Genomic DNA, 53,165 nt, shown 5'->3' on the forward strand with positions numbered 1-53,165 from the left:
GCTCGAGTGCGGTTCCCGCACTCGAGCGACTCCACTCACCCCATGTGCGGGTAGCGGTGGTCGGTCGGCGGCACGAAGGTCTCCTTGACCACCCGCGTGCTGGTCCAGCGCAGCAGGTTCTGCGCGGCGCCGGCTTTGTCGTTCGTGCCCGACGCCCGCCCGCCGCCGAACGGCTGCTGGCCGACGACCGCGCCGGTCGGCTTGTCGTTGACGTAGAAGTTCCCGGCGGCGAAGCGCAGGAACCGCTCGGCGTGCGCGATCGCGGCCCGGTCCTGCGCGATCACCGCACCGGTCAGGGCGTAGGGCGCGACCGACTCCATCTGGGCGAGCACCGTGTCGTACTCGGCGTCGTCGTAGACGTGGACGGCGAGCACCGGCCCGAAGTACTCGGTGGTGAAGACGTCGTGCCCGGGGTCGCTGCCCTCGACGATCGTCGGCCGGACGAAGAAGCCCTCGCTGTCGTCGCAGGTGCCGCCGGCGACGACGGTCAGCGCGTCGTCGGACCGGGCGCGGTCCAGGACGCCGGACAGCCGGTCGAAGGAGCGCCGGTCGATCACCGCGCCCATGAAGTTGGCCAGGTCGGTGACGTCGCCCACGGCCAGGGACTCGGTGGTGGCGACCAGGTCGTCGCGCAGGTGCCCCCAGACCGACCGCGGCACGTAGGCGCGCGAGGCCGCCGAGCACTTCTGCCCCTGGTACTCGAACGCGCCGCGGACCAGCGCGGTGCGCAGCACGTCGACGTCGGCCGAGGGGTGGGCGACCACGAAGTCCTTGCCCCCGGTCTCCCCCACCACCCGCGGGTAGCCGCGGTAGCCGGCGATGTTCTCCCCCACGGTCCGCCACAGGTGCTGGAAGACGGCGGTCGAGCCGGTGAAGTGGATGCCGGCCAGGTCGCGGTCGGCCAGCACGACCTCGGAGACGGCGACCCCGTCGCCGGTCACCATGTTGATCACGCCGGGCGGCAGCCCGGCGGCCTCCAGCAGCCGCATCACGAAGTGCGCGGCGAACTGCTGCGTGGGCGCCGGCTTCCACACCACCGTGTTGCCCATCAGCGCCGGAGCGGTGGGCAGGTTCCCGGCGATCGCGGTGAAGTTGAACGGCGTGACCGCGTAGACGAACCCCTCCAGCGGCCGGTGGTCGATCCGGTTCCAGGTGCCCGGCGCCGACTCCGGCTGCTCGGCGAGCAGTTCGCGCGCGAAGTGCACGTTGTAGCGCCAGAAGTCGACCAGCTCGCAGGCGCTGTCGATCTCCGCCTGCTGCGCGGTCTTGCTCTGGCCGAGCATCGTCGCGGCGTTCAGCGTCTGCCGCCACGGCCCGGCGAGCAGGTCGGCCGCCTTCAGGAAGACGGCGGCGCGGTCGTCGGCCGACAGGTCCCGCCAGGCCGGCGCGGCCTCCTTCGCGCAGCGGACGGCGTCGGCGGCGTCGGCGTGCGTGGCGTGCGCCGAGGTGCCGAGGACGGCGGCGTGCCGGTGTGGCTGGACGACGTCGAAGCGCTCGCCGGCGGCCATGCGCTGGGCGCCGCCGATGGTGCCGGTCAGCTCGAGCGGCTCGGCGGCGAGCTCGGCCAGCCGCCGCTCGAGGGCCGCGCGCTCCGGCGAGCCGGGGGCGTAGCCGAGCACGGGCTCGTTGCGCGGCGGGGGGACGCGGGTGGTGCCGTCCATGGGGGCCTTCTCTCTCGGGGGGTTCCTCAGGAGGTGCTGACGAGGGAGCGCAGGAAGAAGCGGAGGTTGGCCGGCCGCTCGGCCAGGCGGCGCACGAGGTAGCCGTACCAGTCGGCGCCGTACGGGACGTAGGCGCGCACCCGGACGCCGGCGGCGGCCAGCCGGGCCTGCTCGGCGGAGCGGATGCCGTAGAGCATCTGCACCTCCCACGAGTCCGCGGCGCGCCCGTACTCCGCCGCGAGCCGCTGGGCGAGGGCCACCATCCGCGGGTCGTGGCTGCCGACCATCGGGTACCCGCCGCCGCGCATGAGGACGCCGAGGCAGCGGGCGTAGGCGGCGTCGACGTCGTCCTTCCCGACGTGCGCGACCGACGGGGGCTCGTCGTAGGCGCCCTTGACCAGGCGCACCCGCGACCCGGGGACGGCGAGGGCGGCGACGTCGTCCTCGGTGCGGAACAACGCCGCCTGCAGGACCGCCCCGGTGCCCGGGTGCTCCCGGCGCAGCTCGGTGAGCACCCGCAGCGTCGAGTCGACCGTCGACGACTCCTCCATGTCGAGCGTGACCGTCGTGCCGATCGCCGTCGCCGCCTCGACCACCGGCGGGACCAGCTCCAGCGCCAGGTCCTCGCCGCCGGGCAGCGCCTGGCCGAAGGCCGAGAGCTTCACCGAGACCTCCGCCCGGGCGCCGAGACCGAGCGGGGCCAGCCCGTCGAGGGCGGCCAGGTAGGCGTCGCGGGAGCGGCGGGCGAGGTCGCGGTCCGTCACGTCCTCGCCGAGGTGGTCGAGGGTGACGGCGATGCCCGACCCGGTGAGCCTCCGGACGGCGGCCAGCGCGTCGTCCAGCGTCTCCCCGGCCACGAAGCGGTCGACCACCCGGCGGGTGGCGGGCACGCCGACGAGGGCCCGGCGCAGCGCCGGCCGGCGGGAGGCGGCGAGCAGGGCGGCCTTCGTACTGGGCACGGGCACCTCCGGCGGGCGTTTCCGACGCCGTCGACGCTAGGGCGGCGCCCGGGACCGGGCCAGCGACTGACGTGCGGGGACCGCAGCCCGGTCTCGTGCACTCGGCCAGTGCGCGACGACCCGCAGGAGCTCGTGGACCGGGTCGCCGCGGTGCTCGGCGCGCCGGCCACGCTGGAGGACCCGGACTCCGGCCTGCCGGCCTCCACCGGCAGACGCTGTACCACCGCCTCGGCCGGATCGCCGCGCTGACCGGCCTCGACGTGGCCGACGGCGACACCAGCCCGCTCGTGCACGCCTCCCTGCGCCGCGCCGTCCTCCCCTGGACCGGTTGCCCCGTGCGACCGGTTGCGCCCCACCGACGCGCCCCCCGGCCGAGCGTGACCTACCCTCGGAGGACAACTGGGAGGAGAGGCGTTGCCTCGAGACACCGAGGGCGACGCCGACGTCCTCAGGGTGCTGCGGTCAGCCACGGCCGCGGAGCACGAACGGGTCGAGGAGACCCTCGGCCTGATGGACCCGGCCCTGACGCGACGGCGCCTCGCCGCCGTCCTCGACCTCATGCACGGGTTCTGGACCGCCGCCGAGGCCGGCCTGGACGCCTGGGCCGCCCGCGAGCCCGCCGCCGCGGCGGAGCTGCAGTGGGACCGGCGCCGCCGCGCGGGCCTGTTCGCCGCCGACCTCGCCGTCCTCGGCTCGCCGGCCGCCGGCTCCCCGGCCGCCCCGCAGCTGCCCCCCGTCGCCGACACCGACGAGGCCCTCGGCCGGATGTACGTCCTCGAGGGCTCGACGCTCGGCGGAACCTTCATCGATCGGCACCTCGCCACGCTCCCGGAGCTGTCCGGCGGGGTCCGGTTGCGCGCCTTCAGCCCCTACGGGGACGACACCGGCGCGATGTGGCACGCCTTCCGGCGGGCCACCCGTGCGCACGTGGCCGGCGGCGGGGACCCCGGCCGCGTCGTCGGGGCGGCCCGGACCACGTTCACCGTGCTGGCCGACTGGTGCGAGCCGGCCGGGGTGCCCGCGTGAACGGGGAGGTGGAGCTCCTCCCGCCCGGCACGCCGATCGACCTGAGCAACTGCGAGCGCGAGCCGATCCACGTGCCCGGCAGCATCCAGCCGCGCGGCGTGCTGCTGACCGTCGACGAGCCGGGCCAGGTGGTCCGGCAGGCGTCGCGCAACCTCGCCGACCTGGTCGGCGTCGCCTGGGACGACGCGCTGGGCCGGCCGCTGGGCGAGGTGATCGGCGTGCCGGCGGCCGAGGCCGTCGCCCGGTCGGCCAGCGCCTTCGGCGACCTGCGCGAGCGCAACCCGGTCGAGCTGACCCTCGACGTCGACGGCGCGCCCGTGCCGGTCGACGCGATCCTGCACCGGGCCCTGCTGCGCGGCGCGGGGGACGTGCCCGGCGGCGACCTCCCCGCGGCGACCGCGCTCGTCGTCGAGCTGGAGCCCGCCCGCGGGCCGCGCCCCTTCTCGTTCCCGAACACCTACCAGGCCGTGCGCGGCACCGTCGCCGAGCTCAACCGCGCCTCGTCGCTGCAGGAGCTGTACGACATCACCGCGCGTGCCGTCCGGTCCCTGACCGGCTTCGACCGCGTGATGGTCTACCGCTACGACGCCGACTACAACGGCGAGGTCGTGGCCGAGGCCAAGGCGCCGGAGCTCAACCCGTTCCTGGGCCTGCACTACCCGGCGTCGGACATCCCGGCCCAGGCCCGGGCGCTGTACGAGAAGAACTGGATCCGGCTGATCTCCGACGTCGACTACGCGCCGTCGCCGATCGAGCCGGTCGCCCACCCCGCCACCGGGGAACCGCTGGACCTCACCTACTCGACGCTGCGCAGCGTCTCCCCCGTCCACGTCGAGTACCTGCACAACATGGGCGTGCGGGCGTCGATGTCGATCTCGCTGCTGCGCGACGACCAGCTGTGGGGCCTCATCGCCTGCCACCACTACGCGGGCCCGCACGCGCCGCCCTTCGCCACCCGGGCGGCCGCGGAGTTCCTCGGGTCGACCCTGTCGCTGCGCCTGGTGGACCGCCAGTCCGAGGAGGAGGTGCACCGGGCCCTGCAGGTGCGCTCCACGCTGGCCTGGCTCACCGCCGCCACGCTCGACGAGGACCGCGCGCTCACCGACACCCTCCTCGGCTCCCCCAGCCTGCTGGACCTGCTGCCCGCCGACGGCGTGAGCGTGTGCCTGCAGCGCACCGCCGGCGCGCGCGGCGCGGGCCTGCCCGACGGGCTCGCCGCCCGGATCGCCGCGTGGGCCGCCGAGCGCGGGGAGGACGTCGTCGCCACCGACGGCCTCCGCCGGCTCGCCCCGGAGCTCGACGTGCCGGACGACGTGGTCGGCGTCCTCGTCATCCCGCTGCCCGAGGGCCAGTACCTCCTGTGGCACCGCGCGGAGACCGTCCGGCACATCGACTGGGGCGGCGACCCGCACAACAAGGCGATCGCCGAGCGCGAGGGCGACGGGGTCCGGCTGAGCCCGCGCAGGTCGTTCGAGCGGTGGCGGGAGACCGTCCGCGACCGGTCCGAGGCCTGGACGCCGCAGCAGGTCACCGAGGCCACCGAGCTGCGCACCCACCTGCTGGAGGCGCTCTACGCGCGGCAGCGCAGCATCGTGCGCGCCGCCGAGATCCTGCAGCGCAGCCACCTGACCGCCCCGCCGCGGCGGCCCGACCTGCAGGTCGCGGTCCGCTACGTGCCCGCCACGCGCGAGGCCCAGGTGGGCGGCGACTGGTACGACGTGTTCACCCAGCCCGACGGCTCCGCGGTGCTGGTGATCGGCGACGTCATCGGCCACGACACCGCGGCCGCCGCCGACATGGCGCAGCTGCGCGGCCTGCTCCGGGGCATCGCCTACGACAACGGCGACGGCCCGGCCGCCGTGCTCGGCCGGCTCGACGCCGCCATCGAGGGGCTCGGGCTGGGCGCGATGGCCACCGTGCTCGTGGCCCGGCTGACCCCGTCCCCCGACGGTCGGGTCGCGGTCACCTGGTCCAGCGCGGGGCACCTGCCGCCGGTGGTGGTCGGTCCCGACGGGGCCGGACGGCTGCTCGACGGCGGCCGGCCCGGGCTGCTGCTCGGCGTCCTCCCCGGCGCACCGCGGACCGACACCGAGGTCGTGCTCGAGGACGGCTCCACGCTGCTGCTCTACACCGACGGCCTGGTCGAGCGCCGCGACCAGCTGTTCGACACCGGGGTCGAGCAGCTGGTCGCGGCGCTCGGGGAACTGCGCGGCGCCCCGGTCGAGGAGGTCTGCGACGACGTCCTCGCCCGGCTGGTCCCCGACGGGGCCGAGGACGACGTCGCGCTGGTCGCCGTCCGGCTGGACGCCGGGGGCCGCCGGGCCTGAGCCCGGCGGCCTCCCGGACCCGGGCGGCTACCCGGCGCGGAACTCCGCGTCCAGGCCGTCGTCCTGCGGACCGCCGTCGGCGGGCAGCGGGGCCTCGTCCTCGGCCGCGCGCAGCTCGGCGTCGGGGGACGGACGGTGGGGATCGACGTCCCGCTGCAGCTCGGCCAGCAGCCGTTCCTCGTCGGGGCGCAGGTCGCCGGCGCCGAGGTGCTCGCCGGGCTGGCCGGCGTCGGTGCCGCTGGCCATGCCGGAGTCGGGGAGGTCCGGCTCGGTCATCACGGGCCTCCTCAGCGCGGGAAGTTCGGCTCGAGCCGGGGCACGATCTGCATCTCCGGCACGAACGCCGAGGGGTGCAGGGTGACCAGGTAGCGCACCATCTCCGCGACGGCGGCCGGCGGCATCATCAGGTGGGACGGGATGCCCCACTGCTCCATCATCGGCGTGTCCATGGCCGCCGGGATGACCGCCTGCACGCGGCACGGGAACGGCCGCTCGGTGCCGTCGTCGGCCCGGGTCGCCTTCTCCCGCAGCTCGCGCTGGATGCACCGGGTGGCGTTGAGGAAGCCGGCCTTCGAGCCGTTGTAGGCGATCGCGCCGCTGCCGGAGGTGATGGCCGACAGGCTGACCACGTGCACGACGTCGGCCGTGCGGCCCTCGGGCAGGTGCTGCACCCGCTTCATGAACTCGCTGGTGAGGAAGACCGGGCCCTCGCAGTTGACCGCCTGCACGCGCTGGTAGTCGGCCAGGTCGATGTCGGTGACGTACCCCGGCCGGTCGATGCCGGCGACGTTGGCGAGGACGTCGAAGGCGTCGCCGTGCTGCTCGAACAGCTGCGCGACCACCGCCTTGCGGCTGGCGTCGTCGGTGACGTCCAGGGCGACGACGTCGGCCTTGCCGCCCGCCTCGCCGACCAGCTCCGCCGTCCGCTCGCTGCCCGCGGCGTCGATGTCGGCGATGGCCACGTGCGCACCGGCCTCGGCCAGCGCGAGGCAGGTGGCCCGCCCCAGTCCGCTGGCACCTCCGGTGACGAGCGCGACCCGCCCGTCCAACGACCCACTGCCGGCCATCCACGCCTCCGTCTCTCCTGTGCGCGCCGGGGAGATCACGGCGCTCCGCCAGCCTCGCCGATCGCGGACCGGCGCGCAGGTCGGGGGCTCAGGCGGGGTGCGCCCACACGTCGGCGAGCGTGACGCTCTCCAGCGCGCGCTCCGCCAGCAGCGCCGTGAGCTGGTCGAACACGGTGGTGACCGTGGCGTGGTTGGCGTGGCCGATGACGATCGACTCGGCGGCGAACCACCGCCGGGCCGCGGCCATCAGCTCGCCGGCGGTCAGGACGCGGTGGTCCTCGAGGGTGCCCTCCCACATGGCGACGGTGGGGTGGCCGCAGTCGGCGGCGATCCGGTCGACGCGCGCGTCGCGGCTGCCGTAGGGCGGCCGGAAGAACGGCGTCCCGCCCGCGCCGAAGGTGTCGGCCAGGAACCGGCGGTTGCGGGTGATCTCCTCGGCGACCGCCGCGTCGTCGAGGGTGCGCAGGTCCGGGTGGGACCAGGTGTGGTTGCCCATGGCCACCTGGCCGGACTCGACCAGCGGGGCCAGCGCGCGGGCGTTGTCGGTCCAGGAGCGGTAGCAGCCGTTGGGGAAGAAGGTCAGCCGCAGCCCGGTCTCGGCGGCCAGCTCCGTGAAGGCGCCCACCACCGCCGAGTTGGTCCCGTCGTCGATGGTGAGCGCGATCCGCGTGCCCTCCCCGGGCAGCCGGTCGACGACGCCGAGCGGCGGCGGCAGCGTCCCCGGCGGCTGGGTGGGCGTGGCTGCGGCCGGCGCCACCAGCCGGCCGCGGGCCACGACCTCGCGCGGCTCCTCGACCAGCCCGGCGGTACCTCGGCCGACCGCGGCACCGAGCACACCGGCGGCCAGCAACAGGACGAATCGGCGGCGCTCCACGCGGCGGGACGCTAGGAGGGGCGCCGCGCGCGTCCCGGCCAGCGACACCCCGGCGCCCGCGTGCCCGCCACGGGCCGTCAGCTCCCGGTCACGCCCCCGCCGGCAGGGAGCACTTCGCGCGCGAAAGTCCCCTCGGGTCGGGAGCGCTTCGCGCGCGAAAGTCTGCGGTCAGGCTCGGTCAGGCGGCGGGGGCCAGACCCGCGGCCTCGATCAGCCGCGCCTGCTCACGGCACCACGGCGACCAGGCGTCGCCCTCGCTCTCCTGCCGGGCGCGGAACGCCGTCCAGTCCAGCAGCTCCCAGGCGCCGACCTCGCTCGGGTCGGGCGCCGGGTCGCCGGCGAAGCGGCCGAGGTAGACCGGGCAGACCTCGTTCTCCACGACGCCGCGGAACTCGGCGCGGTACCGGTACCCGGGCAGGGCGGGGCGCAGGTCGGCCACACCGAGCCCGAGCTCGAACGCGGCACGGCGGGCGATCGCGGCGGCGTCGTCCTCGCCGGGACCGGGGTGGCCGCACACGGTGTTGGTCCACATGCCGGGGAAGGTCTGCTTCCCGTCGGCCCGGCGGGTCACCAGCAGCCGGCCGTCGTCGGAGAAGAGGTAGGCGGAGAACGCCCGGTGCAGCGGCGTCTCCCCGTGGTGCACCAGCGGCTTGGGCAGGGTGCCGATCGCCGTCCCGTCGTCGTCGACCAGCACGATCAGCTCCTCGCTCACGACCACAGTGTCCTCCCTCCGGGACGACGCCGCGGCCAGAGCCACCTGAGCCGCGCGGAGCCGGACCGGGCGCGTCCGCCGGGGAACCCCGGGCCCGTCACCGGCCACGACCCCGGCGTGCCGGGACCGCCGGGGTCGGGCAGTGTTCGGGCATGGACAGCTTCCGCCGCGAGGGCATGGAGTTCGACGTCCGGGACGCCGGACCGGCCGACGGCGAGCCGGTGGTCCTGCTGCACGGGTTCCCGCAGGACCGCACCGCCTACGACCGGATGGCGCCGGTGCTGCACGGGGCCGGGCTGCGCACGCTCGCCCCCGACCAGCGCGGCTACTCCCCCGGCGCCCGCCCGACCGGCCGGGCCGCCTACCGCCTGCGGGAGACCGCGCAGGACGTGCTGGCCCTGCTCGACGCGGCCGGGCTGGAGGCGGCGCACGTCGTCGGCCACGACTGGGGCGGGATCGTCGGCTGGGCGCTGGGGGCCTGGTACCCCGAGCGGGTGCGGACCCTGACCGCGCTGTCGGTGCCCCATCCCGCCGCGATGGCGAAGGCGCTGGTGACCAGCGACCAGGGGCTGCGGTCGTACTACATGGCGCTGTTCCAGCTGCCCGTGGTCCCCGAGCGGCTGGTCCTCGCCGGCGGCGGCGCGGCCCTGCGCCGGATGCTCCAGCGCGGCGGGCTGCCCGAGCAGGCGGTCGACCACTACGTGCAGCGGATGCGCGAGCCGGGGGCGCTGACCGCGGCGCTCAACTGGTACCGCGCGCTGCCCTTCGGCGTCCGGGACGCCGTCGGCCGGGTGGGCGTGCCGACGCTGCACGTGTGGAGCACGGAGGACGCCTTCCTCGGCCGCGCCGCCACCGAGGCGACCCGGCAGCACGTCACCGGCCCCTACCGGCTCGAGGTGCTCGAGGGCGTGACGCACTGGATCCCCGAGCTCGCCGCCGAGCGCACCGCCGAGCTCGTCGTCGCGCACATCCGCACGGAGCGCTGAGCGGAGCCGCCCGAGCGCGGGCTCCGTCACCGGGAAAAGGCGCTCGACCGACTCCGCAAGATGGAGCGCGTGACCTTCCCCGCGACTCCCCTCACGACGCCCACCCGACTCCGCGAGCGCATCGGCTACGACCGCGCCACCGTGCACGCCGTCCTGGACGAGGCGGTGGTCTGCCACGTCGGGTTCGTCGTCGACGGCCGGCCCGTCGTCCTGCCGCAGCTGCACGCCCGCGTCGGGGACCGGCTGTACCTGCACGGCTCGACCGGGGCGCGGGCGCTGCGCGGGGCCGCCTCCGCCGGGCTGGACGTCTGCGTGACGGTCACCCTCGTCGACGGGCTGGTGCTGGCCCGCTCGGCGTTCCACCACTCGGTCAACTACCGCTCGGTGGTCGCGCACGGCACCGCGACCGTGGTCACCGACGCGACGGAGAAGTCCGCCGCGCTGGAGGCGCTCGTCGACGCGGTCGTGCCGGGTCGCAGCGCCGGCAGCCGGGGGCCGGACAAGCGGGAGCTGGCGGCGACCACCGTGCTGGTGCTGCCGCTGGAGGAGGTGTCGGTGAAGGTCCGCACCGGCCCGCCGTCCGACGACGACGAGGACCTGGACCTGCCGCACTGGGCCGGCGTGCTGCCTCTGCGCACCGTGCCCGGGACGCCGCAGCCGGCGCCCGACCTCACCGCCGGGATCGAGTTGCCCGCGCACGTGCGCGACTGGCGCCGCTGACCCGCGCGGAGGAGGCCGGTGGGCGCGACGCCCACGGACCTCCCCCGCGGTCAGGCGACGTGGTGCGTGGGGGCGCCGGGCTCCGCGGCGACGCCCACGTGGGCGCCTCCCACGCGGGAGGACGACGCCGGCACCCGCAGCGGCACGGTGCACCCTCCGCAGTGCAGCGTGTCGCCGGGCAGGACGTCGGTCTCGGTGGTGGCGGTGCAGTGCGGGCACCACACGCGCCGGAGGTCGGTTCCGGTGAGCGCCACGCGGATCTCGGCGTCGGTCATCCCCAGCCGGAGCGCGGCGTCGCGGGCGGCGCGGACGTCGTCCGCCGGGCCGGCCAGCATCAACCCCCAGCCGGCGGGCGCCCCCCGCACCATGCGCTCGAGCTCGGCGAGGCTCACGGCGTCGGCGCGCTGGGCCGCGGCCCAGGTGACCGGCGTGCTCGGCGGCGCCTGCTGCACCCAGCGGCGGACCACCCGCATGCCGGCGGCGCCGAAGGCGAGCATCCCGACGGCGTGGGCGGAGGGGTCGACGACCGGAGGCGCCACGGTGGTGGAGGAGGCCGGCGGCTCGCTCTGCGACATGGAGACTCCGGGGGGACGCGGACGGCGGGAGGACCCACGGTAGGGACCAAGGACCCCGTCGGAGGTTACCGGATCGTTACTTCCTGTCCACCGCCCGAGCACCCGCCGCAGCGGCCGGGCATGAGCGCCACCCTCCCCGGGCATCCCAGGACGGACCTCGTCGCCGAGAGCCCCCGGGAGTCCCCGTGTCCACGACCAGTCCCGCCCGCCGCTGGCGCACCGCCGCGGCCGGCCTCTTCATCGCCGCCTCCGCCTTCTCCGTCGCCGCCTGCGGTGAGGACGTGGTCGACGACGACGTCGAGCAGAACATCGAGGAGGGCGTCGACGACGCCGAGCAGGAGGTCGAGGAGGGCGTCGAGGACGCCACCGACGGCCCGGACGACGACGGGGACGGCTGACCCACCGCGTGACGGGGCGCCCGCCCGGGTAGGCGGGCCCCCGTGACCACGCACGCGCCGACCACGACGCCGACCCGGTCGCAGCGTCTCGACCGGCTCCCGTTCACCCGCGAGCACGGCCGGCTGGTCGGCGGCTCGGGGATCGGCTGGGCCCTGGACGCCATGGACGTCGGGCTCATCTCCTTCGTGATGGCCGCCCTCCGCGAGGAGTGGTCGCTGAGCTCCACGGAGTTGTCGTGGATCGGCTCCATCGGCTTCGTCGGGATGGCGCTGGGCGCCACGCTCGGCGGCCTGCTGGCCGACCGCTTCGGCCGCCGGCAGGTGTTCGCCCTGACCCTGCTGGTGTTCGGGCTGGCCACCGGCGCGGCCGCGCTCTCGTGGTCGGTCGGGGCGCTGCTGGTGTTCCGCTTCCTCATCGGGCTGGGCCTGGGCGCCGAGCTGCCCGTGGCCTCGACGCTGGTCAGCGAGTTCGCGCCGGCCCGGCTGCGCGGGCGGATCGTGGTCGCGCTCGAGGCGTTCTGGGCCGTCGGCTGGCTGCTCGCCGCGCTGATCGGCTACTTCGTCGTCCCGCGCAGCGCCGACGGCTGGCGGTGGGCGCTGCTGCTGGGCGCGGCGCCGGCGGTCTACGCCGTCGTCGTCCGGCGGGGGCTGCCGGAGTCGGTGCGGTTCCTGGAGCTGCGCGGGCGGACAGCGGAGGCCGAGGCCGCCGTCCAGCGGTTCGAGCGGGCCGCCGGGGTGGCCTCCCCGCCGCCGGCACCCGAGCGCGCCGAGGGGCAGCCGGTCGCACCGGCCGAGCGCGGGCGGCTGTGGGACGCCGCCCACCGCACGCGGACCGCGGCGCTGTGGACCGTGTGGTTCGGCATCAACTTCGCTTACTACGGCGCCTTCATCTGGCTGCCCACGCTGCTGGTCGCCTCGGGGCTCTCCCTGGTGCAGTCCTTCGGCTACACGCTGCTGATCACCCTCGCCCAGCTGCCGGGCTACGCGGTCTCCGCCGTGCTGGTGGAGACGTGGGGACGGCGGCCGACGCTGGCGGTGTTCCTCGCCGGCTCGGCACTGGGCGCGGGCCTGTTCGCCGTCGCCGACAGCACGGCCACCGTCCTGGTCTTCGGCATGACGCTGTCGTTCTTCAACCTCGGCGCCTGGGGTGCCGTCTACGCGGTGACCCCGGAGGTCTACCCGACCGCGCTGCGCGGGACCGGCGCCGGCGCCGCGGCCGGGTTCGGCCGGATCGCCTCGATCCTCGCGCCGCTGAGCGTCCCGCCGCTGCTGGACGCCGGCGGCGAGGGGCTGGTCTTCGGCGTGTTCGCGGCGTTCTTCCTGCTCGCCGCGGCCGCGTCGCTCCGGCTGCCCGAGCAGCGCGGCCGCACCCTGGAGGACGCCGCGACCTGATCGCAGAGAGATCTTTGCAAAGTCCTCTTTGCGGTCCTACGGTCGGCACGTGACCGACGACCGCCCCGACCCACCCGCGCCCCAGCCGGCCGTCGACGTCTCCGACCCGCGGGTCCTGCGGGCGCTGGCCCACCCGCTGCGGGCCGGGCTGCTGTCGCTGCTGCGGCTCGAGGGCCCGTCCACGGCGACCCGGCTCGGCCGGCGGCTCGGCGAGAGCAGCGGAGCGACCAGCTACCACCTGCGCCAGCTGGCCGGGTTCGGCCTGGTCGAGGAGGTCGCGGGCGACGACGGGCGGGAGCGCTGGTGGCGGCCGGTGCACCGGAGCACCCGCTGGGCCTCCGAGCGGCTACTGGAGACCGACGGCGGCGCCGAGGTCGTCGGCGAGTTCACCCAGCACCTGCTGCGCCAGCAGGCCCGCGTGCTGGCCGCGCTCGCCGGGCAGCACGACGACCTCGACGAGGAGGAGCGGAGCACCGTCTCGCTCAACGACTGGGCGCTGCGGCTCTCCCCCGACCGTGCCCGGGCGCTGGCCGAGGAGCTCAACGGCGTCCTCGCGCGCTGGCGGGCGGAGGAGGAGCAGCCCGGGCAGCCGGTGGTGCACGTCCTGCTCGACGTCTTCCCGCTGCGGGAGTACCCCCTGTGACCGCCGCCCTCTCCCCCGCGGCGGCGACCCGGCGCTACGTCCTGCTGACCACCCTGCGCTGGCTGCCCACCGGCATCGCCCTCCCCGGCATGGCACTGCTCGCCACCGCCCGCGGACTGCCCCCCGCCGACGTCGGCGTGGTGTTCGCCGTCGGGTCCGCCGTGGCGCTCGTGCTCGAGCTGCCGACCGGCGGGCTGGCCGACGCCCTGGGCACCCGGCCCGTGCTCGTCGCCTCGGCGGTGCTGCAGGGCGCCGGTCTCCTGGTGTTCGCCGCGGCCGGCTCGCTGGCCGGCTTCGCGCTGGCCACCGGCCTCGTGGGCGCCGGCCGGGCGCTGGACTCCGGCCCGCTGGAGTCCTGGTTCGTCGACACGGTGGCGCGCGCCGACCGGGCGGCCGACCCGACCCCGGGGCTGGCGCGGGGCTCGGCGGCCAACGCCGTGGGGCTGATGGCCGGCGCCGTCCTCGGTGGGCTGACCCCGGCGGCGGCCCAGCGGTGGGGCGGCGACGGCGACGCGCTGGCGGTGCCGTTCGTCCTCGCCGCGGGCCTGGTCGCGGTCCACCTCACCGCGGTCCTGCTGCTCGTCGTCCCGCTCCCCCGCCCGTCCGGATCGGCCGGGCCGAGGGTGCGCCCGGGCGTGGCCGGCGTGCCCGTCCTCGTCCGGGACACCGTGGCCGGCACCCTCCGCGACGGCACCCTGCGGCGGCTGGCCGGCATCACGCTGTTCACCGGGGTCGTCCTCGCCACGCTGGAGTCGGTGGGGCCGCTGCACTTCGGCGCGCTCGCGGGCGACCCCGCGGCGGGCACGGCGGTCTTCGGGACGGTCATGGCGGTGTCGTTCGCCGCGGCGGCGGCCGGAGCCACGCTCGCCCCGGCCGCCGGCCGGCTGGCGCGCGGGTCGGTGGCAGCGGCGAGCACGGTCCTGGCGCTGGCCTGCGCGGCCGCGGTGGTCGGGGTCGGCACGGGGAGGCACGTCGCCGTCGCCGGGGCCGCCTGCGCCGCGTTCTACCTGGCCAACGCCGCGGCCTGGCCGCTGCGGCAGCGGCTGCTGCACACCCGCGTCGGCGCCGGGTCGCGGTCGACCACGGTCTCGGCGATGTCGGTCGCGCTCATGGTCGGCGGCATCGCCGGCAGCCTGGTCATGCCGCGGCTGGGCGAGCTCCTCGGCCTGCCGTGGTGCCTCGCGCTGACCGCCGTGCCGCTGGTCGCGATCGCGGCGCTGTCGCTGCGACTGCCCCGCCCCGAGACCGCCGCCCCGGACCGGGACGGGGCCGGGGAGGCGCCGGTGCCCGCCGGCCGGGCATAGCGTGGCCGGCATGCCAGAGACGCCCGAGCACGACCTCCCGCGCGGCATCGGCCGGCCGGCGACCGGCGCGCTGCTGCACGCCGGCTACTCCCGGCTCGACCAGCTCGCCGGGGTGCCGGAGCGGGAGCTGGCGGCGCTGCACGGCGTCGGCCCGAAGGCGATCCGGCTGCTCCGGGAGGCCCTGGCCGAGCGCGGGCTCACGCTCGGCGGAGGGGTGGGCGCCGGTCCTCCCGGGTAGCGGCAGCCCATGGCCGACCTCTCCCCCGGACACCTGCAGGGCCTCAGGGTCGCCGTCACCGGCGCCAGCGGCAACGTCGGGACGGCGCTGCTGCGTCGGCTGACCGACCCCGCGCACGGCATCGCCGAGGTGCGGGGGCTCGCCCGCCGCCGCCCGCCCGAGACCGCGCCCTACACCGGGGTCGACTGGCACCTGGTCGACCTGGGCGAGCAGTCGAGCGAGGACGACGTCCAGCGGGCGCTCGATGGCGTGGACGCCGTCGTGCACCTGGCCTGGGCGCTGCAGCCGGGCCGGCACCCCGAGCGGCTGCACGCGGTCAACGTCGACGGCACCTACCGGGTCGCGCGCGCGGCCGCCCGGACCGGCGTGACCCACTTCGTCCACATGTCCTCGCTCGGCGCCTACGCCGCCGGCGCCCGGGACCAGCAGGTGCGGGAGGACTGGCCGGTCACCGGCATCCCCAGCTCCCAGTACAGCCGGGACAAGAGCTCGGCCGAGCGCGTCGTCCGCCAGGTGCTCGGCCACCGGCCGGAGACGACGCTGACCGTCGTCCGCCCGACGCTGGTGCTCCAGCCCGAGGCCGCCAGCGAGATCGGCCGCTACTTCCTCGGGCCGCTGGTCTACGCCGCGGCGCGGGCGCTGCCCGGGTCCGTCGCGCAGGCCCTGCCGCTGCCGCTGCCCGCGCTGCGGGTCGGGTTCGTGCACGCCGACGACGTCGCCGACGCCGTCGTCCGCATGCTCGACCGCCGGGCGCCGGGGCCGTTCAACCTGGCCGCCGAGCCGACGCTGGACGCCGACGGGCTCGCCCGGGCGCTGGGGACCCGGCGGATCCCGGTGCCCGCGTTCGTGCTGCGGGCCGGGCTGACCGCCGCGCACGCCGCCCACCTGGTGCCCACCGAGCCCGGGTGGCTGGACCTGGGCCTGGGCGCGCCGGCGCTGGACACCACCCGCGCCCGCACCCAGCTGGGCTGGACCCCCGAGCACGCCGGCGACGACGTGCTGCGCCGGTTCGTCGAGGCCCTGGGCCGCGGTGAGGGTGCGCCCGGCCCGCTGCTGCGGCCGGCCGGTGGCCCGTCGCGGGACCCGTCCGGGGACCCGGCCAACGTGCCCGGCGGCAGCTGAGGGGGTCAGCCGACGACGTCGGCCCGTGCCGCGACGATCGCGCCCAGCCGGGCGGCCACCTCCTGGGTCGAGTGGTCGTCGGTGAAGACGTACGCGCGGCGGCGCCGGATGCCGTCGACCACGTTGGCCGCCACCTGCTCGGCGGTGACCGTGCCGTAGGGGTTCATGCCGGTCCGGATGGCGCCGGGCATCACCAGGCTCACACCCACCGGCGCGCCGATCCCCTCCAGCTCGGCGCGCAGGACGTCGGCCAGCCCCAGCAGCCCGTGCTTGGCAACCGAGTAGGGGCCCAGCTCCGCGAGCGGCGCCACGGTCGCCATCGAGCCGGTGAACACCACGTGCCCCTCCTCGCCGGTGGCCAGGATCGGCGGCACGAAGGCCCGCACCCCGTGGACGGCGCCCCACAGGTCCACGTCCAGCACGCGGTGCCACTCCGCGAGGGGCAGCTCCCACGACCGGCCGCGATTGACGATGCCGGCGTTGTTGACCGCGACGTGCAGGCCGCCGAACCGCTCGACCGCCTCGGCGGCCACCCGCTCGACGTCGTCCGGGTCCGTGACGTCGACGCCGGTGGCGTGCACCTGCGCCCCACCGGCGGCGAGCCGTTCGGCCTGCTCGCGCGCGCCGTCGGCGTCCAGGTCGGCCATGACCACCCGCGCCCCCTCGGCGGCGAGTGCCGCGCTGACCGCCAGGCCGATGCCGCTCGCCGCGCCCGTGACGACCGCCGTCCGTCCCTCGAGCCGTTCCATCCGTGCCGCTCCTGTCAGGGGATCCCGCCGTCGACCCGCAGGGTCGCGCCGGTCGTGTAGCTGGAGGCGTCCGACGCCAGGTACAGCAGCGCGCCGACGACCTCGGCCGGCCGCCCGGCCCGCTGGAGCGCGTGGCTCGGGAAGATGCCGTCGCCGGTGCCGGTGTGCGCCGCCCACTCGGGGTGCGCGTCGGTGGCGTGCGGCCCGGCCATCAGCGTGTTGACCCGCACCGTCGGCCCGAGCGCCTGCGCGAAGGACTCGGTGAGCGAGTTGAGCCCCGCCTTGGCCGCCGCGTAGGGCGCGATGGCGGGGTTCGGGCGGATCGACCCGGTGGAGCTCACGTTGACGACCGACCCGCGCCCGGCGGCGACCATCCGCTCCCCCACCAGCGCCGTCAGCCGGAACGGCCCCTTGAGGTTGAGGTTCAGCACGACGTCGAACAGCTTCTCGGTGACGTCGGTCAGCGAGTCGTACACCGGCGACGTCCCGGCGTTGTTCACCAGGACGTCGACCCGGCCGAACCGCTCGTAGGCGGCGTCGACCAGCCCCGGGATCTGGTCCCACCGGCCGGCGTGCACCGCGTACGGCAGGGCGGACCGGCCGGTGGTCGCCTCGACCTCCTCCGCCACCGCCTCGCAGGCGGCCAGGTCACGGCTGGCGACGACGACGTCGGCGCCGCACCGGGCCAGCCCCCGCACCATCTCCCGGCCCAGCCCCCGGCTGCCGCCGGTGACCAGCGCGACCCGGCCGGTGAGGTCGAACAGCTCGTCGGCGTGGCCCACGCCGGTCAGCCGCGGTAGTCGCTGGTCGCGGCGAGCTCGGCGGCGTCGGCCATCATCGACAGGGCGATCGGGCCGAAGTGCTCCCGCGGCGAGCCGGGGGTGGCCCGCTGGAAGCCCTGCTCGAGCACGATGGCGTGCTTGAACTTGATCAGGACGTAGTAGTAGTCCATGTCGTCGACCTGCCGGCCTGCCTCGCGCGCGAAGTGCTCCAGCAGCTGGTCGCGGGTGGGCATGCCGCGGGTGTCGACGTAGCCGCCGCCGGCGTCGGGGTCCTCCGGCCACCCGCCGGCGACCAGCGCGAGGTCGAGCTTGGGGTCGCCGATCGTCCCCATCTCCCAGTCGATGATCGCGGCGAGCCGGGCGGGGGCGCCGTCCCGGAACATCACGTTGGCGAACTGGTAGTCGCCGTGCATCAGCCCGGGGACGAAGTCCAGCGGCTTGTGCGCCCGCAGCCAGGCCGCCGTCTCGCCGTAGCCGGGCAGCTGCCGGGCGCCGTCGATCCGGGAGAAGAACGTCGTCCACCGGTCGACCTGGCGTTCGTGGAAGCCGTCGGGCCGGCCCAGGCCCTCCAGCCCGGCCGCGCGCCAGTCCAGCCGGGACATGGACACGATGCCGCCGACCAGCTCGAGGGCCAGCCCGCGGCGGGCCTCCCCGTCGGAGTCGAACGGTGCCGGCCACCGCTTGTCGGTCAGCTGCATCGGGGACCAGCCGTCGACGAAGCCCATCAGGTAGAACGGCCGGCCCAGCACGGACGCGTCGTCGCACAGCGCGACGGCCGGCGTGTGCGGGACCGCGGTGCCGTCCAGCGCCTCGATGATCCGCCACTCGCGGAGGATCCCCTCGTCGCGGGAGGCCGGGGCCGAGGCCGGCGGCATCCGCAGCGCCGCGTGGAGGTCGCCGCGGCGGACCTCGAAGATCTCGTTCTGCGCGCCGCCGGAGAGGAACCGGATCTCCACCGGCCCCGCGCCGCCCAGCTCCTGCGCGTCCAGCCAGGCGGTGAGCCGGCCGACGTCCAGGCCGCTCTCCCGCGCCGTCGCGGTCACGGCCGCGCCGCCACGAGCTCGGCGTCGGGCTGCACCGCCTCGGGCGTGACGCCGTCGGGCCCGACGCCGGCGGCGTACCCGACGGTGCCGGGGAACGGCTCGGCCGGCTGCGGCTCGGGAGCGGTCATCCCGTACTTGGCCAGCGCCGCGGCGGTCCTCTTCGGGACGAACTCGCTGGGCACGCCGTCGGTCACCGGGGTGTAGCCGCGCAGCACCTGGCGGGCGACGGTGACCTGGTGCACCTCGGTCGGCCCGTCGACCACGGCCATGACCTCGGCGCCGAACATCATCCGGGCCAGCGGCATGTCGGCGCTGACGCCCAGCGCCCCGTGCAGGTGCAGCGCCCGCTGGGTGATGTCGTGGTAGATCCGCGGCATCACGGCCTTGCAGGCGGCGATGTCCTTGCGCACCTTCCGGTAGTCCTTGTACCTGTCGATCTTCCAGGCCGTCTGGAGCACCAGCAGCCGGAACATCTCCAGCTGCGCCCAGGAGTCGGCGATGTAGCCCTGCACGAACTGCTTGTCGGCCAGCAGGGTGCCCTGGGTGCGCCGGCTGATCGCCCGCTCGCACAGCATGTCCAGCGCCCGCTGGGCCTGGCCGATGGTGCGCATCGCGTGGTGGATGCGGCCGCCGCCGAGGCGGGTCTGCGCGATGGCGAAGGCCTGGCCCTCGCCGCCGAGGACGGCGTCGGCCGGCAGCCGCACGTCGGTGAACCGCAGGTCGGCGTGCAGTGCCTCGTCCTCGGTGTCGAAGGCCAGCGCGACGTTGCGGGCGATGCGGATGCCGGGGGTGTCGGCCGGCACCAGGAACATCGTCATGCTCTCGTACGGGTCGGCGTCGAGGTCGGTCTTCGCCATGACGATGAAGAAGGTCGCCGTCTTCGCGTTGGACGCGTAGTACTTCGCGCCGTCGAGCACCCAGCCGTCGCCGTCCCGCCGCGCGTGGGTCGTGAACTGCTTGGGGTCGGAGCCGCCCTCGGGCTCGGTCATCGCGTAGCAGGAGAAGATCTCGCCGTTCAGCAGCGGCTGCAGGTAGCGCTGCTTCTGCTCCTCAGTGCCGTAATGCGCCAGGATCTCGGCGTTGCCGGTGTCGGGCGCCTGCGTGCCGAACACGATCGGCGCCCACGACGAGCGGCCGAGGATCTCGTCGAGCAGCGCCAGCTTCAGCTGCCCGAAACCCTGCCCGCCCAGTTCCGGAGTCAGGTGCGTTGCCCACAGCCCCTGGGCGCGAACCTGCTCCTTGAGCGGCTCGACGACCTCCTTCGCGCGCCCGGTCAGCGGGTTGAACATCCCCATCGGGAAGGCCAGGTCGAGCGGCTCGACCTCCTCCCGGACGAACCGCGCCGCCCAGTCCAGCTTCTCCTGGTACCCGGGCTCGGTCTCGAAGTCCCACATGGGCGGAAGGCCCCTCTCGTCCTCGGTGACGACTGCCGTTCGGACGTTCCCGCACGCCGTTCTTGCTGTCAAGAACATCATTCTGCGAGACTGGGGCGCATGGCGGACGACGGACACGGCGGGACCGACGACGTGCTGGAGCGCGTCGTCCAGCGGGCGCTGTCCCAGCGGGGGCTGACCTACGAGGAGGAGGTCCGCCGGCTGATGCGGGCCGGGCTCGAGGTGATGGTGCGGTGCGGCACCTCGGCCAGCCCGCGGGTCTCCGACATCGTGGCGGCGGCCGGCCTGTCGAACGACGCGTTCTACCGCTACTTCCCGTCGAAGGGCGCCCTGGTCGGCGCGCTGCTGGAGGACGGCGCGGCGCAGCTGCGCAGCTACCTGGTGCACCAGATGGCCAAGGAGCCGACGGCGGAGGGGCAGGTGCGCCGCTGGGCCGAGGGCGTGCTCACCCAGGCCCGCGGCGAGGTCGCGGCGACCACCCGCGCGGTCATGTGGAACGCCCCGACCGCCGGCAGCGACGCCCCCTACGGGCGGCACTTCGCCAGCGAGGTGCTGGCCGGCCTGCTGGTGGAGCCGTTCACCGAGCTGGGGAGCGGAGCGCCGGCCACGACGGCGCGGCTGGTCGCGCACGCCGTCCTCGGGGCGCTGTCCGACCACGTCTGGGCCGGCACGGAACCGGCCGACGACGAGCGCGACCAGATCGTGGCGTTCTGCCTCAGGGCCGCCGCCGGGACGGCCGCCGACCCGGGCTGACCGGCGACCTCAGCCCCGCGCGGTCCAGGCCCCGATGGAGCGGCCGGTCGGGCCGAACACCGCCGCCGCGGACTCCGCGCGCAGCGAGACGAACAGCCCCTCGGCCTCGGCCAGGACGGTGTCGGGCTCCGCCTCGGCGACCAGCCGCCCCCGCGCCGTGGTGCGCCGGCCGTCGGCCTGCTCGACGCCGGCGGTGAGCACGAGCGGGACCCCGAGCCGGACCGGCCGCCGGTAGCGCACCGTGAGGGTGGCGGTCATGCCGCCCCGGCCGGCGGCCCGGACCGAGCGCGCCAGCACGTGGTCCAGGAGCGTGGCGACGACGCCGCCGTGCGCCAGACCGGGCGGGCCCTCGTGCGGCTTCCGCAGCGTCACCCGTCCGACCGCCGTCCCCTCCGCGGTGTCGGTGGCCACCAGCGGCGGCGCGACCGGGCTGCCCGGCCCGTAGACCGGGCTGTACCAGCGCTCGCCGGTCTCCGGGTCGTCGACCCGGGCGATCTCGTAGAGGTCCCGCTGCGCGCCGCGCAGGCGCCCGGCCAGCCGCCGGGCCTCCTCGGCTGCCGCCGCGAGCTCCGCCTCGGGCACCTCCGTCCGGACGGCGGCATCGGCGAGCTCGCGCAGCGCCTCGCCCAGCTCGGCGACCGCGTCCCGCCGGACGGCGCGCTCGGCCGGCGTCAGCGGCGGCAGCTCAGCCACGCGCCATGCCGGCCTCGCGCAGCAGCCCCCCGCCGATGATCACCCGCTGCACCTCGCTGGTGCCCTCGTACAGCCGGTAGAGCCGGGCGTCCCGGTAGAAGCGCTCGACCGGCGTGCTGCGCAGGTAGCCCATGCCGCCGTGCACCTGGACGGCGCGGTCGGTGGCGCGGCCGACCATCTCGGAGCAGAAGAGCTTGGCCGAGCTGGGGCCGATCGAGGTGTCCTCGCCGGTGTCGTAGCGGGCGGCGACGTCGCGGACCAGCGCGCGGCCGGCGACGAGCTCGGTGTGCATGTCGGCGATCAGCGCCTGCACGAGCTGGAACCGGCCGATCGGCGCGCCGCCCTGCTTGGCGGTGGCGGCGTAGGCCACCGACTCGTCGAGCACCCGCTGGGCCATGCCGACGCACATGGCGGCGATGTGCAGCCGGCCCCGGGAGAGCACGGTCAGCGCCTTGGAGTAGCCGCGGCCCTCCTCACCGACCAGCGCGTCGGCCGGCACCCGGACGTCGTCGAAGAAGACCTCCGACGTCCACGCGCCGGACTGGCCCATCTTCTCGTCCTTGGCGCCCAGCGAGACCCCGGGCGCCTTCGCGTCGACGACGAAGCTGGAGATGCCCCGGCCGCCGCGCTCCTCGGGGTTGCTGCGGGCGAAGACGACGAACAGGTCGGCGATCGGCGCGTTGGTGATGTAGCGCTTGCTGCCGTTGACGACCCAGTCGTCGCCGTCCCGGCGGGCGGTGGTGCGCAGGCCGGCCGGGTCGGAACCGGCCTCGGCCTCGGTGAGGGCGAAGGAGCCGATCAGCTCGCCGGCGGCCAGCCGCGGCAGGTAGCGCTCCTTCTGGTCGTCGCTGCCGAACCGCGCGATGACCTGCCCGGCGATGCCGTTGTTGGTGCCGAACAGGGAGCGGAACGCCGGGGTCGTGTAGCCGAACTCGAAGGCGAGCTCGACGTCCTCCTTCATGTTCACCCCGAGGCCGCCGTACTCCTCGGGCAGCGCGTACCCGAACAGGCCCATGTCGGCGATGGCGCCGCGGAGCTCCTCGGGGATGCGGTCGTGGCGGTCGATCTCCTCCTCGCGGGGGACGACCACCTCCCGCACCAGCTGGCGAACCGCGTCCCGGATCTGGCTGAAGTCCTCGGCGTCCACCCGGCCATCTTGACGCGCCTGTGTGGCCCCTGCCGGGGCCCTCCATCAGGCCAGGGCGTCGAGGCGGGCCATGTCCTCGTCGGACAGGGTGAGCCCGGCGGCGCCGAGGTTCTCGGTGAGGTGGTCCACCGACTTGGTGCCCGGGATGGGCAGGACGACCGGGGACTTGTGCAGCAGCCAGGCCAGGGCGACCTGGGACGGCGTGGCGCCCAGCTCGCGGGCGATGTCGGCGACCGGGCTGTCCGGGGCGGCGAGGTCACCGGTGGCGATCGGGAACCACGGGATGAAGCCGATGCCCTCGGCGGTGGCGAGGTCCAGGACGTCCTGGGACTGCCGGTTGGTGAGGTTGTACAGGTTCTGCACGCTGACGATCTCGACGACCTCGCGCGCGGCACGCAGCTCGTCGACCGAGACCTCGGAGACGCCGACGTGCCGGACCTTGCCCTCCTCCTGGAGCTCCTTGAAGACGCCGAGCTGGTCGGCCAGGGGGACGTCGGGGTCGATGCGGTGCAGCTGGATGAGGCCGATCCGCTCCAGCCGCAGGTGGCGCAGCGAGAGCTCGACCTGCTGGCGCAGGTAGGCCGGCCGGCCGACCGGCGTCCAGATGCCGGGGCCCTGCCGGGTCAGCCCGGCCTTGGTGGCGATGACCAGGCCCTCCGGGTACGGGTGCAGCGCCTCGGCGATGATCTGCTCGCTGACGAAGGGGCCGTAGGAGTCGGCGGTGTCGATGAAGTCCACGCCCTGCTCGACGGCGGCGCGGACGACGCGCAGCGCACCGTCGCGGTCGGCCGGCTCGCCCCACACGCCGGGGCCGGGCAGCTGCATCGCGCCGTAGCCGAGCCGGTGGACGGGCAGGTCCCCGCCGATGGAGAAGGTGTCGCTGAGCTGTGCGGTGGTCATGCCAGCTGCCAAGACGCCAGCGCGCGCGGGTGTTCCCTGCGGCGTGTTCGATGGCCGTGTGAGCTCTGACCGGGTGGGCGAGATCGTGGTGCTGCGGCACGGGCAGACCGAGTGGAGCCGCAGCGGCCAGCACACCGGGGTCACCGACCTGCCGCTGCTGCCCGAGGGTGAGGAGAAGGCGCGCTCCCTGGCCCCGCGGCTGGCCGACCGCCGGTTCGTGGAGGTGCTCACCAGCCCGCTGCAGCGCGCCCGGCGGACGGCGGAGCTGGCGGGCCTGGCCGCGACCGGGATCGACCCGGACCTCGTCGAGCTGGACTACGGCGGCTACGAGGGACGCACGACCGCGGAGATCAGCGAGGAGCTGGGCCGGGAGTGGTCGGTCTGGCGGGACCCGGTCGTCCCGGGCGACACCCCCGGGGAGACCCTGGCGCAGGTGGCCGAGCGGGTGGACCGGGTGCTGGACCGCGCCCGCGCGCGGCTGGCCGACGGCGACGTCGCGCTGGTCGCCCACGGTCACGTGCTGCGCATCCTGACCGCCCGCTGGCTGGGGCTGGGGCCGGAGGCCGGAGCCCTGCTGGCGCTGCCGGCCGGGGCCTACGGCGTCCTCGGGCACGAGCACGCGCGGCCGGTGCTCACCGGCTGGGGGCTGTGACCTCCTCGAGGACCTCCTCGAGCGCGGGCTCCAGCACCACGGGACGGCCGAAGAACCAGCCTTGACCGAGGTCGACACCGAGCGCGGCGACCCGCTCGGCGCTCGCCTCGTCCTCCACCCCCTCGGCGACGACCAGCGCGCCGACCCGGTGGGAGGCGTCGACGACCGCCCGCACCATCGTCCGCGCCATGTCGTCGGGCAGCGCCTGCACCAGCCGCTTGCCCAGCTTGACGACGTCGGGGCGCACGGTCGCGAGCAGCTCGCGGCTGGCCCAGCCGGCGGCGACGTCGTCGAGCGCGACCCGCCAGCCCAGCTCCCGGTACTGCTCGAGCACCGAGAGCAGGTGCCCGTGCTCGGTCACGGCGGAGGGCTCGGCCACCTCGATCACCAGCCGCTCGGGCGCGAGGCCGGCGTCGGCCATCAGCTGCCGGGTGCTGGCCAGGTCGGCGTCGGGGCGGTGCACCGACGTGGGGTGGGTGTTGACGAACAGGTCGGCCGCGCCGAGCCAGGGCGCGGCACCGGCGACAGCGCACTCGCGCCCGATCCGGTCCAGCCGCGGCAGCCAGTCGGCCGACTCGGCGACGAAGAACAGGTCGCCGCCGCCGACCTCCCGCCCGTCGACCAGCCCGCGCAGCAGCGCCTCGTGCGCCACCACCTCGCCGTCCCCCAGCCGCACGATCGGCTGGTACACGCTCCACAGCTCCGCCTCGGCGAGCACCCCGACCTCGGCGGTGATGCCCCGCCGGGCCAGCTCCACGGCCAGGCTCGGGGCGGTCAGCAGGCGGGTGACCAGTGCCGTGTACTCGCCGGGCGGGTCGGTGGCCACGCGCACCACCTCGGCCTCGGCGGTGGTGAGTTCCCGGGAGAGCCGGTCGAACAGCCGCTCCACGCCCAGCCCGTCGCGCTCGTCGGTCAGGTCGAGCAGGCCCTCTGCCCGGTAGACCGACAGCCCGACCGCCCGCGCGATGCCGGCGACCACGGGCAGGACGCTCCCCACCGGGCTGGCCATCAGCAGGCGGGTCGCCACCTCCGGCAGCTCCCACGTCTCGCGCCGCCGGTTCGTGCTGATGGTGCTGGGCACCTCAGCAGGATGACCGAGGCGACACCCGGTCACGGTCAGGCGCGCGGAGCCACCCCGCCGGGCGACACCACCCGTCCGGGGTGACCGAGATCCGGAACTTCACAGCTTTAGTGTCTAAGGTCTGCGTCATGGTGACCGTCGTGACCCCCGAGACCCCGCGCACCAGCCGAGGAGGCCGCCCGCGCGACCCCAGCCGTGACGGGGTCATCCGCGAGGCGATCCTGCGCCTGCTCGGCGACGTCGGGTACGGCGCGCTGACCATGGACGCCGTCGCCGCCGAGGCCGGCGTGGGCAAGGCGACCATCTACCGCCGCTGGCGGACCAAGCAGGACCTGGTCGTCGACACCGTCTCGGTGATGAACCAGTCGCTGGCCAGCCCGGTCGACACCGGATCGCTCGAGGGCGACGTGCGGGCGATCGTGCACCGGCTCGTCGACGTCATCAACGGCCCGGTCGGCACCGCCATCCGCTCGCTGCTGCCGGCCATGCAGCACCAGCCGGCCCTCACCGAGGCGTTCGCCCACGGCCCGCTGCAGGCCTGGCGCGACTCCTACGCGCGGATGTGGGCCCAGGCCGAGGCCCGCGGGGAGCTCCTGCCCGGCGTGAACCGGTCGGTGCTGGCCGAGAGCACGACGGCGCTGCTGGTGCAGCGGTGGCTGCTGACCAACGAGCCGGTCACCCACGAGTACGCCGACGAGGTGCTCGAGGGGATCGTCCTGCCGCTGCTGCAGACCAAGCGGCCCTGACCCCGGCGGGTCACCAGCCGAGGGTGCCGGGCTCGCCCTTGAACGGGCCGACGACGTCGGGGGTGATCCACCCGCCGTAGAAGTCGCCGGCCTGCGCCCGGACCGCGACGCCGTCCACGCGGGCGGCGTCGACCCGGCTCGGGTAGAAGGCGACGGCGCCGCGCAGGTGCTCGTAGCCGGCGGTGGGCCGCTCGTAGGACCAGCCGACCGACCGCAGCCGGCGCCCGCCCACGACGGCGTCCCAGTAGCTGGCGACGCCCTTCCACTCGCACCACGAGGCGCCGTCCCCCGGCTCCAGCACGCCCGGGACGACGTCCTCGCGGGGCACGTAGTAGACGGGCGGGTGGCTGGTCTCGCAGACCCGCACCGCGCGGGCGGTCCGCGCGACCACCCGGCCGCCGAGCTCCACCTCGACCAGCCGCCCGGTCACCTCCGCCGAGGGAGGGCGGGGGTAGTCCCAGACCGACTCCTGCCCCGGCCCGACGGGGTCGCGGCGCGGGACGTGCACGGCTGGGTCAGCGCTTGCGCCCGCCGGTCAGCGCGCTGCGGTTGCGCCGCCGGCCGCGGACGGAGTTGACGACGACGACGGTGACGAACACGCCCACCGCGCCGACGGTGGCCTTGCCCGCCGGGGACTGCAGGAACCGCACCACGGCGGCCTGCCCCTGCGCCTTCAGCCGGTTGGGGCTGCTGCGGTAGGCCAGCTGGTCGAGGGTGGCCGCCAGCGACTCACGGGCAGCGTCGATCTCCAGCTGGATCTGTCGAGGGTCGCGAGGCACGCCCACAGCCTGCCAGAACGCCGCGGACCCGGCGCGCGGCCGCGGTCCCGGGCACCCGCACGGGCGACGCGCCCCCTCCTCCCACGGCGGCATCTGGCGGGAGCCGGTGGGTCCGGCGCGGCCCCGGCCGTAGACTCCGGGGCCGCGCGGGAGTGGTGTAACGGCAGCCACGCCAGACTTAGGATCTGGTGCCTTCGGGCGTGCGGGTTCGACTCCCGCCTCCCGCACGCGCCTCGATCGAGGACCGCGCGCGCCCGGCCGCCGGCGGACCACGGACTCCCCGGACCGCTCGCGCGACGCTCCGGTGGGCAGCTCCCGCAGCGAGCAGGCCGACGGCTCCGGCCCCGCTGCGGACCCGTCGCTGCGCCTCGCGCCCCCGCTCGGCCCTGACGTGGGGGCCGCGGGGGCGATCCGGCCCGCCGCACCGGTCGCCTCGGCGCGCCCGGGAGGCGCCGGGTCGGTCACGTGTCGCTCGACGGCGCCCACGGCGACGTTGACATACCGAGCACTCGCTCTCTAACTTACCCCCGGCGCGCGCAGTGACGGAGGGAACAGATGGCCACGCAGGGCGAACGACGTGCGGCGACCCGCACGGCGCTGCTCGACGCGGCGCTCGACCGCCTCGTCTCCGACGGCGTGGCCGGCTGCACCACCGCCGCGGTCTGCGCCCGGGCCGGCGTCTCCTCCGGCGCCCTGTTCAACCACTTCCCCACCAAGGCGGCCCTGCTCGGCGCCGTCGCGGCCCGGGTCTTCGACGAGGCGGTCACCGAGTACCTCGCCCGGTTCGCCGAGATCTCCGCCGTGAGCGGGGACCCGCTCGGCGACGCCGTCCGGCTGCTGTGGCACACCCACGACGAGCCGCGCCTGGCCGCCGTCCTCGAGCTGACCGTCTGGGCCCGCACCGACCCGGAGCTCGCCGCGCAGCTCGAGCAGGTGAACGGCCCGCACACGGCGCGGGTCCTCGGCGTCGCGCGCGACCTGCTGCCGGCGTACGCCGACCACCCGCAGTTCGAGGCGGTCTTCGACCTCGCAGTGAGCGCCGTCTTCGGCGTGGCGCTCGGTGTCGTCGGCGAGGCCGAGCGCAAGCACCGCATCGAGACGCTGGTGGCCGTCGTGCACGCGCAGCTCGGCGACCGCTGACCCGACCGGCCCACGAGGGAGAGAACGTGGAGCAGTTCCTGCGCGGCTCGCTGGCCGACATCACCGAGATCGACCTCGTCCTCTACGCGATCCCCGCCTTCCTCCTGCTCATGATCGTCGAGGGAGTCGTGCTCACGCGGGAGGCGCGGGAGGACGCGATCGACGCCGAGGGCGAGCGCCGTGCCCGGCTCGGCTACGCCGCCAAGGACACCGTGGCCAGCCTCAGCATGGGCCTGGGCAGCCTGGTCGTCCCGGTCGCCGTCACCACGGTGCTCGGTCTCGGCGGCTACGTGCTGCTGTGGAACGCCACGCCGCTCGACCTGGGCAACGGGTGGATCGCGTGGCTGGTCGCGATCGTCGGCAAGGACTTCACCTACTACTGGTTCCACCGGGCGTCCCACGAGGTCCGGTTCCTCTGGGCGGCCCACGTCGTCCACCACTCGAGCGAGCGCTACAACCTGTCGACGGCGTTGCGGCAGTCGTGGACGCCGCTCACCGAGTGGCCGTTCGGTGCGGTGCTGATCCTGCTCGGGGTGAACCCCGTGCTGTACGCGATGGCGAGCTCGGTCAACCTGCTCTACCAGTTCTGGATCCACACCGAGGCGATCGGCAGGCTGCCGCGGCCGATCGAGTACGTCTTCAACACGCCCAGCCACCACCGGGTCCACCACGGGATGAACCCGCAGTACCTGGACAAGAACTACGGCGGCATCCTGATCGTGTTCGACCGGCTCTTCGGCACCTTCGAGCCCGAGGTCGAGCCGGTGCGCTACGGGATCACCAAGCCGCTGGCGAGCCACAACCCGCTGCGGATCGCCACGCACGAGTACGTCGCCATCGTCCGCGACATGCGGACCGACCGCCGGTGGTCCCACCGCCTGGGCCGGCTCGTCCGGGGGCCGGGCTGGTCGCCTGTCCCCGCGGCGTCCGCCCGGCCCGAGCCCGCCCCGCTCTAGCCGGTCGTGCCGGCTCGGGCCGACCGCGTCGCACGCGCGCCGACGCGCTCGGCCGTGTCACCTCACCCGGGTGGCGACCGGCTCGGCGGAGAAGAGCTGCTCGGGCTGTCGTGTCCGACCACCTCGGCGACGACGTGCAGGTCGGGATGTCGGCGCCCGCGACGCAGGCCGGCGGCTGCGGACGCCGGAGCGGCCGAGGACACTGGTCCCCCATGGGCACCCCCAGCCGGCTCCTCCGCTCCCGACTGCCCGCCGGGCCGCCCGAGGGCGACGTCCGCGAGCGCGTCTGCGCCGGCCTCGTCGGGGACGTCCTCGAGATCGGCTACGGCGCCGGGCTCAACCACCCGTACCTGCCGGCCGAGGTCACCGGGGTCTGGGCGATCGAGCCCTCCTCGACCGCCCTGCACCTGGCCGAGACCGGCCGCGGCGACTCCGCCGTCCCGGTCGTCGCCGCCGGAGACGACGCCCAGCACCTCACCTTCCCCGACGACCGCTTCGACTCCGCGCTGTCCACCTGGGTCCTCTGCGGCCTCCCGGACCCCGTGGCCGCCCTGGCCGAGATCGCCCGCGTGCTGAGACCGGGCGGCGTCCTCCACTTCGTCGAGCACGGCCTGTCCCCGGACCCCTCGGTCCGGCGCTGGCAGCGGCGCGGCCCGCGCACCGAGCGGCTGCGCACCGCCTGCTCGCTGGACGACGACGTGGCGGCGCTGCTGGCCGCGTCTCCCCTGACCGTCACGGAGCTGACCCGGTACACCGAGCCGCGGCAGCCGAGCTGGGCCAGTTACACCTTCGAGGGCCGCGCGACCGCCTGACCTGCGGTTTCCCGAGTCAGGAGCGACTCACACCGCGCCGGTGCCGGGACGCGTGGGGCAGGTGGGACACCCCGTGTTGCGGATCCGCATCGGGTGCGTGCGGCGCGCCGGCGGAACTGCCCGGTCCTGCTTCCGTGTGCCCCGCGCGGCGGGGGGCGCTCGCGCGGGGGCGGAACGGGGCGGCGGCGATGGCAGAGAGCACGGCGGGCGGGACGGCGCACGGGATCCCCGCGCCGCGGTCCAGCTCCGAGTGGGCGTGCGGCGAGGCACTGGAGGCTGCGGCCACCTACGTGCAGGGCGTCCGCGAGGCGCCGACGGCGGCGGCCCGGGCCCGGGCGGCGGCCTCCCGCGACGGCGTGGCGGCCGTCCGCACCGTGCTGCGCCAGCTCCCCGACCACCGGATGGTCCTCAGCGACGAGCCGGCCGGCCGGGAGCTGCGGGCCTGGTTCCGCCCCGACCGGCGGCTGCCGTTCAACCGCGCGCCCGTCGCCGTCCTCGAGCTGCCCGGCAGCCAGGCCGAGTACCTGAGGGGGCGGTCCCGGCAGGCCCTGCGGACCAACCTGACCCGGGCCGCCGCCGAGGGGCTGCGCTGCGCACCGGTCGAGGACGCCGGCGAGCTGCACCGGGTCGCCGCCGCCGTCGCCACCCGGCGGGCGACCACGCCCGACACGCTCGTGCGCCCGGGCCAGCTGCCCGCGCGGGACCGGCTGTGGTCGGCGGCCTACGACGCCACCGGCGAGCCGGTCGCCCTGTGCCAGGCCGTCGTCGACGAGGACCGCGCCGGGCTCGTGCTGATGGTCACCGCCGTCGGGCACGCCGCCGCGCCGCTGGTGCGCTACGCGCTGCACGCCCACCTGACCGGCCGGCTGGTCGACCGCGGGGTGTCCACGCTCGCCGTCGGCGGGTCGATGCTGCTGACCAGCACCGGCACCCGGTACTTCCAGCGCCGCACCGGCTTCACCCCGGTGCACCTGCGCCCGGAGCCGGCGCCGGCCCGGCGGCGGACCCGCCCCACCGTCGTCCTGTAGGAACGGCGCCGCCGACCGCCGTCAGTTCGCGAACCGCTCCCGGTAGTCCTCCCCCGGCTCGTACGCCACGCCGGCGGCGACCAGCTCGTCGATCTCCCGCTGCGACAGCCCGATGCCGTCGAGCACCTCGCGGGTGTGCTGGCCGACCAGGGGCGCCGGGCCGGCGATCCGTCCCGGCGTCTCCGAGAAGTCGACGAGGTGCCCGAACTGGCGGGTGCGCCCGAACAGCGGGTGCTCGTACTCGGCGACCAGCCCCAGCCGCACGTTGTCGGCGTCGTACAGCGGGGCGACGCCGCCCTGCGTGTCCAGCGGCAGCTCGCACGGCACCCCGGCGGAGTCCAGCGCGCGCTTCCAGTTCCACGACGTCCGCCGGGCGAACGCGGCCTCCAGCGCGGCCTCGACCTCCGCCCGGTCGTCGTGACGCCGGCCGGTCAGCTCGCCGGCGTCGACGGCCGCGCACAGCGCCGTCCACTGCGCGTCGGTGGTCGCGCACACCTGCACGTACTGCTCGTCCTGGCAGCGGTAGAGCCGGTAGCCGGGGCCGAGGCCGTGCAGCCCGGCGTCCAGGTGCGGCCGCTCGCGCGGCACGCCGTCCACCAGCAGCGCGTCGGAGGCGAACACGGCGCCGCCGTCCAGCAGCGAGGTCCACAGCTCCTGCCCCTCGCCGGTCCGGTCCCGGTGCGCCAGCGCCAGCAGGACCCCGACCACCGACAGCACCGCGTTCGCCTGGTCGGTGAAGCCGAACCGGACGTACAGCGGCCGCTGCCCCAGGTGCACCGCGCCCTGCTCGTACTCGATGCCGCCGCTGGCCTGGTACAGCGGGTCCAGCCCGCCGGAGTGCCCGAGCGGGTCGGGGAGCCCGTAGGCGTAGGTGTTGCAGTAGATGACCGACTCGTTCACCGCCCGGCAGTCGGCGTAGCCGATGCCGATCCGGTCGGCGACGCCGCGCGTCATGTTGTGGTGGACGACGTCCGCGGTGCGCACCACCTCGAGCGCCACCTCCCGCCCGCGCGGGTCCTTCAGGTCCAGGGCCAGGGACCGCTTCCCCCGCTGGCAGCCGTTGAACGGCGCCTGCGCCATCCGCATGTTGTCGCCGCCGACCGGCTCGATCTTGACCACGTCCATCCCGAGGTCGCCGAGCAGCATCGGGCTGAACGGGCCGGCGAGGTACTGACCGAAGTCGACCAGCCGCAGCCCGCCCAGGGCGGTCGGCAGCGCGGGCGCAGCGGAGGGCACCGGCTCCGCGCGGGCGGTGCCCCAGCCCTGAGCGCGCAGCGCCGCGCCGTGCTCGTCCAGGCGGGGCCGCGGCGAGACGATCGCCCCGGGCGTGCCGAGCAGGTGCACCGGCACGCCCATCTGCGTGGTCTCGCCCAGCTCGGGGTCGGCGACGGAGGCGACCATGCCGTTGGCGGCCAGCTGCGGGTGCGGGTCGGCCAGGGCCTGCTCGGCGGGGACGACCGGCTCGCAGGCGTGGTTCTCCTCCCGCAGCACCTGCGCCAGGTCGGCCGTCTTCCACGACGCGAAGGCGGCCACCCGCTCGGCGTGCCAGGCCTCCCGCTGCTCGGCCGGCGCCGACGCCTGCAGGTAGGGGTGCGGCTGGTCCAGGCCCAGGATGTCCTCGATCGACCGCTTCGGCGTGAGGCCCGACAGCACCGAGAGGTGGATCCAGCCGTCGGCGGTCTGCCAGATCATCCCCTGGTGGATGCCCGGCGGGTACGTCTTCGCCATCACCTCGTGGAACGCCGGCGCCCAGTGCTCGACGTCCTGCCAGATCTGCGTCGTGTAGAGGAACAGCCCCTGCAGCAGCGACGTGCGCACGTGCTGGCCCCGGCCCGTCGTGGCGCGCTGGTGCAGCGCGGCGAGGATCCCCATGGGCGCCAGGAAGACCGCGCCCAGCGTCGGGGTGGGCGCGTGGTTGTACACCGGGCCCGTCCGCCAGCCCGGCTGCTCGGTCTGCGCGCCGCCCGCGGCCTGGACGAGGGCGTCCCAGCCCGGCCGCTGCTCGTTGCGGTGCCCGACCGGCCAGGCCGACACCGAGCAGTAGACGAGCGACGGGTGCCGGTCGTGCACGGCGTCGTAGCCGAGGCCGAGCCGGTCCATCACGCCCGGCCGGAAGCCCTCGACCAGGACGTCGGCGCCGGAGAGCAGCTCCTCGAGCACCGCCGCGTCGGCGGCGTCCTTGAGGTCCAGGGCGATCGAGCGACGGCTGCGGTGCCACACCGCGCTGCCGTGGTAGCCGCGGAACGGGTCGCCGCCCGGCGGCTCCACCTTGACCACGTCGGCCCCGTGCTCGGCCAGCATCGTGATGCCCACCGAGGCGCCCGGGCCCCAGGTGAGGTCGAGGATCCGGATGCCGTCCAGGGCGCTGCCCGACCGAGTCGTCACAGGCGGAGTGTGTCGGCCGTCACCCGGCGGCACAATGCTCCCGGCCTGGATACCGTCAGGCATTCGATAGAGGGAGGACGACGATGTCCGAGGCGGCGACCGCCGATCCCGCGGCCTGGGCGGAGGCCGGCCTGGGCTTCCGCGTGGAGGAGGGCGTCGCCTGGCTCGTCCTCGACCGCCCGCAGGTGCGCAACGCGATCCACCACCCGCTGCGCAACGCGTTGCTCGCCGCGATCGAGGAGGTCCGCGCCGACCCGGCGATCCGGGCCGCCGTCGTCACCGGGACCGGCACCGCCTTCTGCGCCGGGGCCGACCTCATGTCCCCGCCGCACATCGAGATCCCGCCCGAGCGGCAGCGCGGCGCCCTGGCCAACGTCGCCCGCGAGGACGGCCGGCGGTTCGGCTGGTGGCGCCTGGCCCGGGCGATCTGGGAGAACGAGAAGCCGTTCGTCGCCGCCGTCAACGGCCCGGCGTACGGCGGCGGCTGCAACCTGGCGCTGGCCTGCGACCTGGTCGTCGCGGCGGAGTCGGCCCGCTTCAGCGAGGTCTTCGTCACCCGCGGGCTGCCCCTGGAGGGGGCGGCGGCCTACCTGCTCACCCGGTCGCTCAGCCCGGTGCGGGCCAAGGAGATGGCGCTGTTCGGCGACCCGGTCGACGGGCGGACGGCGGCCGAGTGGGGGCTGGCCAACCGCTGCGTCCCCGACGACCGGCTGCTGGAGTTCGCCGGCGGCTGGGCGCGGCGGCTGGCCGCGGGGCCGACCATCGGCATCGGCCACGTGAAGGGCCAGGTGAACGAGGCGTTCGAGCAGAGCATGGAGCAGGTGGCCCGGCACGAGGTGACCCTGCTGGGCCTCGGCATCGGGAGCGACGGGCAGGAGGCCGTGCAGGCCTTCCGCGAGCGCCGCGAGCCCCGGTTCACCGGCCGGTGAGCGCGCCCAAGGTGCTCGTCGAGCGGCGCGGGCACGTGCTGGTCGTGACCATCAACCGGCCCGAGGTGCGCAACGCCGTCGACGGCGAGGTGCACATGACCGTCGGCCGCCTGCTCGACGAGGTGGAGGGCGACCCCGACGTCCGCGTCGTCGTCGTCACCGGCGCCGGGGACAGGGCGTTCTGCGCCGGTGCCGACCTCAAGGCCAACGCCCGCGGCGAGACGGTGCTGCCGCCCGGGTTCGAGCACTGGGGCTTCGCCGGCTGGGTGCGCCACCCGATCGGCAAGCCGACGATCGCGGCGGTGAACGGAGCCGCGATGGGCGGCGGCGCCGAGCTGCTGCTCTCCTGCGACCTCGCCGTCGCCGCCGAGCACGCCGTCATCGGCCTGCCCGAGGTGAAGATCGGCATGATCGCCGCCGACGGCGGTCCCTTCCGTGCGCTGGCCCAGCTGCCGCAGCGGATCGGCATGGAGCTGGTCCTGACCGGCGACCCGATCAGCGCGGCCAGGGCCCTGGAGTTGCACCTGGTCAACCGGGTCGTGCCCGGCAGGCAGGTGCTCGACGCCGCGCTCGAGCTGGCCGGCCGGATCGCCGCCAACGCGCCGCTGGCGGTGCAGGCCAGCAAGCGGATCGCCCTGGGGTTGCGCGACGGCGTGCGCCCGGCCGAGCGGGTGCACTGGGAGCTCACCCGTGAGCACGCGCACGCCACCGCCGGCTCCGCCGACGCCGAGGAGGGGGTGCGCGCCTTCCTGGAGAGGCGCCCGCCGGTCTGGACCGGCCGGTGAGGCTCGGGATGCCGCTGTCCTACAGCGGCGGGTTCCGGGAAGCGGCCGCGGTCATCAGCGAGTACGAGGCGGCCGGGCTCGACGTCGTCCTCGTGCCCGAGGCGTGGTCCTTCGACGCGGTCAGCCAGCTCGGCTACCTGGCCGCGCGGACGACGACGTTGCAGCTGGCCGCCGGCATCCTCAACGTCTACTCGCGCACGCCGGCGCTGCTGGCCATGACCGCGGCCGGGCTGGACGCCGTCTCCGGCGGCCGGTTCACCCTCGGCCTGGGCGCGTCCGGCCCGCAGGTCGTCGAGGGCTGGCACGGGGTGCCCTACACCGCGCCGCTGGCCCGCACCCGCGAGGTCGCGGACATCTGCCGGGCCGTGTGGCGGCGGGAGCCGGTCGAGCACCAGGGCGCGCACTTCTCGGTGCCGCTGACGACGGAGCGCGGCGGCAGCGGGCTGGGCAGACCGCTGGAGCTCGTCGACCACCCGGTCCGCGAGCGGATCCCGCTGATGCTGGCGGCGCTCGGGCCGCGGAACGTCGCGCTGGCCGCCGAGCTGTTCGAGGCGTGGGAGCCGCTCTTCTACCTGCCGGAGCGGGCCGCGGACGCCTTCGGCGGCCCGCTGGCCGAGGGCGCCGCCCGCCGGGACCCGGCGCTCGGCCCGCTGGACGTCGTCGCCGACACCCACCTGCTCGTCACCGAGGACGCCGATGCGGCCGAGCGCGCCCTGCGGCGGGTGCGCCGGCACCTGGCGCTCTACATCGGGGGGATGGGCGCGCGGGACCGGAACTTCTACAACGACCTGGCCGTCCGCTACGGCTTCCCCGACGCCGCCCGCGAGGTCCAGGACCACTACCTCGGCGGCCGGCCGCAGCAGGCGGCCGCCGCACTCCCCGAGGAGCTGGTGCGCGGCGTGTCGCTGGTCGGGCCCCGCGGCTTCGTCGCCGAGCGGGTGGCCGCCTTCCGCGCGGCCGGCGCCACCACGCTCAACGCCACGCCGCTGGGCGAGGACCACCGCACCCGGCTCGCCTCGCTCGCGGTGCTCAGGGACGTCGCCGGCTGAGCGCCGTGCCGGCCGCGGCTCGCCTCCTCCGGCGCGACACGCCGAGGGACGCGACGCACCGGGGTCGGGCAGATCACGTCGATGTGTTTCCCCAGGTCACGCCGCGGACAGCGGGTCCGGGGCCGGGCGACGTCCCCGCCTGCGTCGTAGCGTGGGAGGACGGCCGCCGTCCCCGCCGTCGCCGGACGGGCGGCCGTCGCACGTATGTCCGGACACGACCCCTCGGAGCCCATGACCTCCCCTCGCACCACCCCCGCCGAACGCCCCGACGAGGCCGCCGACGAGCCGAAGAAGACCACGCTGAGCCCGGTGCAGATCACCGCCGGCGCCCTGGCCTCGGTCTCCTCCGCCGTGGTGGCCTCGTTCTTCGGTGTGGCCGGCACCCTCATCGGTGCCGCCCTCGCCAGCGTCATCAGCACCGTCACCGCCGCGCTGTACACGAACTCGCTGAGCAGGACGAACGAGCGCCTGCGCCAGGTGCGTGTCCAGCTCGCCGGTCCGGGCTCCCCCGGGCGGACGGCCGCGGACGCCACGGCCGAGCTCCCGCGGACGACCGCGGGGACGGCGGGGACGGCGGCCGAGACGCGGGCGCTGCCCGCGGCGCTGGACCCCCGGCGGGCCCCGGCCCCGCGGCGCGGGCCCCGCTGGCCGCGGGTGGCCGTCTACGCCGTCGCGGTGTTCGGGCTGGCGATGGTGATCGTCACCGGCATCGAGGTCGTCGGCCAGCAGCCGGTGTCCGCGCTCGTCGGCGCCGAGGAGGCCTCCTCCACCACCACGCTGGGCGAGCTCACCGGCGACTCGTCCTCCGGGGACGAGGACCCGGGCACGCCGGTGCCGACGCCCGCGACGACGTCGGAGACCCCGGCGACGGAGACCCCCGGCGACGACGCCGGCACCACCGCTCCGACGACCTCCGGCACGGCGACCGAGACGCCCTCGGAGTCCACGCCGGAGGAGACCGGCAGCTCGACCGCAGAGCCCACCGGCTCCTCCGACGAGGCCCCGCAGACCGGGGAGTCCACCGGGCAGGACGGCGGGACCTCCCCCGAGGCGGCCGGGGACGACGCCGGAGGAGCCGCGGCCACCCCGTGACCGCGCGGGCTCAGACCAGCTGCACCCGCAGGTCGAGGACCACCGACGGCACGTCCGGGTCGTCGTCGTCCACCACGGCCACCAGGAGCACGTCGTCGCCCGCGACCGCGCGCAGGGCCAGTCCCTCCACCTTGTGCACCCGCCCGCCCGGCGCGGGCAGCGGCGCGACGGCGACCACCTCGTCGCCGTCGACCAGGGCGAGCGCGGTCGCGACGACCGGGCCGTCGTCGACCGCGTTCGGGGTGTCCTCGGCCGCCGCGCTCAGCAGGGTGCGGCCGTCGGGGAGGGCCACGGCGTCGGTCACCGCGAGCCCCACCCCGGCGACCTCGCCGAGGTCGTAGCGGCGGACCGCGCCGACCGGGACGGTCGCGGGGTCGGCCCGCCCGAGCACCGCGCCGACGAGGGCGTCCAGCGGCAGGTCGACCCCGGCCGAGGCCACCCCGGCGGCGAGGTTCCCGCGCTGGTACCAGCGGACGGTGTCCCCGTGCCGGCTGCCGCCCTCGAGGTTCAGCTGGTCGAGGGGGACGCCCGCGGCGACGGCGACCCGGCGGTACAGCGGGGACAGGTCCGCGGCGACGACGGCCGGCTCGCCGCGCTCCAGCCGCACCAGCACCCCGCGCATCCGGCGCGGGGAGGAGCCCGAGCCCAGCGCCAGCACCGCCGGCGCGCCGTCGACCTCCACCGGGCAGGCCACCTCGAGGTCGGGCTTGAGGTGCTTGGTGCCCGCGGCGGAGGAGAACCGGTCCAGCCCCTCGACCGGGGGCAGCAGCCGGACCGGGACGACCGACATCCCGCGGCGCCAGGCGGCCACCGTCGCATCGTCCTGCACCACCAGCCAGCCGTCGCCGAGCGGGGCGATGCCCGAGGCGGCGCTCACCGGCGTCCCGTCGTCGAACCGCAGCCCGTCGACCGTCTCCACGTGGACCTGCACGTCCGGCCAGTGCCCGCGGCGGGGCGCGTCCACGCGCCCGGGCGGCTCAGCGCTGCGGCGGTGCGACCTCGACCGAGTGCGGGAAGGGGTCGCTGCCGTCGCGGAAGGCCGCGACCTCGGCGAACACCGGCAGCGCGGCGGCGGCGGCGAGCACGGCGAACGAGGCGGCCAGCTTGCGGAGGACGGACGGCACCGGCCGATCCAAGCCGGTCCCCGGCCGCCGTGGGGGCGCGCGGGCCGACATCCGCCCGATCCGGGGACACCGGGACCGGTCAGGAGCCGACGAGCGCCCGGTGCAGGACGGCGATGAGCTCGGTGCGGGTGATGATCCCGACCAGCCGGCCGTCGTCGTCGACCACCGGCAGGTTGCGCAGTCCCCGGTCGGTCATGAGCTCGACCAGCTCGGCGACCGGGGTGTCCGCGCGGACGGTGGTCACCGGGGTCGTCATCACCCGCTCCACCGGGTCGAACTCGACGATGTCGCGGTTGAACAGGTCGAACACGGTGATGATCCCGACGACGCGGTTGTCGTCGTCGACCACCGGCACCGCCTTGACGTGGTGCTGGTTGATCACCATCCGCGCCCGGTAGAGGGTGTCGCGGGGCCGGACGCTGATCACGTCGCGGGCCATCAGGGTGCCGACCTGCAGGCTGCCCAGCCGGCGGTCGAGCGCGTGCGCCTCGGCGTCCCGGATCAGCGCCACGACGTCGCCGGGGAGCACGTCGAGGCCGCGGTCCAGCCGCGCGATGGCGCGGGTGACGTCCTCGGTGGAGACGCCGACCCGCTCGCTGGGCGCCGGGTCGGTGCCCTGCGCGGGAGGGGGCGGCGGGGGCACGTGCGGGTAGGGCCGGCCGGTCAGGTTGTTCACCAGCGCCCCGACGAGGAGGAGCACCACGGTGTTCACCCCGACCGGGAGGACGGCGAACGCGTACCCCTGCTCGGCGACCGCCGACCCGCCCACCGCGGCGAACAGCGCGCACGCGCCGCCCGGCGGGTGCACGCAGCGCAGCAGCATCATCACGGCGATGGCGGCGCCGACGGCGACCGCGGCGGCGAGGGTGACGTCGTCGAGGAGCTTGCCGGCGGTGACCCCCACGAGCGTGGAGACGACGTTGCCGACCAGCAGCGACCACGGCTGGGCCAGCGGGCTGGCCGGGGCGGCGAACAGCAGCACGGCGGTGGCGCCCATCGGGGCGACGATGAACGGCAGCGCCTCCGGGCCGCCGGGCAGCACCCGGGCAGCCAGCGCGGCGACCGCGATGCCGACGAGCGCGCCGAGCCCGCCGCGGGCCAGGTCGAACGGCCGGTAGCCCACCGGTCCGGGGCGCAGCGAGGCCAGCCAGGCCCGGCGATCGGCGTACACCCGTCGTCCTCCCCCGACGGCTCCGTCGCCGTCGACCCGGGGACCCTAGCCCGCCGCGACCGCCCGGACGGGCCGCGGCGCCTCACCCGTTCGGGTCGCTCCGGCGCCGCGCCGGCTGCGGCCGTGCCCGGGGACTGCCGACCCTGCGGTCATGACCGCTGTCCTCCCCCGCACCACCGGCCGGCACCGCGCTCCCGAGACCGCTCCCGAGCCGGGCACGGCCTCGGCCGGCGAGCTCCTGTGGGCGCCCGCGGCCGACTTCCGCGCGGCCTGGGCGCGTGGCCGGCACGCCGCCCCCGAGCCCTCCGGGCGGCACGCGGCCGCCGAGGACGGCGCGTTCGACTGGCTGGGTTCCGCTCCCGCGGCGGGCTGACCGCCGCCGTGCTGCGGTTCAGCGTCCCCCGAGCGCCGCGGCGACCACCGGGACCAGGGCCGCGAAGGCCTGCGCCCGGTGGCTCCTCGCGTCCTTCTCCGCAGGGGCGAGCTCGGCGCTGGTGAGCTCCAGCCCGTCCGGGACGAACACGGGGTCGTAGCCGAAGCCGTTCGTGCCCCGCTCCTCGCGGACGACCCGGCCGCGCCACTCGCGCTGCACGACCTCCTCGCCGCCCTCGGGCGTCACCAGCGCGGCCGCGCACACGAAGGCCGCGCCGCGCCGCTCGTCGGGCACGTCGGCGAGCTGCGCGAGCAGCAGCGCGGTGTTGGCGCGGTCGTCGCCGTGCCGCCCCGACCAGCGCGCCGAGAGGATGCCGGGCATCCCGTTGAGCGCGTCGACGGCGATGCCCGAGTCGTCGGCCACCGCGGGCAGGCCCGTGTACCGGACCGCCTCCCGCGCCTTGAGCAGCGCGTTCTCCGCGAACGTGGCACCGGTCTCGGGGGCCTCCGGGTACTCCGGCACGTCGCGCAGCCCGACGACCTCCACCCCCGGGACGGCACCGGCGAGGAGCCGCTGCAGCTCGGCCAGCTTCCCGGCGTTTCGCGTGGCCAGGACCAGCCGGGTGCTCATGCCGACAGCGCCCGCTGCTGGACCGCGGTGAGCTCCGCGCAGCCGGCGACGGCGAGGTCGAGCAGCGCGTCGAGCGTCGGGCGGTCGAACACCGCTCCCTCCGCCGTCCCCTGCACCTCGACGAACCCGCCGGCGCCGGTGCAGACGACGTTCATGTCCGTGCCGGCCCGCACGTCCTCCTCGTAGGCGAGGTCCAGGCGCGGCTCGCCGTCGATCACGCCGACGCTGACCGCCGCCACCGAGTCCACGAGGGGCTTCGGCCTGGCCAGCTTCCGCCGCTCCCCCAGCCAGGAGACGGCGTCGGCGAGGGCCACGTACGCGCCGGTGATCGCCGCCGTGCGGGTGCCGCCGTCGGCCTGCAGCACGTCGCAGTCGATGGCGATGCTGTTCTCCCCCAGCGCGCCGAGGTCGACGGCGGCGCGCAGCGACCGGCCGATCAGCCGGCTGATCTCGTGGGTGCGCCCGCCGATGCGGCCCTTGACCGACTCCCGGTCGCCGCGGGTGTGCGTGGCGCGCGGGAGCATCGCGTACTCCGCGGTCACCCAGCCCAGGCCCGAGCCCTTGCGCCAGCGCGGCACGCCCTCGGTGACGCTGGCCGCGCACAGCACGCGGGTGCGGCCGAACTCCACGAGCACCGAGCCCTCGGCGTGGTCGAGCCAGTGGCGGGTGATGGTCACCGGCCGCAGCTGGTCGGCGGTACGGCCGTCGGGGCGGGGCTTGGGGCTCTGCGGGGCGGGGCTCACGTGCGCCGACAGTAGTGCGCGGCCCGCGCGGCGCGCCCGGCTCGACCGGCCCGCGGCGGCCGGCCACGGCAGGATCGGCGCATGCGATCCGAGCTGCGCTCCGTCCGGACCGGCGGGGTGCCCGCCGTCGTCGACCTGACCGACGAGTGCGCCGAGTTCGTCTCGGGCGAGGCCGACGGGCTGCTCCAGGTCTTCGTCCCGCACGCGACCGCCGGCGTGGCGATCATCGAGACCGGGTCGGGCAGCGACCCGGACCTGCTCGCCCAGCTGGACGTCCTGCTGCCCCGCGACGACCGCTGGCGGCACCGGCACGGCAGCCCTGGCCACGGCCGCGACCACGTGCTGCCGGCGTTCGTCCCGCCGCACGCCACCGTGCCGGTGCTGGAGGGCCGCCTGCAGCTGGGCACGTGGCAGCGGATCTGCCTGGTCGACACCAACCAGGACAACCCGCAGCGGCACGTGCGGCTGTCGTTCCTCGCCGGCTGACTCCCCCGGCCGCCCGGCACCGGCGGCACCTGCCCGGCATGGAGCCGCCGGCCCCGGCACGGCAGGATGCGCGGCATGACCGACACCGCCGCCACTCAGGACGCAGCCCCCGTCCGCCTCTCCCCCGGTGACCCGGCGCCGGACTTCACGCTGCCCGACGCCGACGGCAACCCGGTCTCGCTGTCGTCGTACCGCGGCCGCCGGGTGGTCGTGTACGCCTACCCGGCCGCGCTGACGCCGGGCTGCACGACCCAGGCGGTCGACTTCACCGCGGCGGCCGGCGAGCTGGCCGAGGCGGGGCTGGACATCATCGGCATCTCACCCGACCCGCCGGCCAAGCTGCTGCGCTTCCGCGAGAAGGAGCAGCTGGGCATCACCCTGGTCTCCGACGTCGACAAGTCGGTGCTGACCGCCTACGGCGCCTTCGGGCCGAAGAAGCTGTACGGCAAGGAGGTCATCGGGGTCATCCGGTCGACCTTCGTCGTCGACGCCGAGGGCCGCATCGAGAAGGCCGCCTACAACGTCAAGGCCACCGGCCACGTCGCCAAGCTCCGCCGGGACCTCGGACTGGGCTGACCCGCCGCCCCGTCCCCCCGACGCCCCGCCCGGCCCGTGCCGGACGGGGCGTCGTGCCGTTCGGGGGCGGTCCGGGGCCGGTCCGGGCGTCCCGGGCGGGGCGTCCCGAGTGATCGGGACGGCGGTCCCTCGTGCTCGGGTCACGCGGAACGCGAGAGTCCGGGAGACGAGATCACCGACTCCGCAGGGGAGACACCCGAGATGCGCCGCACCACCCTGACCACCCGCCTGCTCGCCGCGGGCTGCCTCGCCGCCGCGCTGGCCGCCACCGGCTGCAGCGCCGACGACACCGACGACAACACCACCCCCGCCTCCGGCGACAGCACCGCGGCCGAGGGCCAGGACGCCGACCTGGCGGCCTTCTGCCAGGGGGTCGTCGACTACGACGCCACCCCGAAGCCGATGGGCGGCGAGACCGGTGAGCCCAGCGCCGAGGACGTCGCCGCGTACGGCGAGGCCCTGGCCGAGCCCGTCCAGGCCATCGTGGACAACGCCCCGGACGCGGCCGCGGACGCCGCCGCCACGCTCCACCACCTGCAGCAGCAGCTGGCCGGCGGGGACGCCGCCGGCCTGTTCGAGCCCGACGCGGTCGAGGCCGTCGGGGTCATCCAGACCGCCGTCGCCGACGAGTGCGGCCACACGGCCGTGACCGTCACCGCCGTCGACTACAACTTCGAGGGCATCCCGGCCGAGCTCCCGGCCGGCGTCACCACCTTCGTGATGCCGAACGAGACGACCGCCGACGAGGAGCACGTGATGCTCATCGCCCGGGTGGCCGACGGGCAGACCCTGACGCCCGAGGAGTTCGTCGCCGACCCGGAGGGCTCCTTCGCGAAGATCGAGCTGCTGGGCGAGACGTACGCCCCGGCCGGCGCCACCGGCGGGGTGACCCTCGACCTGCCGGCCGGCGAGTACCTGCTCATCTGCCCGGTCGCCCACGACGAGGCCAGCCCGCCGCACTTCATGCTGGGCATGATCGCGGCCGTCACCGTCGCGTGACCCCGCGTGCCCCCGCGGGGACCGGTCCGGCCGGTCCCCGCGGACGGCACCCCGGCGTCCTGAGCCGGCGGGCCCTGCTCGGCGGGGCCCTCGCGGCGCTGTCGCTGCCGGTGCTGTCCGCGTGCACCGGCGGTCCGGCCCGGCCGGCCGCGTCGTCGTCGCCGTCCCCGCAGCGCCCTGCCCCCGCGCTCGCCGAGGACGGCACCCCGCTGGTCCCCGTCCCGCCGCTGGCCCCCTCGACCGTGGACCCCGACGGGGTCCGGGTCTTCCGGCTCCGGGCCCAGGCCGGCACCACCGAGTTCCGCCCCGGCACCCCCACCCCCACCTGCGGCTACGAGGGCGCCCACCTGGGCCCGACGCTGCGGGCGCGGCGAGGGGAGACGGTGCGGGTCGAGGTGGTCAACGAGCTCCTCGAGGACACCACGCTGCACTGGCACGGCATGGAGCTGCCCGGCGCCGCCGACGGCGGCCCGCACGCGGCGATCCTGCCCGGCGGCTCCTCCTGGCCGACCTGGACCCTCGCGCAGCCGGCGGCCACCTGCTGGTACCACCCGCACCCGCACGGGGCCACGACCGCGCAGGTGCTGCGCGGCCTGGCCGGCGCGTTCCTCGTCGACGACGACGCCGCGCCCGCGGGGCTGCCGGCCGCCTACGGGGTGGACGACGTCCCGCTGCTCCTGCAGGACACCCCCTTCACCCCCGACGGGCGCATCGACGAGGAGACCCGCACCGCCATCGGTCCGCTCGGGAACGCCGTCCTGGTCAACGGCGTGGCCGGCGGGTGCCTGCCGGTGACCACCACCCGGGTGCGGCTGCGCGTGGTCAACGCCTCCCCGGCCCGGGTGTACGCGCTGGCCGCCGCCGACGGCCGCGAGCTCGCGCTGGTCGGCACCGACGGCGGGCTGCTCGCCGCGCCGGTGCCCGTCCGGTCGGTACGGCTCTCCCCCGGCGAGCGGGCCGAGGTCGTCGTCGCCCTGGCCGCCGGTGAGCGGGTCCCGATGGTCTCCGTGCCGCCGGACCTGGGCCTGCGCCCGCAGCTGGCCGCCCCCTACGGCGCCGCGGAGACCCTGCCGCTGCTGGAGCTGCGGGCCGCCGACGAGCTCACCCCCTCGGCCGAGGTGCCCGCCGTGCTCGCCGACGTCCCCCCGCCGGACCCGGCCGCCGCGACGGCCGAGCGCGCGTTCGAGCTGACGGCCAACCGGGTCAACGGTCGGGCCCACGACCCCGCGCGCATCGACCTGCGGGTGCCGCTGGGCGCCGCCGAGGTGTGGACGGTGACCAGCGCCCACGAGCAGCCGCACAGTTTCCACCCGCACGGCGTCCGCTTCCGGGTGCTGTCGGTCGCCGGGGCGGCGCCACCGCCGGAGCTCGCCGGCTGGAAGGACACCGTCTACGTGCCGCCGCGCACCCCGCTGCGGCTGCTGGTGCACTTCGCCCAGCCGGCCGACGAGCGGACTCCGTTCATGTACCACTGCCACGTCCTGTGGCACGAGGACCAGGGGATGATGGGTCAGTTCGTGGTCGGGCCCGCGACCTGAGCGTCTCCGCCGGCCGCCGGGGAGGGGTCGGTGGTCCGTCGCAGCCGCAGCCGGGCGGAGCTCGTGCCGGTGAGCGGGACCGCCCGCCCGGCGGCGGCCAGCCCCTGCTCGGGCACGTCGCTGTAGATCGCCTCGTACTCGCCGGCGCGGACGAGGAAGGTCTCGTGCCAGATGCCGGTGCGGCCCTGGGGGTCGCGGCGGTACCACTCCAGCCAGGTGGGCCGGTGCAGGTCGCCGGGGTCGCGGGCGAAGGCCTCGAGGTGCTCGAAGCTGCGCCAGTACTGGACGATCGTCGAGAACCCCGTGCGGTAGGCCAGCAGCCCCTTCTCCGGGTGCGCCACGAGGTCGGCGAGCATCGCCCCCATCCCGCGCCGGCGGCCGCCGAGGTCGAGGAAGCTGCTCGCCAGCTGCCACGGCCTGTTCAGCCGGGCACCGATCAGCAGGACGACGAAGTCGCCGTCGATCTCCGCGCCGAACCGCCCTCGGTGGACCTGCGTCATGGCCTGCTCCTCGCCGACGGGACCCCCGTGCCGACGGCGATCCTCCCGCTCCGCGCACGGCTCCGGCACCCCCTGCGGTCACGCCGTCCAGGTGCCCGGTCGCGGCTGGCCGCCGGGCGGGTCGGCGTAGCCGGCGTCCCACGGGAAGCGGTCACGGGGGTCGGGCCAGGTGAGCTGGTAGGCGGGGACCGAGAACTCGTCCGGCCGCGAGTACCAGCGGTTGGCGCCGAACAGGATCTCCCCGGGGTTGGGGCACACCTCCACGACCAGCAGGCCCCCGGGCTCGCGGACCAGCACCTCGCCGGGCACCAGGTCACGGCCGCCGGCGACGAGCCCGGCAGCCCACTGGAGCATGCCGTGCCCGACGGCGGCCCCGACGCCCACCACGACGAGCTCGGGGTGGCCGAGGCCGAACAGGCCGATGGTGTAGGCGAAGGGTGGCTGCCCCGGCTCCTCGCCGGGGCCGACGTGCTGCACCGCCCAGCGGTGCTCGCGGATCACGGCGGCGAGGTGGGCGTCCTCCTGGTCGAGCCAGGCGGTGGTCTGCGGGTCGAGGGACGACATGGCCGCAGCCTCGCCGCCGGGGCCGTCGGGACGCCGGCGGCCGGCGGACCGGCTGTGGACGGCGACCGCCCTGTGGACGGCGCGCCGGGACCGTCGGCTAGGTCTGCAGGGGCAGCAGCTCCGCGGCGAACTCGTCGACGAACCGCTCCCAGGACCCGGGGTGGCCGGCCGGGCGGACGACGAACTTGCTCACCCCGCCGTCGACGTGGGCAGAGATGACGCGCCGCAGCTCGTCCCACCCGTGCGGCACGAGCGTGCGGGGGTCGGTGCCCGGCCGCCGGGCCGCGACGGCCGCCAGCAGCCGCTCGTCCGGGCCGTCGAGGGCCACCGGCAGGCTCATGCCGTGGTGGTCCTCGTCGACCGCGCGCCCGGCCTCGGCGGCGGCGTCCCGGATGACGCGGACGGCGTCGGCGGCCTCGGCCGGGGTGAGGAAGCTGCCCAGCCACCCGTCGGCCAGCCGGCCGACCCGGCGCAAGCCGGCCGGCGCGGAGCCGCCCAGCCACAGGTCCAGCGGCCGCTCCGGGAGGAACCCCACCGACGCGTCCTCCACCTGGAAGAACTCCCCCGCGAAGGTCACCCGCGGCTCGGTGAGCAGCCGCCGGAGCAGCACCAGCGACTCGTCCAGCACCGCTCCGCGCCGGCCGGCGGGGACGGGGAACCAGGCCCGCTCCGCCTCGCGCGCCGGCTGCAGCCCGAACACCGGGAGGATCCGCCGCGGTGCCAGCCAGGCCAGCGAGGCGAGCTGCTTGGCGACCAGCACCGGGTGGCGGCCGGGCAGCACGCTGACGCCCGTGCCGAGCTTGAGCCGGCGGGTGCGCGACGCGGCGTGCGCGAGCCCCACCACCGGGTCGACCACGGGCGCGGCGACCTGCTCGGAGAACCACAGCGAGTCGATGCCCGCGGCCTCCAGCCGGTCGACCAGGGCGGGCAGGTCGTCCGACGCCGCCGTCGCCCCCAGCCCCAGTCCGACGCGGACCTTCACGCCTCCTCCGCGGCAGCCCGGGCGCGCGCCCGGCGGCGGCCCTCGTGCATCGCCGCCACCCGCGCCACCGGGATGGTGTGCCCCTCGGCCACCAGGTCGGCCGGCAGCGGCTGCGGCTCCGGCAGCGCCTCGGCCCAGGGGTCGCCCGGCCCGATGAGCTCGGCCGCGGTCCGCACGGTGACCCGGCGCGGGTCGGCGTCGTCCAGGTCGGCCCACGCGACCGGCGTCGAGACCGGCAGGCCGGGCCGGATCCGCGGGCTGTAGGCGGCCACGATCGTCGTCGTCCCCGACCGGGTGGAGTCGACGAACACCCGCCCGTGCCGGTCCTCCTTGATGTAGGCGGTCGTGGCCAGCGCCGGGTCCAGCCGCTCGGTCCGCGCCGCCAGCGCCCGGGTGGCGGCCGCGGCGTCGGCCGGGTCGGCGTCCCGGACCGGGACGACGACGTGCACGCCCTTGGACCCGCTGGTCTTCACCGCGCCGGCCAGGCCGGAGTCCTCGAGCGCGCGCCGCACCAGGTGCGCGGTGCGCACCACGACGTCGAACGCCGCCCCCTCCGGCGGGTCGAGGTCGAGCACGAGGCCGGTGGGGCCGGCGGCCCCGGCCGGCAGGAACGGCACGTGGAACTCCACCGCCCGCTGGTTGGCCAGCCACAGCAGCGTGCGGCGGTCGTCGCACAGCACCTGGTGGATCTCGCGGTGCGTCGAGGCCGACCAGACCGGCACGGTGCGCACCCAGCCGGGGGCGCCCTTGGGCACGTTGCGCTGCATGAACGGCGCCGAGCCCGGCCGCACCCGCATCACCGACAGCGGCCGGCCCGCGAGCAGGGGCACCAGCCGGTCGGCGAAGGCGTCGAGGTGGTCGACCAGGTCGCCCTTGGTCACCTCGAGCCCGTCGCCCAGCGGCGAGTCCAGCGAGGTCTGCCGGACGCCGTCCCGTTCGTCATCGACCACCGGGCCACCGTGCCGCCCCCGGCGGGCACCGGCAAGACGGACCGGCCGTCAGACCTCGTAGGTCGTGCCGGGCCGGACGAGCTCGGCGGCGGCGAAGACGCCGCGGGCGGCCGCCAGCTGCGCGACCGGGTCGACCCAGGCCGGCACGTGGGTCACCAGAAGCCGGCGCACGCCGGCGGTGGCGGCCAGCTCCCCGGCCTGCCGGCCGCTGAGGTGCAGGCCCGGTGGCTGCTCGGGACCGTCGGGGTGCGCGGCCTCGGCCAGCAGCACGTCCGCGCCACCGGCGAGGGCGGCGACGCCCTCGCTGGGGCCGGTGTCGCCGGTGTAGACCAGCGACGAGCCCCCGGCGGTCAACCGGACGGCGTGGCACTCGATCGGGTGCTCGGTCCGGGCCGTGCGCAGCGCGAAGGGGCCCAGCCGGTCGGTCGCCGGCGCGGGCCGGAAGTCGAAGACGTCGGTGAGCGGCTTGCCGCCCTCCTCGCAGATCACCGCGAGGCGCTGGTCGGCGCCGGGCGGCGCGACGAGCGGGATCCGCCGGCCGGAGCTGCGGCCGGACCAGCGGTGCCAGACGACGAAGGGCGCGACGTCCATGCAGTGGTCGGCGTGCAGGTGGCTCAGGTAGACGGCGTCGACGGCGTCGGGGTCCACGATCCCCTGCAGCGGGCCGAAGGCCCCGTTGCCCAGGTCGAGGAGCACCCGGAAGCCGTCGTGCTCGACGAGGTAGCAGGAGGCCGCCGACGCCGGCCCGGGCCCGCTGCCCGAGCAGCCGACGACCGTCAGCCTCACGTCGCGCCCCCGTCTCGCATCCCCATGGCGCGGGCCAGGCTAACCGCCCGCGCGCACCCGCGCGGGGCGGGAGGGCCTGGTCAGGCCCAGAGCTGGCCCTCCAGCGCCGAGGTCGCCTCGTCCAGCGTGCCGGCGTAGGCGCCGGTCGACAGGTACTTCCACCCGCCGTCGCAGACGATGAAGACGATGTCGGCCTTGCGGCCGGCGGCGACCTCCTTGTCGGCGATGCCGAGCGCCGCGTGCAGGATCGCCCCGGTCGAGATCCCGGCGAAGATGCCCTCCCGCTCGACCAGCTGGCGGGTGCGGTGGATGGCGTCCTCGGGGCCGACGCTGAACCGGGAGTCCAGCAGCGACGCGTCGTACAGCTCGGGGATGAAGCCCTCGTCGATGTTGCGCAGGCCGTACACCAGCTCGCCGTAGCGGGGCTCTGCGGCGATCACCTGGACGCCGGGCTTGTGCTCGCGGAAGTAGCGCGAGCAGCCCATGAGGGTGCCGGTGGTGCCCAGGCCCGCCACGAAGTGGGTGATCGAGGGCAGGTCGGCGAGGATCTCCGGCGCCGTCCCGGTGTAGTGCGCCTCGGCGTTGGCCGGGTTGCCGTACTGGTACAGCATCACCCAGTCGTCGTGCTCGGCGGCCAGCTGCTTGGCCATCGCCACGGCCTGGTTGGAGCCGCCCGCGGCCGGCGAGCTGATGATCCGGGCGCCGTACATCTCCAGCAGCTGGCGCCGCTCGACCGAGGTGTTCTCCGGCATCACGCAGATCAGCCGGTAGCCGCGCTGGCGGGCGACCATGGCCAGCGAGATGCCGGTGTTGCCGCTGGTCGGCTCGAGGATCGTGTCCCCCGGCTTCAGCGACCCGTCCTTCTCCGCCGCCTCGATCATCGAGATGGCCGCGCGGTCCTTGATCGACCCGGTCGGGTTGTGGTCCTCGAGCTTGGCCCACAGCCGGACGTCGGGGGTCGGCGACAGCCGCGGCAGCCCGACGAGCGGGGTGCCGCCGAGGGAGTCGACGAGGGAGGCGAAGCGGGCCATGGCAGAGCTCTTCCGGAGGGGGACGGGGCGGAGGGCCGGGCGGAGGGCGGGACGGCGGCGGCTCAGCAGCCGCCGGCGACCGCCGGGAGGATGGTGACCGAGTCGCCGTCCTTGACCTGGGTGTCCAGCGCACCGGTGAAGCGCACGTCCTCGTCGTTGACGTAGACGTTGACGAAGCGGTGCAGCTTGCCCTCCTCGGTGACGAGGCGGTTCTTCAGGCCGGGGTGCTGGCTGTCGAGGTCGTCGACGAGCGCGCCGAGCGTGGCGCCGCTGCCCTCCACGGTCTTGGCCCCACCGGTGTGGGTGCGCAGGATGGTCGGGATCCGGACCTCGATGGCCATGGCGTGCGGTTCTCCTCTGGGGTCGTGCGGGATGCGGGCACCGCTGCACGGCAGCGGGTGTGGTGCGTCAGTGCGGGCAACGCCCGCTCGCCGCCGGGGATTCCGGCGGCCCTCCTGCAGGGGCCCGCGGCGCGCGGAGCGCGTCGTGGGGGGCAGGAGGGTCCTCCGACTTCTCTCAGTCGTAGACGACGGTGGTCGGCGAGTGGCCGAACAGGTAGGACTCGACGACCTCGACGTCCTCCTCGGTCACCTGGCCGTCGACGATCCGGAAGCTGCGGAACTCCACCTCGTCGCCGGCCAGCCCGGTCTGCGCCCCGTGGTGCCGGGTGGAGACCAGCACGTAGTGGGCCTCGGGCTCGGAGGCGTAGCTGATGTCGGTGCGCGAGGGGTAGGCCTCGGTGGCGGTGTGCGAGTGGTAGACGACCACCGGCACCTCGTCGCGGTCGTCCATGTCCCGGTAGAGCCGCAGCAGGTCGCCGGAGTCGAACTCGTAGAACGTCGGCGAGCGCGCCGCGTTGAGCATCGGGATGAACCGCTCGGGGCGGTCACTGCCCTCGGGACCGGCGACGACGCCACAGGCCTCGTCCGGGTGGTCCTCCCGGGCGTGGGCCACGATGGCGTCGTAGGTCGCGCGGTCGATGCGCAGCACGGGCCCAGTCTAGGCGTCCTCCCGGACGGGTCTCCGCCGTCCTCCGGACCGGGGACGCGCCGGACGTGGGCGACACCGCATCCGGTGGCGGGCGTCACGCCGCGCGGCAGGCGTTACGGTCTCGTCTCGTGCTGGTCGACCTCCTCCTGGCCGCCGTGGTGGCGCTGCTCGCGCTGCCGGCGCTGTTCCTGGGCGCCCGCGGGCTGCTCCGGCGGCGCGGCCGGTTCAGCGGCGACCCGGGCACCGACCGCGCCTCGCTGGTCGTCCTGGTGCTGCTGCGCGTGCTGGCCCTGGTCCTGCTGCTGGGGTCGGCCGGGCTGACGCTGCTGTCGACGATCGGCGCGGCGGTCAAGGACGTCGAGCTGCACGGCTTCGTCTACGTGTTCTTCGTCCTCAGCGTGCTGCTCGCGCTGCTGGTGCTGTCTACCTTCGGCCGGCGCGTCCGGAGGCGAGCGAGTCCACGAGCGACCCCTGCACGGCGGTGAGCCAGTAGTAGACGGCCAGCTGCTGGTCGGTCTCGCTCGCGAGCTCGGCGGGCGGCTCGGTGTCGGCGTCGACGCCCAGCCGGGTGCCCAGGGCCAGCCGCAGGTCGTTGGTGGTGCGCAGCCACGCACCGGCCTGGTCGGCGTCCAGCCGCAGCTGCCCGCCCTCGGCCGGCAGGGTGGCGCGCACCGTGGCCAGGTCGTCGGCCTTGCCCGCCACCAGGCTGCTGCGGGTCAGCTCGCGGTACTCGGCGGCCAGCCGCGGGTCGCCGCGGTGCCCCTCGGGCAGCAGCCGGGCGAGGACCTCGTCGCCCTCGACGTCGTCCTCCTCGCCGGTCAGCAGCTGCTCCAGCTGGTCGAGCAGCAACCCGACGATGCCGGCCTCGGCCGGGTCCAGGCGGGCGACGTACTCGTCGCCCTTCCGGCGGAAGGGCCTCATGCGTCCTTCTGGTAACTGGCCCACAGCCCGTAGGCGTGCAGCCGGCTGGTGTCGTGCTCCATCCGCTCGCGCGGGCCGGAGCTGACGATCGCCTTGCCCTCGTGGTGCACCTGCAGCATCAACTCCGTGGCCTTCGCCTCGTCGTAGCCGAACAGCTCCTGGAAGACGTACGTCACGTAGGTCATGAGGTTGACCGGGTCGTCCCAGACGATGGTCACCCAAGGACGGTCGAGGTCGTTCTCCTCCTCGACGACGGTCTCGGGCGACCGTGTCGGCGCGAGCGGTCCGGCCACGGGGGAGAGCTTAGGCGCCCGGCGCCCGACGGGTCAGCGCGCGCGGGCGTGCCTAGGCTCGGCTCCATGCCGACCGGAACCGCCCTGCTCACCGACCGGTACGAGCTGACGATGGTCGCCGCCGCCCTGGCCGACGGCACCGCCGACCGCGACTGCGTCTTCGAGGTCTTCTCCCGCCGGCTGCCCCACGGCCGCCGGTACGGCGTGGTCGCCGGCACCGGCCGGCTGCTGGAGGCGCTGCCCGCGTTCCGGTTCGGCGACGAGGAGCTGGCCACCCTGCGGGCGCAGGGCGTGACCGACGCCCGGCTGCTGGACTGGCTGGCCGACTTCCGGTTCGGCGGGGACGTCGACGGCTACGCCGAGGGCGAGTTCTTCTTCCCCGGCTCCCCCGTGCTCACCGTGCGGGCGTCCTTCGCCGAGGGGGTCCTGCTGGAGACGCTCGTGCTGTCCGTGCTCAACCACGACAGTGCCATCGCCTCGGCCGCGGCGCGCATGGTCGGCGCGGCCTGCGACCGGCCGTGCATCGAGATGGGCTCGCGCCGCACCCACGAGCAGGCCGCCGTCGCCGCGGCCCGGGCCGCCTCGCTGGTCGGGTTCGCCTCCAGCTCCAACCTCGAGGCCGGCCGCCGCTACGGCGTCCCCACCACGGGCACCAGCGCGCACGCCTTCACGCTGCTGCACGACGACGAGGCCTCGGCGTTCCGCGCGCAGGTGGCGACCCTGGGCCCCGGGACGACGCTGCTGGTCGACACCTACGACGTCGAGCAGGGCATCCGCACCGCCGTCGAGGTGGCCGGCCCGGAGCTGGGCGCCATCCGGCTCGACTCCGGGGACCTCCCCACCCTCGCCACCCGGGCGCGTGAGCTGCTGGACTCCCTCGGCGCCACCGGGACCCGGATCATCGTCACCAGCGACCTCGACGAGTACGCGATCGCCGGGCTGATGGCGGCCCCGGTCGACGGCTACGGCGTCGGCACCTCGCTGGTCACCGGGTCGGGGGCGCCGACCGCCGGCATGGTCTACAAGCTGGTCGAGCGGGACGGCGTCCCCGTGGCGAAGCGGTCCGAGGGCAAGAACTCCGTCGGGGGCCGCAAGCACGCCGTCCGCCGGCACGACGCCGGGGGCACCGCGACCGCCGAGGTCGTCTGCGCGCAGCCGATCGAGCCGCAGGACGGCGACCGCGAACTGGTGGTCGAGCTGGTGCGCGGCGGGCGGGTCTGCCGGGAGCTGTCCCCGCCCGACGCGCTGGCCGAGGCCCGCGCCCACCACGAGCGCGTGCGGGCGACCATGCCGGCGGAGGCCTTCGCCCTGTCGCGCGGCGACTGCGCCATCGAGACCATCCACCAGTGACCACCGCCCACGACGGGAGGACCCCATGACCCGCGCCCTGCTGGTGATCGACGTCCAGAACGACTTCTGCGAGGGCGGCAGCCTCGCCGTGCGCGGCGGGGCCGACGTCGCCGCCGCCATCAGCGAGCACGCCCGGACGGCGGCCGGGGACTACGCGCACGTGGTGGCCACCCGCGACCACCACGTCGACCCGGGCGGGCACTTCTCGCCCTCCCCCGACTTCGTCGACAGCTGGCCGGCGCACTGCGTCGTGGGCACC

General features: G+C 75.9%; 63 protein-coding genes and 1 tRNA gene (1 of these 64 running past the window's edge). 31 read left to right on the forward strand and 33 right to left on the reverse strand.

Going from position 1 to position 53,165, the window contains the following annotated elements; genetic code table 11:
- Window positions 1-35: 35 nt before the first annotated feature.
- Both pruA and ACI8AX_RS09760 read right to left on the reverse strand, forming a co-directional pair.
- A complete protein-coding gene (pruA, locus tag ACI8AX_RS09755; protein WP_456549607.1) occupies window positions 36-1,661 on the reverse strand; it encodes an L-glutamate gamma-semialdehyde dehydrogenase in 1,626 nt (541 codons plus the stop codon).
- Window positions 1,662-1,687: 26 nt separating this feature from the next.
- A complete protein-coding gene (locus tag ACI8AX_RS09760) occupies window positions 1,688-2,620 on the reverse strand; it encodes a proline dehydrogenase family protein (RefSeq protein WP_456549608.1) in 933 nt (310 codons plus the stop codon).
- 108 nt (window positions 2,621-2,728) lie between these two features.
- Here ACI8AX_RS09760 and ACI8AX_RS09765 point away from each other — a divergent pair, with 108 nt between their 5' ends.
- The 3 genes from ACI8AX_RS09765 (at window position 2,729) to ACI8AX_RS09775 (ending at window position 5,973) form a co-directional block, all read left to right on the forward strand.
- The gene (locus tag ACI8AX_RS09765) at window positions 2,729-2,869 is read left to right on the forward strand and encodes a hypothetical protein (RefSeq protein ID WP_456549765.1); all 141 of its coding nucleotides are present in this window, start codon (window positions 2,729-2,731) and stop codon (window positions 2,867-2,869) included.
- A gap of 165 nt (window positions 2,870-3,034) precedes the next feature.
- Window positions 3,035-3,646, forward strand: a complete 612-nt coding sequence (locus ACI8AX_RS09770; RefSeq protein ID WP_456549763.1) for a biliverdin-producing heme oxygenase — start codon at window positions 3,035-3,037, stop codon at window positions 3,644-3,646.
- Entirely contained in the window at window positions 3,643-5,973 is a 2,331-nt protein-coding gene (locus ACI8AX_RS09775; RefSeq protein WP_456549764.1) for a SpoIIE family protein phosphatase, read from the forward strand. The genes ACI8AX_RS09770 and ACI8AX_RS09775 overlap by 4 nt, the downstream gene beginning before the upstream one ends.
- A gap of 27 nt (window positions 5,974-6,000) precedes the next feature.
- Here the strand turns inward: ACI8AX_RS09775 and ACI8AX_RS09780 are convergent, their stop codons facing one another.
- The 4 genes from ACI8AX_RS09780 to idi all read right to left on the reverse strand — a co-directional run bounded on the left by ACI8AX_RS09780 (window position 6,001) and on the right by idi (window position 8,626).
- Window positions 6,001-6,249 carry a hypothetical protein gene (locus tag ACI8AX_RS09780; RefSeq protein ID WP_456549609.1) on the reverse strand — a complete coding sequence of 83 codons (249 nt, stop codon included), beginning with the start codon at window positions 6,247-6,249 and terminating at the stop codon, window positions 6,001-6,003.
- A gap of 11 nt (window positions 6,250-6,260) precedes the next feature.
- Window positions 6,261-7,040, reverse strand: a complete 780-nt coding sequence (locus tag ACI8AX_RS09785) for an SDR family NAD(P)-dependent oxidoreductase (protein ID WP_456549610.1) — start codon at window positions 7,038-7,040, stop codon at window positions 6,261-6,263.
- Window positions 7,041-7,128: 88 nt separating this feature from the next.
- The gene (locus tag ACI8AX_RS09790; RefSeq protein WP_456549611.1) at window positions 7,129-7,914 is read right to left on the reverse strand and encodes a polysaccharide deacetylase family protein; all 786 of its coding nucleotides are present in this window, start codon (window positions 7,912-7,914) and stop codon (window positions 7,129-7,131) included.
- Between the two features lie 178 nt (window positions 7,915-8,092).
- Window positions 8,093-8,626 carry an isopentenyl-diphosphate Delta-isomerase gene (gene idi, locus ACI8AX_RS09795; protein ID WP_456549612.1) on the reverse strand — a complete coding sequence of 178 codons (534 nt, stop codon included), beginning with the start codon at window positions 8,624-8,626 and terminating at the stop codon, window positions 8,093-8,095.
- Window positions 8,627-8,778: 152 nt separating this feature from the next.
- Between idi and ACI8AX_RS09800 the strand changes: the two genes are divergently transcribed.
- Window positions 8,779-9,612, forward strand: coding sequence for an alpha/beta fold hydrolase (locus ACI8AX_RS09800; protein ID WP_456549613.1), 834 nt, complete (start codon window positions 8,779-8,781; stop codon window positions 9,610-9,612).
- Between the two features lie 69 nt (window positions 9,613-9,681).
- Window positions 9,682-10,332, forward strand: a complete 651-nt coding sequence (locus ACI8AX_RS09805; protein ID WP_456549614.1) for a pyridoxamine 5'-phosphate oxidase family protein — start codon at window positions 9,682-9,684, stop codon at window positions 10,330-10,332.
- Between the two features lie 50 nt (window positions 10,333-10,382).
- On the opposite strand, the gene ACI8AX_RS09810 is transcribed toward ACI8AX_RS09805, so the two are convergent.
- Window positions 10,383-10,907 (reverse strand): dimethylamine monooxygenase subunit DmmA family protein, encoded by a 525-nt coding sequence (locus tag ACI8AX_RS09810; protein ID WP_456549615.1) that lies wholly within the window; start codon window positions 10,905-10,907, stop codon window positions 10,383-10,385.
- Between the two features lie 185 nt (window positions 10,908-11,092).
- On the opposite strand from ACI8AX_RS09810, the gene ACI8AX_RS09815 reads away from it, so the two are divergent.
- From ACI8AX_RS09815 to ACI8AX_RS09840, 6 genes are read left to right on the forward strand one after another with little or no spacing between them, the layout of a single operon-like run.
- Window positions 11,093-11,305 (forward strand): hypothetical protein, encoded by a 213-nt coding sequence (locus ACI8AX_RS09815; protein WP_456549616.1) that lies wholly within the window; start codon window positions 11,093-11,095, stop codon window positions 11,303-11,305.
- A 42-nt stretch (window positions 11,306-11,347) separates the two neighbouring features.
- Window positions 11,348-12,697, forward strand: coding sequence for an MFS transporter (locus ACI8AX_RS09820; protein ID WP_456549617.1), 1,350 nt, complete (start codon window positions 11,348-11,350; stop codon window positions 12,695-12,697).
- Between the two features lie 49 nt (window positions 12,698-12,746).
- A complete protein-coding gene (locus tag ACI8AX_RS09825; RefSeq protein ID WP_456549618.1) occupies window positions 12,747-13,340 on the forward strand; it encodes a helix-turn-helix domain-containing protein in 594 nt (197 codons plus the stop codon).
- Window positions 13,337-14,644 (forward strand): MFS transporter, encoded by a 1,308-nt coding sequence (locus ACI8AX_RS09830; RefSeq protein WP_456549619.1) that lies wholly within the window; start codon window positions 13,337-13,339, stop codon window positions 14,642-14,644. Before ACI8AX_RS09825 ends, ACI8AX_RS09830 begins: the two co-directional genes overlap by 4 nt.
- 10 nt (window positions 14,645-14,654) lie before the next feature.
- Window positions 14,655-14,882: a DNA-binding protein gene (locus ACI8AX_RS09835; protein WP_456549620.1), complete on the forward strand. Its 228-nt coding sequence runs from the start codon at window positions 14,655-14,657 to the stop codon at window positions 14,880-14,882.
- 9 nt (window positions 14,883-14,891) lie between these two features.
- Window positions 14,892-16,004, forward strand: a complete 1,113-nt coding sequence (locus ACI8AX_RS09840; RefSeq protein WP_456549621.1) for an NAD-dependent epimerase/dehydratase family protein — start codon at window positions 14,892-14,894, stop codon at window positions 16,002-16,004.
- 5 nt (window positions 16,005-16,009) lie between these two features.
- Here the strand turns inward: ACI8AX_RS09840 and ACI8AX_RS09845 are convergent, their stop codons facing one another.
- Genes ACI8AX_RS09845 through ACI8AX_RS09860 form a run of 4 tightly spaced genes read right to left on the reverse strand, consistent with a single transcriptional unit; the run spans window position 16,010 to window position 19,972 of the window.
- Entirely contained in the window at window positions 16,010-16,753 is a 744-nt protein-coding gene (locus ACI8AX_RS09845) for an SDR family NAD(P)-dependent oxidoreductase (protein WP_456549622.1), read from the reverse strand.
- Window positions 16,754-16,767: 14 nt separating this feature from the next.
- On the reverse strand, window positions 16,768-17,535 hold the full coding sequence (locus ACI8AX_RS09850) for an SDR family NAD(P)-dependent oxidoreductase (RefSeq protein WP_456549623.1): 768 nt from the start codon (window positions 17,533-17,535) through the stop codon (window positions 16,768-16,770).
- Window positions 17,536-17,540: 5 nt separating this feature from the next.
- Entirely contained in the window at window positions 17,541-18,578 is a 1,038-nt protein-coding gene (locus ACI8AX_RS09855) for a phosphotransferase family protein (protein WP_456549624.1), read from the reverse strand.
- Complete coding sequence (locus ACI8AX_RS09860; protein ID WP_456549625.1) at window positions 18,575-19,972, reverse strand: acyl-CoA dehydrogenase family protein; 1,398 nt, start codon at window positions 19,970-19,972, stop codon at window positions 18,575-18,577. Before ACI8AX_RS09860 ends, ACI8AX_RS09855 begins: the two co-directional genes overlap by 4 nt.
- 99 nt (window positions 19,973-20,071) lie before the next feature.
- On the opposite strand from ACI8AX_RS09860, the gene ACI8AX_RS09865 reads away from it, so the two are divergent.
- Entirely contained in the window at window positions 20,072-20,725 is a 654-nt protein-coding gene (locus ACI8AX_RS09865) for a TetR/AcrR family transcriptional regulator (RefSeq protein ID WP_456549626.1), read from the forward strand.
- Between the two features lie 9 nt (window positions 20,726-20,734).
- Here ACI8AX_RS09865 and ACI8AX_RS09870 read toward each other — a convergent pair whose 3' ends face one another.
- Genes ACI8AX_RS09870 through ACI8AX_RS09880 form a run of 3 tightly spaced genes read right to left on the reverse strand, consistent with a single transcriptional unit; the run spans window position 20,735 to window position 23,465 of the window.
- A complete protein-coding gene (locus ACI8AX_RS09870) occupies window positions 20,735-21,418 on the reverse strand; it encodes a PaaI family thioesterase (RefSeq protein WP_456549627.1) in 684 nt (227 codons plus the stop codon).
- On the reverse strand, window positions 21,411-22,565 hold the full coding sequence (locus ACI8AX_RS09875; RefSeq protein WP_456549628.1) for an acyl-CoA dehydrogenase family protein: 1,155 nt from the start codon (window positions 22,563-22,565) through the stop codon (window positions 21,411-21,413). The genes ACI8AX_RS09870 and ACI8AX_RS09875 overlap by 8 nt, the downstream gene beginning before the upstream one ends.
- A 45-nt stretch (window positions 22,566-22,610) precedes the next feature.
- Entirely contained in the window at window positions 22,611-23,465 is an 855-nt protein-coding gene (locus tag ACI8AX_RS09880; protein ID WP_456549629.1) for an aldo/keto reductase, read from the reverse strand.
- 58 nt (window positions 23,466-23,523) lie between these two features.
- On the opposite strand from ACI8AX_RS09880, the gene ACI8AX_RS09885 reads away from it, so the two are divergent.
- Window positions 23,524-24,117 (forward strand): histidine phosphatase family protein, encoded by a 594-nt coding sequence (locus ACI8AX_RS09885; protein WP_456549630.1) that lies wholly within the window; start codon window positions 23,524-23,526, stop codon window positions 24,115-24,117.
- On the opposite strand, the gene ACI8AX_RS09890 is transcribed toward ACI8AX_RS09885, so the two are convergent.
- Entirely contained in the window at window positions 24,098-25,198 is a 1,101-nt protein-coding gene (locus tag ACI8AX_RS09890) for an EAL domain-containing protein (RefSeq protein ID WP_456549631.1), read from the reverse strand. The genes ACI8AX_RS09885 and ACI8AX_RS09890 overlap by 20 nt on opposite strands.
- A gap of 128 nt (window positions 25,199-25,326) precedes the next feature.
- Here ACI8AX_RS09890 and ACI8AX_RS09895 point away from each other — a divergent pair, with 128 nt between their 5' ends.
- Window positions 25,327-25,944, forward strand: coding sequence for a TetR/AcrR family transcriptional regulator (locus tag ACI8AX_RS09895; RefSeq protein WP_456549632.1), 618 nt, complete (start codon window positions 25,327-25,329; stop codon window positions 25,942-25,944).
- A gap of 10 nt (window positions 25,945-25,954) precedes the next feature.
- Here the strand turns inward: ACI8AX_RS09895 and ACI8AX_RS09900 are convergent, their stop codons facing one another.
- Window positions 25,955-26,452, reverse strand: a complete 498-nt coding sequence (locus ACI8AX_RS09900) for a DUF427 domain-containing protein (protein WP_456549633.1) — start codon at window positions 26,450-26,452, stop codon at window positions 25,955-25,957.
- A 7-nt stretch (window positions 26,453-26,459) separates the two neighbouring features.
- The gene (locus tag ACI8AX_RS09905; protein ID WP_456549634.1) at window positions 26,460-26,723 is read right to left on the reverse strand and encodes a DUF3618 domain-containing protein; all 264 of its coding nucleotides are present in this window, start codon (window positions 26,721-26,723) and stop codon (window positions 26,460-26,462) included.
- Between the two features lie 146 nt (window positions 26,724-26,869).
- On the opposite strand from ACI8AX_RS09905, the gene ACI8AX_RS09910 reads away from it, so the two are divergent.
- The 5 genes from ACI8AX_RS09910 to ACI8AX_RS09930 all read left to right on the forward strand — a co-directional run bounded on the left by ACI8AX_RS09910 (window position 26,870) and on the right by ACI8AX_RS09930 (window position 30,659).
- A tRNA-Leu gene (locus ACI8AX_RS09910) sits at window positions 26,870-26,950 on the forward strand.
- Between the two features lie 328 nt (window positions 26,951-27,278).
- Window positions 27,279-27,863: a TetR/AcrR family transcriptional regulator gene (locus ACI8AX_RS09915; RefSeq protein WP_456549635.1), complete on the forward strand. Its 585-nt coding sequence runs from the start codon at window positions 27,279-27,281 to the stop codon at window positions 27,861-27,863.
- Window positions 27,864-27,889: 26 nt separating this feature from the next.
- Entirely contained in the window at window positions 27,890-28,819 is a 930-nt protein-coding gene (locus ACI8AX_RS09920) for a sterol desaturase family protein (RefSeq protein WP_456549636.1), read from the forward strand.
- 212 nt (window positions 28,820-29,031) lie between these two features.
- Window positions 29,032-29,631, forward strand: coding sequence for a class I SAM-dependent methyltransferase (locus ACI8AX_RS09925; protein WP_456549637.1), 600 nt, complete (start codon window positions 29,032-29,034; stop codon window positions 29,629-29,631).
- Between the two features lie 188 nt (window positions 29,632-29,819).
- Window positions 29,820-30,659, forward strand: coding sequence for a hypothetical protein (locus ACI8AX_RS09930; protein WP_456549638.1), 840 nt, complete (start codon window positions 29,820-29,822; stop codon window positions 30,657-30,659).
- Window positions 30,660-30,680: 21 nt separating this feature from the next.
- Here ACI8AX_RS09930 and ACI8AX_RS09935 read toward each other — a convergent pair whose 3' ends face one another.
- Entirely contained in the window at window positions 30,681-33,044 is a 2,364-nt protein-coding gene (locus ACI8AX_RS09935) for a CaiB/BaiF CoA transferase family protein (RefSeq protein ID WP_456549639.1), read from the reverse strand.
- Between the two features lie 83 nt (window positions 33,045-33,127).
- Between ACI8AX_RS09935 and ACI8AX_RS09940 the strand changes: the two genes are divergently transcribed.
- From ACI8AX_RS09940 to ACI8AX_RS09955, 4 genes are all read left to right on the forward strand, one after another.
- Entirely contained in the window at window positions 33,128-33,973 is an 846-nt protein-coding gene (locus tag ACI8AX_RS09940) for an enoyl-CoA hydratase/isomerase family protein (protein WP_456549640.1), read from the forward strand.
- Complete coding sequence (locus tag ACI8AX_RS09945; protein WP_456549641.1) at window positions 33,970-34,758, forward strand: enoyl-CoA hydratase-related protein; 789 nt, start codon at window positions 33,970-33,972, stop codon at window positions 34,756-34,758. Before ACI8AX_RS09940 ends, ACI8AX_RS09945 begins: the two co-directional genes overlap by 4 nt.
- A complete protein-coding gene (locus tag ACI8AX_RS09950) occupies window positions 34,755-35,807 on the forward strand; it encodes an LLM class F420-dependent oxidoreductase (RefSeq protein WP_456549642.1) in 1,053 nt (350 codons plus the stop codon). The genes ACI8AX_RS09945 and ACI8AX_RS09950 overlap by 4 nt, the downstream gene beginning before the upstream one ends.
- A 231-nt stretch (window positions 35,808-36,038) precedes the next feature.
- Window positions 36,039-36,899, forward strand: a complete 861-nt coding sequence (locus ACI8AX_RS09955) for a hypothetical protein (RefSeq protein WP_456549643.1) — start codon at window positions 36,039-36,041, stop codon at window positions 36,897-36,899.
- Between the two features lie 10 nt (window positions 36,900-36,909).
- Here the strand turns inward: ACI8AX_RS09955 and ACI8AX_RS09960 are convergent, their stop codons facing one another.
- The 3 genes from ACI8AX_RS09960 to ACI8AX_RS09970 all read right to left on the reverse strand — a co-directional run bounded on the left by ACI8AX_RS09960 (window position 36,910) and on the right by ACI8AX_RS09970 (window position 39,194).
- Window positions 36,910-37,863 carry a DUF6910 family protein gene (locus ACI8AX_RS09960; RefSeq protein ID WP_456549644.1) on the reverse strand — a complete coding sequence of 318 codons (954 nt, stop codon included), beginning with the start codon at window positions 37,861-37,863 and terminating at the stop codon, window positions 36,910-36,912.
- A 13-nt stretch (window positions 37,864-37,876) separates the two neighbouring features.
- A complete protein-coding gene (locus tag ACI8AX_RS09965; RefSeq protein ID WP_456549645.1) occupies window positions 37,877-38,023 on the reverse strand; it encodes a hypothetical protein in 147 nt (48 codons plus the stop codon).
- 79 nt (window positions 38,024-38,102) lie between these two features.
- Window positions 38,103-39,194: an HPP family protein gene (locus ACI8AX_RS09970; RefSeq protein WP_456549646.1), complete on the reverse strand. Its 1,092-nt coding sequence runs from the start codon at window positions 39,192-39,194 to the stop codon at window positions 38,103-38,105.
- Between the two features lie 151 nt (window positions 39,195-39,345).
- On the opposite strand from ACI8AX_RS09970, the gene ACI8AX_RS09975 reads away from it, so the two are divergent.
- Window positions 39,346-39,567: a hypothetical protein gene (locus ACI8AX_RS09975; protein ID WP_456549647.1), complete on the forward strand. Its 222-nt coding sequence runs from the start codon at window positions 39,346-39,348 to the stop codon at window positions 39,565-39,567.
- A gap of 18 nt (window positions 39,568-39,585) precedes the next feature.
- On the opposite strand, the gene rdgB is transcribed toward ACI8AX_RS09975, so the two are convergent.
- Together rdgB and rph are read right to left on the reverse strand one after the other, a co-directional pair.
- On the reverse strand, window positions 39,586-40,197 hold the full coding sequence (rdgB, locus tag ACI8AX_RS09980; RefSeq protein ID WP_456549648.1) for an RdgB/HAM1 family non-canonical purine NTP pyrophosphatase: 612 nt from the start codon (window positions 40,195-40,197) through the stop codon (window positions 39,586-39,588).
- Window positions 40,194-40,940 carry a ribonuclease PH gene (gene rph, locus ACI8AX_RS09985; RefSeq protein WP_456549649.1) on the reverse strand — a complete coding sequence of 249 codons (747 nt, stop codon included), beginning with the start codon at window positions 40,938-40,940 and terminating at the stop codon, window positions 40,194-40,196. The genes rdgB and rph overlap by 4 nt, the downstream gene beginning before the upstream one ends.
- A gap of 81 nt (window positions 40,941-41,021) precedes the next feature.
- Between rph and ACI8AX_RS09990 the strand changes: the two genes are divergently transcribed.
- From ACI8AX_RS09990 to ACI8AX_RS10005, 4 genes are all read left to right on the forward strand, one after another.
- Complete coding sequence (locus ACI8AX_RS09990; protein WP_456549650.1) at window positions 41,022-41,426, forward strand: YjbQ family protein; 405 nt, start codon at window positions 41,022-41,024, stop codon at window positions 41,424-41,426.
- A 75-nt stretch (window positions 41,427-41,501) separates the two neighbouring features.
- Window positions 41,502-42,002, forward strand: a complete 501-nt coding sequence (gene bcp / locus ACI8AX_RS09995) for a thioredoxin-dependent thiol peroxidase (protein WP_456549651.1) — start codon at window positions 41,502-41,504, stop codon at window positions 42,000-42,002.
- A 201-nt stretch (window positions 42,003-42,203) separates the two neighbouring features.
- On the forward strand, window positions 42,204-43,001 hold the full coding sequence (locus ACI8AX_RS10000) for a hypothetical protein (RefSeq protein WP_456549652.1): 798 nt from the start codon (window positions 42,204-42,206) through the stop codon (window positions 42,999-43,001).
- On the forward strand, window positions 42,998-44,539 hold the full coding sequence (locus ACI8AX_RS10005; protein WP_456549653.1) for a multicopper oxidase family protein: 1,542 nt from the start codon (window positions 42,998-43,000) through the stop codon (window positions 44,537-44,539). The genes ACI8AX_RS10000 and ACI8AX_RS10005 overlap by 4 nt, the downstream gene beginning before the upstream one ends.
- Here ACI8AX_RS10005 and ACI8AX_RS10010 read toward each other — a convergent pair.
- From ACI8AX_RS10010 to ACI8AX_RS10045, 8 genes are all read right to left on the reverse strand, one after another.
- Window positions 44,512-45,039, reverse strand: coding sequence for a DUF4188 domain-containing protein (locus ACI8AX_RS10010; protein WP_456549654.1), 528 nt, complete (start codon window positions 45,037-45,039; stop codon window positions 44,512-44,514). The genes ACI8AX_RS10005 and ACI8AX_RS10010 overlap by 28 nt on opposite strands.
- Before the next feature lie 78 nt (window positions 45,040-45,117).
- Window positions 45,118-45,603 carry a DUF4262 domain-containing protein gene (locus ACI8AX_RS10015; RefSeq protein ID WP_456549655.1) on the reverse strand — a complete coding sequence of 162 codons (486 nt, stop codon included), beginning with the start codon at window positions 45,601-45,603 and terminating at the stop codon, window positions 45,118-45,120.
- Between the two features lie 97 nt (window positions 45,604-45,700).
- The gene (locus tag ACI8AX_RS10020; RefSeq protein ID WP_456549656.1) at window positions 45,701-46,585 is read right to left on the reverse strand and encodes a TIGR03854 family LLM class F420-dependent oxidoreductase; all 885 of its coding nucleotides are present in this window, start codon (window positions 46,583-46,585) and stop codon (window positions 45,701-45,703) included.
- Window positions 46,582-47,535, reverse strand: coding sequence for a DNA polymerase domain-containing protein (locus tag ACI8AX_RS10025; RefSeq protein WP_456549657.1), 954 nt, complete (start codon window positions 47,533-47,535; stop codon window positions 46,582-46,584). The genes ACI8AX_RS10020 and ACI8AX_RS10025 overlap by 4 nt, the downstream gene beginning before the upstream one ends.
- Window positions 47,536-47,583: 48 nt before the next feature.
- Window positions 47,584-48,321, reverse strand: a complete 738-nt coding sequence (locus ACI8AX_RS10030) for an MBL fold metallo-hydrolase (RefSeq protein WP_456549658.1) — start codon at window positions 48,319-48,321, stop codon at window positions 47,584-47,586.
- 80 nt (window positions 48,322-48,401) lie between these two features.
- Window positions 48,402-49,352, reverse strand: coding sequence for a PLP-dependent cysteine synthase family protein (locus tag ACI8AX_RS10035; protein WP_456549659.1), 951 nt, complete (start codon window positions 49,350-49,352; stop codon window positions 48,402-48,404).
- Window positions 49,353-49,414: 62 nt separating this feature from the next.
- Entirely contained in the window at window positions 49,415-49,693 is a 279-nt protein-coding gene (locus ACI8AX_RS10040; protein WP_456549660.1) for a ubiquitin-like small modifier protein 1, read from the reverse strand.
- Window positions 49,694-49,868: 175 nt separating this feature from the next.
- Window positions 49,869-50,342: a Mov34/MPN/PAD-1 family protein gene (locus ACI8AX_RS10045; RefSeq protein WP_456549661.1), complete on the reverse strand. Its 474-nt coding sequence runs from the start codon at window positions 50,340-50,342 to the stop codon at window positions 49,869-49,871.
- A 128-nt stretch (window positions 50,343-50,470) separates the two neighbouring features.
- Here ACI8AX_RS10045 and ACI8AX_RS10050 point away from each other — a divergent pair, with 128 nt between their 5' ends.
- A complete protein-coding gene (locus ACI8AX_RS10050) occupies window positions 50,471-50,827 on the forward strand; it encodes a hypothetical protein (RefSeq protein ID WP_456549662.1) in 357 nt (118 codons plus the stop codon).
- On the opposite strand, the gene ACI8AX_RS10055 is transcribed toward ACI8AX_RS10050, so the two are convergent.
- Window positions 50,766-51,263, reverse strand: coding sequence for a DUF2017 family protein (locus ACI8AX_RS10055; protein WP_456549663.1), 498 nt, complete (start codon window positions 51,261-51,263; stop codon window positions 50,766-50,768). The genes ACI8AX_RS10050 and ACI8AX_RS10055 overlap by 62 nt on opposite strands.
- Complete coding sequence (gene clpS, locus ACI8AX_RS10060) at window positions 51,260-51,556, reverse strand: ATP-dependent Clp protease adapter ClpS (protein ID WP_456549664.1); 297 nt, start codon at window positions 51,554-51,556, stop codon at window positions 51,260-51,262. Before clpS ends, ACI8AX_RS10055 begins: the two co-directional genes overlap by 4 nt.
- A gap of 66 nt (window positions 51,557-51,622) precedes the next feature.
- On the opposite strand from clpS, the gene ACI8AX_RS10065 reads away from it, so the two are divergent.
- The gene (locus ACI8AX_RS10065; RefSeq protein ID WP_456549665.1) at window positions 51,623-52,906 is read left to right on the forward strand and encodes a nicotinate phosphoribosyltransferase; all 1,284 of its coding nucleotides are present in this window, start codon (window positions 51,623-51,625) and stop codon (window positions 52,904-52,906) included.
- A 25-nt stretch (window positions 52,907-52,931) separates the two neighbouring features.
- A protein-coding gene (locus tag ACI8AX_RS10070; protein ID WP_456549666.1) for a nicotinamidase crosses the window boundary here: on the forward strand, window positions 52,932-53,165 show its 5' end (the start). It continues 342 nt past the right edge of the window; 234 of the gene's 576 nt are visible here — the first part of the coding sequence; it begins with the start codon at window positions 52,932-52,934; its stop codon lies off the right edge, out of view.

This window comes from Blastococcus sp. SYSU D00813 (genome assembly GCF_054050735.1).

Coding starts and splice junctions, on each gene's coding strand:
- ACI8AX_RS09865 (WP_456549626.1), top strand. CDS start 20,072: ATGGCGGACGACGGACACGGCGGGACCGACGACGTGCTGGAGCGCGTC.
- ACI8AX_RS10065 (WP_456549665.1), top strand. CDS start 51,623: ATGCCGACCGGAACCGCCCTGCTCACCGACCGGTACGAGCTGACGATG.
- ACI8AX_RS09955 (WP_456549643.1), top strand. CDS start 36,039: ATGACCTCCCCTCGCACCACCCCCGCCGAACGCCCCGACGAGGCCGCC.
- ACI8AX_RS09840 (WP_456549621.1), top strand. CDS start 14,892: ATGGCCGACCTCTCCCCCGGACACCTGCAGGGCCTCAGGGTCGCCGTC.
- ACI8AX_RS09940 (WP_456549640.1), top strand. CDS start 33,128: ATGTCCGAGGCGGCGACCGCCGATCCCGCGGCCTGGGCGGAGGCCGGC.
- ACI8AX_RS10055 (WP_456549663.1), bottom strand. CDS start 51,263: ATGAGGCCCTTCCGCCGGAAGGGCGACGAGTACGTCGCCCGCCTGGAC.
- ACI8AX_RS09860 (WP_456549625.1), bottom strand. CDS start 19,972: ATGTGGGACTTCGAGACCGAGCCCGGGTACCAGGAGAAGCTGGACTGG.
- ACI8AX_RS10010 (WP_456549654.1), bottom strand. CDS start 45,039: ATGACGCAGGTCCACCGAGGGCGGTTCGGCGCGGAGATCGACGGCGAC.
- pruA (WP_456549607.1), bottom strand. CDS start 1,661: ATGGACGGCACCACCCGCGTCCCCCCGCCGCGCAACGAGCCCGTGCTC.
- ACI8AX_RS09975 (WP_456549647.1), top strand. CDS start 39,346: ATGACCGCTGTCCTCCCCCGCACCACCGGCCGGCACCGCGCTCCCGAG.
- ACI8AX_RS09930 (WP_456549638.1), top strand. CDS start 29,820: ATGGCAGAGAGCACGGCGGGCGGGACGGCGCACGGGATCCCCGCGCCG.
- ACI8AX_RS09800 (WP_456549613.1), top strand. CDS start 8,779: ATGGACAGCTTCCGCCGCGAGGGCATGGAGTTCGACGTCCGGGACGCC.
- ACI8AX_RS09925 (WP_456549637.1), top strand. CDS start 29,032: ATGGGCACCCCCAGCCGGCTCCTCCGCTCCCGACTGCCCGCCGGGCCG.
- bcp (WP_456549651.1), top strand. CDS start 41,502: ATGACCGACACCGCCGCCACTCAGGACGCAGCCCCCGTCCGCCTCTCC.
- ACI8AX_RS09845 (WP_456549622.1), bottom strand. CDS start 16,753: ATGGAACGGCTCGAGGGACGGACGGCGGTCGTCACGGGCGCGGCGAGC.
- ACI8AX_RS09880 (WP_456549629.1), bottom strand. CDS start 23,465: ATGACCACCGCACAGCTCAGCGACACCTTCTCCATCGGCGGGGACCTG.
- ACI8AX_RS09835 (WP_456549620.1), top strand. CDS start 14,655: ATGCCAGAGACGCCCGAGCACGACCTCCCGCGCGGCATCGGCCGGCCG.
- ACI8AX_RS10015 (WP_456549655.1), bottom strand. CDS start 45,603: ATGTCGTCCCTCGACCCGCAGACCACCGCCTGGCTCGACCAGGAGGAC.
- ACI8AX_RS09780 (WP_456549609.1), bottom strand. CDS start 6,249: ATGACCGAGCCGGACCTCCCCGACTCCGGCATGGCCAGCGGCACCGAC.
- ACI8AX_RS09810 (WP_456549615.1), bottom strand. CDS start 10,907: ATGTCGCAGAGCGAGCCGCCGGCCTCCTCCACCACCGTGGCGCCTCCG.
- ACI8AX_RS09990 (WP_456549650.1), top strand. CDS start 41,022: ATGCGATCCGAGCTGCGCTCCGTCCGGACCGGCGGGGTGCCCGCCGTC.
- ACI8AX_RS10000 (WP_456549652.1), top strand. CDS start 42,204: ATGCGCCGCACCACCCTGACCACCCGCCTGCTCGCCGCGGGCTGCCTC.
- rdgB (WP_456549648.1), bottom strand. CDS start 40,197: ATGAGCACCCGGCTGGTCCTGGCCACGCGAAACGCCGGGAAGCTGGCC.
- ACI8AX_RS10035 (WP_456549659.1), bottom strand. CDS start 49,352: ATGGCCCGCTTCGCCTCCCTCGTCGACTCCCTCGGCGGCACCCCGCTC.
- ACI8AX_RS09915 (WP_456549635.1), top strand. CDS start 27,279: ATGGCCACGCAGGGCGAACGACGTGCGGCGACCCGCACGGCGCTGCTC.
- ACI8AX_RS09785 (WP_456549610.1), bottom strand. CDS start 7,040: ATGGCCGGCAGTGGGTCGTTGGACGGGCGGGTCGCGCTCGTCACCGGA.
- ACI8AX_RS09895 (WP_456549632.1), top strand. CDS start 25,327: ATGGTGACCGTCGTGACCCCCGAGACCCCGCGCACCAGCCGAGGAGGC.
- ACI8AX_RS10040 (WP_456549660.1), bottom strand. CDS start 49,693: ATGGCCATCGAGGTCCGGATCCCGACCATCCTGCGCACCCACACCGGT.